The organism is Pseudomonas sp. MF08875 (assembly GCF_059862525.1).
Window position 1 is genome coordinate 54,291 of record NZ_JCBCUW010000019.1, and the last position, 47,056, is coordinate 101,346.

49 protein-coding genes (1 of these 49 running past the window's edge) are annotated in these 47,056 nt (G+C 61.8%); 31 read left to right on the forward strand and 18 right to left on the reverse strand.

The window, feature by feature from the left end:
- The 3 genes from AC19YT_RS13415 to AC19YT_RS13425 form a co-directional block, all read right to left on the reverse strand.
- Positions 1-348, reverse strand: partial view of an SPFH domain-containing protein gene (locus tag AC19YT_RS13415; RefSeq protein ID WP_095108727.1) — the 5' end (the start) only. It extends 573 nt beyond the left edge of the window; only the first 348 of its 921 coding nucleotides appear in the window; its start codon is at positions 346-348; its stop codon lies beyond the left edge, outside the window.
- Positions 349-442: 94 nt separating this feature from the next.
- Positions 443-2,251 (reverse strand): type IV pilus assembly ATPase TfpB, encoded by a 1,809-nt coding sequence (gene tfpB / locus AC19YT_RS13420; RefSeq protein WP_500598480.1) that lies wholly within the window; start codon positions 2,249-2,251, stop codon positions 443-445.
- A 117-nt stretch (positions 2,252-2,368) separates the two neighbouring features.
- Positions 2,369-2,704: an ACT-like domain-containing protein gene (locus AC19YT_RS13425; RefSeq protein WP_095108729.1), complete on the reverse strand. Its 336-nt coding sequence runs from the start codon at positions 2,702-2,704 to the stop codon at positions 2,369-2,371.
- Positions 2,705-2,830: 126 nt separating this feature from the next.
- Here AC19YT_RS13425 and AC19YT_RS13430 point away from each other — a divergent pair, with 126 nt between their 5' ends.
- Positions 2,831-3,295: an Lrp/AsnC family transcriptional regulator gene (locus AC19YT_RS13430; protein ID WP_095108731.1), complete on the forward strand. Its 465-nt coding sequence runs from the start codon at positions 2,831-2,833 to the stop codon at positions 3,293-3,295.
- Positions 3,296-3,298: 3 nt separating this feature from the next.
- Here AC19YT_RS13430 and bcsQ read toward each other — a convergent pair whose 3' ends face one another.
- Both bcsQ and AC19YT_RS13440 read right to left on the reverse strand, forming a co-directional pair.
- Positions 3,299-4,222: a cellulose biosynthesis protein BcsQ gene (bcsQ, locus tag AC19YT_RS13435; RefSeq protein ID WP_095108732.1), complete on the reverse strand. Its 924-nt coding sequence runs from the start codon at positions 4,220-4,222 to the stop codon at positions 3,299-3,301.
- A gap of 302 nt (positions 4,223-4,524) precedes the next feature.
- Positions 4,525-5,892 carry a CYTH domain-containing protein gene (locus tag AC19YT_RS13440; protein ID WP_095108734.1) on the reverse strand — a complete coding sequence of 456 codons (1,368 nt, stop codon included), beginning with the start codon at positions 5,890-5,892 and terminating at the stop codon, positions 4,525-4,527.
- 157 nt (positions 5,893-6,049) lie between these two features.
- Between AC19YT_RS13440 and argE the strand changes: the two genes are divergently transcribed.
- Both argE and argA read left to right on the forward strand, forming a co-directional pair.
- Positions 6,050-7,198 (forward strand): acetylornithine deacetylase, encoded by a 1,149-nt coding sequence (gene argE, locus AC19YT_RS13445; RefSeq protein WP_500610439.1) that lies wholly within the window; start codon positions 6,050-6,052, stop codon positions 7,196-7,198.
- A 132-nt stretch (positions 7,199-7,330) separates the two neighbouring features.
- Positions 7,331-8,629 (forward strand): amino-acid N-acetyltransferase, encoded by a 1,299-nt coding sequence (argA, locus tag AC19YT_RS13450; RefSeq protein WP_095108737.1) that lies wholly within the window; start codon positions 7,331-7,333, stop codon positions 8,627-8,629.
- Positions 8,630-8,755: 126 nt separating this feature from the next.
- Here the strand turns inward: argA and tauA are convergent, their stop codons facing one another.
- Positions 8,756-9,742 (reverse strand): taurine ABC transporter substrate-binding protein, encoded by a 987-nt coding sequence (gene tauA, locus AC19YT_RS13455; RefSeq protein WP_500610440.1) that lies wholly within the window; start codon positions 9,740-9,742, stop codon positions 8,756-8,758.
- Positions 9,743-10,087: 345 nt separating this feature from the next.
- On the opposite strand from tauA, the gene AC19YT_RS13460 reads away from it, so the two are divergent.
- The 10 genes from AC19YT_RS13460 to AC19YT_RS13505 all read left to right on the forward strand — a co-directional run bounded on the left by AC19YT_RS13460 (position 10,088) and on the right by AC19YT_RS13505 (position 18,996).
- Positions 10,088-11,419, forward strand: coding sequence for an OprD family porin (locus AC19YT_RS13460; RefSeq protein WP_095108739.1), 1,332 nt, complete (start codon positions 10,088-10,090; stop codon positions 11,417-11,419).
- Between the two features lie 236 nt (positions 11,420-11,655).
- Entirely contained in the window at positions 11,656-12,294 is a 639-nt protein-coding gene (locus AC19YT_RS13465; RefSeq protein ID WP_095108740.1) for a peroxiredoxin, read from the forward strand.
- A gap of 220 nt (positions 12,295-12,514) precedes the next feature.
- Positions 12,515-13,108, forward strand: a complete 594-nt coding sequence (ssuE, locus tag AC19YT_RS13470; protein ID WP_500598489.1) for an NADPH-dependent FMN reductase — start codon at positions 12,515-12,517, stop codon at positions 13,106-13,108.
- Between the two features lie 90 nt (positions 13,109-13,198).
- Complete coding sequence (locus AC19YT_RS13475) at positions 13,199-14,167, forward strand: sulfonate ABC transporter substrate-binding protein (RefSeq protein ID WP_500598490.1); 969 nt, start codon at positions 13,199-13,201, stop codon at positions 14,165-14,167.
- A 25-nt stretch (positions 14,168-14,192) separates the two neighbouring features.
- Positions 14,193-15,341 carry an FMNH2-dependent alkanesulfonate monooxygenase gene (gene ssuD / locus AC19YT_RS13480; RefSeq protein ID WP_095108743.1) on the forward strand — a complete coding sequence of 383 codons (1,149 nt, stop codon included), beginning with the start codon at positions 14,193-14,195 and terminating at the stop codon, positions 15,339-15,341.
- A 9-nt stretch (positions 15,342-15,350) separates the two neighbouring features.
- Entirely contained in the window at positions 15,351-16,136 is a 786-nt protein-coding gene (gene ssuC / locus AC19YT_RS13485) for an aliphatic sulfonate ABC transporter permease SsuC (RefSeq protein ID WP_095108744.1), read from the forward strand.
- On the forward strand, positions 16,133-16,939 hold the full coding sequence (gene ssuB, locus AC19YT_RS13490; protein WP_095108745.1) for an aliphatic sulfonates ABC transporter ATP-binding protein: 807 nt from the start codon (positions 16,133-16,135) through the stop codon (positions 16,937-16,939). The genes ssuC and ssuB overlap by 4 nt, the downstream gene beginning before the upstream one ends.
- Positions 16,940-17,048: 109 nt before the next feature.
- Entirely contained in the window at positions 17,049-17,264 is a 216-nt protein-coding gene (locus AC19YT_RS13495; RefSeq protein WP_003213899.1) for a TOBE domain-containing protein, read from the forward strand.
- A gap of 197 nt (positions 17,265-17,461) precedes the next feature.
- Entirely contained in the window at positions 17,462-17,782 is a 321-nt protein-coding gene (locus AC19YT_RS13500; RefSeq protein WP_095108746.1) for a helix-turn-helix domain-containing protein, read from the forward strand.
- Positions 17,782-18,996: a type II toxin-antitoxin system HipA family toxin gene (locus AC19YT_RS13505; RefSeq protein ID WP_095108747.1), complete on the forward strand. Its 1,215-nt coding sequence runs from the start codon at positions 17,782-17,784 to the stop codon at positions 18,994-18,996. The genes AC19YT_RS13500 and AC19YT_RS13505 overlap by 1 nt, the downstream gene beginning before the upstream one ends.
- 3 nt (positions 18,997-18,999) lie before the next feature.
- Here AC19YT_RS13505 and AC19YT_RS13510 read toward each other — a convergent pair whose 3' ends face one another.
- A complete protein-coding gene (locus AC19YT_RS13510) occupies positions 19,000-19,638 on the reverse strand; it encodes a TetR/AcrR family transcriptional regulator (protein WP_095108748.1) in 639 nt (212 codons plus the stop codon).
- Between the two features lie 135 nt (positions 19,639-19,773).
- Positions 19,774-21,150 carry a glutamine synthetase family protein gene (locus AC19YT_RS13515; protein ID WP_095108749.1) on the reverse strand — a complete coding sequence of 459 codons (1,377 nt, stop codon included), beginning with the start codon at positions 21,148-21,150 and terminating at the stop codon, positions 19,774-19,776.
- Positions 21,151-21,428: 278 nt separating this feature from the next.
- Here AC19YT_RS13515 and AC19YT_RS13520 point away from each other — a divergent pair, with 278 nt between their 5' ends.
- The 8 genes from AC19YT_RS13520 (at position 21,429) to AC19YT_RS13555 (ending at position 30,655) form a co-directional block, all read left to right on the forward strand.
- The gene (locus tag AC19YT_RS13520; protein WP_095108750.1) at positions 21,429-22,205 is read left to right on the forward strand and encodes a gamma-glutamyl-gamma-aminobutyrate hydrolase family protein; all 777 of its coding nucleotides are present in this window, start codon (positions 21,429-21,431) and stop codon (positions 22,203-22,205) included.
- Positions 22,206-22,243: 38 nt separating this feature from the next.
- Positions 22,244-23,602: a glutamine synthetase family protein gene (locus AC19YT_RS13525; RefSeq protein WP_095108751.1), complete on the forward strand. Its 1,359-nt coding sequence runs from the start codon at positions 22,244-22,246 to the stop codon at positions 23,600-23,602.
- Positions 23,603-23,660: 58 nt separating this feature from the next.
- Positions 23,661-25,025 (forward strand): aspartate aminotransferase family protein, encoded by a 1,365-nt coding sequence (locus AC19YT_RS13530; RefSeq protein WP_500610441.1) that lies wholly within the window; start codon positions 23,661-23,663, stop codon positions 25,023-25,025.
- Positions 25,026-25,223: 198 nt separating this feature from the next.
- Positions 25,224-26,321 (forward strand): polyamine ABC transporter substrate-binding protein, encoded by a 1,098-nt coding sequence (locus tag AC19YT_RS13535; protein ID WP_095108753.1) that lies wholly within the window; start codon positions 25,224-25,226, stop codon positions 26,319-26,321.
- 220 nt (positions 26,322-26,541) lie between these two features.
- On the forward strand, positions 26,542-27,633 hold the full coding sequence (locus AC19YT_RS13540; RefSeq protein WP_095108754.1) for a polyamine ABC transporter substrate-binding protein: 1,092 nt from the start codon (positions 26,542-26,544) through the stop codon (positions 27,631-27,633).
- 75 nt (positions 27,634-27,708) lie between these two features.
- Complete coding sequence (locus AC19YT_RS13545; protein WP_500610442.1) at positions 27,709-28,851, forward strand: ABC transporter ATP-binding protein; 1,143 nt, start codon at positions 27,709-27,711, stop codon at positions 28,849-28,851.
- 35 nt (positions 28,852-28,886) lie between these two features.
- Entirely contained in the window at positions 28,887-29,768 is an 882-nt protein-coding gene (locus tag AC19YT_RS13550; protein ID WP_176465101.1) for an ABC transporter permease subunit, read from the forward strand.
- Positions 29,765-30,655: an ABC transporter permease subunit gene (locus AC19YT_RS13555; protein ID WP_095108757.1), complete on the forward strand. Its 891-nt coding sequence runs from the start codon at positions 29,765-29,767 to the stop codon at positions 30,653-30,655. The genes AC19YT_RS13550 and AC19YT_RS13555 overlap by 4 nt, the downstream gene beginning before the upstream one ends.
- Before the next feature lie 192 nt (positions 30,656-30,847).
- On the opposite strand, the gene AC19YT_RS13560 is transcribed toward AC19YT_RS13555, so the two are convergent.
- The 6 genes from AC19YT_RS13560 to AC19YT_RS13585 form a co-directional block, all read right to left on the reverse strand.
- Positions 30,848-31,630, reverse strand: coding sequence for a MetQ/NlpA family ABC transporter substrate-binding protein (locus AC19YT_RS13560; protein WP_095108758.1), 783 nt, complete (start codon positions 31,628-31,630; stop codon positions 30,848-30,850).
- 243 nt (positions 31,631-31,873) lie between these two features.
- Positions 31,874-32,809, reverse strand: coding sequence for a sigma 54-interacting transcriptional regulator (locus AC19YT_RS13565; protein WP_095108759.1), 936 nt, complete (start codon positions 32,807-32,809; stop codon positions 31,874-31,876).
- 56 nt (positions 32,810-32,865) lie between these two features.
- Positions 32,866-33,447: an alpha/beta hydrolase gene (locus tag AC19YT_RS13570; RefSeq protein ID WP_095108760.1), complete on the reverse strand. Its 582-nt coding sequence runs from the start codon at positions 33,445-33,447 to the stop codon at positions 32,866-32,868.
- A gap of 236 nt (positions 33,448-33,683) precedes the next feature.
- Positions 33,684-34,085, reverse strand: coding sequence for an ExbD/TolR family protein (locus AC19YT_RS13575; protein WP_095108761.1), 402 nt, complete (start codon positions 34,083-34,085; stop codon positions 33,684-33,686).
- Between the two features lies 1 nt (position 34,086).
- Positions 34,087-34,812, reverse strand: coding sequence for a MotA/TolQ/ExbB proton channel family protein (locus tag AC19YT_RS13580; RefSeq protein ID WP_500598509.1), 726 nt, complete (start codon positions 34,810-34,812; stop codon positions 34,087-34,089).
- Positions 34,813-34,920: 108 nt separating this feature from the next.
- Positions 34,921-35,730 carry an energy transducer TonB gene (locus AC19YT_RS13585; RefSeq protein ID WP_500610443.1) on the reverse strand — a complete coding sequence of 270 codons (810 nt, stop codon included), beginning with the start codon at positions 35,728-35,730 and terminating at the stop codon, positions 34,921-34,923.
- Between the two features lie 418 nt (positions 35,731-36,148).
- Here AC19YT_RS13585 and AC19YT_RS13590 point away from each other — a divergent pair, with 418 nt between their 5' ends.
- From AC19YT_RS13590 to AC19YT_RS13600, 3 genes are all read left to right on the forward strand, one after another.
- On the forward strand, positions 36,149-37,069 hold the full coding sequence (locus AC19YT_RS13590; protein ID WP_095108764.1) for a LysR family transcriptional regulator: 921 nt from the start codon (positions 36,149-36,151) through the stop codon (positions 37,067-37,069).
- Between the two features lie 49 nt (positions 37,070-37,118).
- On the forward strand, positions 37,119-37,364 hold the full coding sequence (locus AC19YT_RS13595; protein WP_095108765.1) for a DUF2789 domain-containing protein: 246 nt from the start codon (positions 37,119-37,121) through the stop codon (positions 37,362-37,364).
- Between the two features lie 145 nt (positions 37,365-37,509).
- Positions 37,510-38,139 (forward strand): NADH:ubiquinone oxidoreductase subunit N, encoded by a 630-nt coding sequence (locus AC19YT_RS13600; protein WP_500610444.1) that lies wholly within the window; start codon positions 37,510-37,512, stop codon positions 38,137-38,139.
- A 114-nt stretch (positions 38,140-38,253) separates the two neighbouring features.
- Here AC19YT_RS13600 and AC19YT_RS13605 read toward each other — a convergent pair whose 3' ends face one another.
- Both AC19YT_RS13605 and AC19YT_RS13610 read right to left on the reverse strand, forming a co-directional pair.
- Positions 38,254-38,715 (reverse strand): RES family NAD+ phosphorylase, encoded by a 462-nt coding sequence (locus tag AC19YT_RS13605; RefSeq protein WP_500610445.1) that lies wholly within the window; start codon positions 38,713-38,715, stop codon positions 38,254-38,256.
- The gene (locus AC19YT_RS13610; RefSeq protein ID WP_500598516.1) at positions 38,715-39,194 is read right to left on the reverse strand and encodes an Xre family toxin-antitoxin system antitoxin; all 480 of its coding nucleotides are present in this window, start codon (positions 39,192-39,194) and stop codon (positions 38,715-38,717) included. The genes AC19YT_RS13605 and AC19YT_RS13610 overlap by 1 nt, the downstream gene beginning before the upstream one ends.
- A gap of 245 nt (positions 39,195-39,439) precedes the next feature.
- Between AC19YT_RS13610 and AC19YT_RS13615 the strand changes: the two genes are divergently transcribed.
- Both AC19YT_RS13615 and AC19YT_RS13620 read left to right on the forward strand, forming a co-directional pair.
- Positions 39,440-40,951, forward strand: coding sequence for a YdgA family protein (locus tag AC19YT_RS13615; protein ID WP_500610446.1), 1,512 nt, complete (start codon positions 39,440-39,442; stop codon positions 40,949-40,951).
- A gap of 207 nt (positions 40,952-41,158) precedes the next feature.
- Complete coding sequence (locus tag AC19YT_RS13620) at positions 41,159-41,353, forward strand: hypothetical protein (protein WP_095108769.1); 195 nt, start codon at positions 41,159-41,161, stop codon at positions 41,351-41,353.
- A 63-nt stretch (positions 41,354-41,416) separates the two neighbouring features.
- Here the strand turns inward: AC19YT_RS13620 and AC19YT_RS13625 are convergent, their stop codons facing one another.
- Positions 41,417-42,463, reverse strand: coding sequence for an acyltransferase family protein (locus AC19YT_RS13625; protein ID WP_500598520.1), 1,047 nt, complete (start codon positions 42,461-42,463; stop codon positions 41,417-41,419).
- Between the two features lie 320 nt (positions 42,464-42,783).
- On the opposite strand from AC19YT_RS13625, the gene AC19YT_RS13630 reads away from it, so the two are divergent.
- Complete coding sequence (locus AC19YT_RS13630) at positions 42,784-43,683, forward strand: hypothetical protein (protein ID WP_500610447.1); 900 nt, start codon at positions 42,784-42,786, stop codon at positions 43,681-43,683.
- A gap of 85 nt (positions 43,684-43,768) precedes the next feature.
- On the forward strand, positions 43,769-44,218 hold the full coding sequence (locus AC19YT_RS13635; RefSeq protein WP_095108772.1) for a GNAT family N-acetyltransferase: 450 nt from the start codon (positions 43,769-43,771) through the stop codon (positions 44,216-44,218).
- Positions 44,219-44,539: 321 nt separating this feature from the next.
- Here AC19YT_RS13635 and AC19YT_RS13640 read toward each other — a convergent pair whose 3' ends face one another.
- Complete coding sequence (locus AC19YT_RS13640; protein ID WP_004423113.1) at positions 44,540-44,785, reverse strand: hypothetical protein; 246 nt, start codon at positions 44,783-44,785, stop codon at positions 44,540-44,542.
- 252 nt (positions 44,786-45,037) lie between these two features.
- On the opposite strand from AC19YT_RS13640, the gene AC19YT_RS13645 reads away from it, so the two are divergent.
- The 3 genes from AC19YT_RS13645 to AC19YT_RS13655 all read left to right on the forward strand — a co-directional run bounded on the left by AC19YT_RS13645 (position 45,038) and on the right by AC19YT_RS13655 (position 46,872).
- Positions 45,038-45,445 (forward strand): antitoxin Xre-like helix-turn-helix domain-containing protein, encoded by a 408-nt coding sequence (locus AC19YT_RS13645; RefSeq protein WP_415753931.1) that lies wholly within the window; start codon positions 45,038-45,040, stop codon positions 45,443-45,445.
- A gap of 522 nt (positions 45,446-45,967) precedes the next feature.
- The gene (locus AC19YT_RS13650; RefSeq protein WP_133143953.1) at positions 45,968-46,231 is read left to right on the forward strand and encodes a BPSL0761 family protein; all 264 of its coding nucleotides are present in this window, start codon (positions 45,968-45,970) and stop codon (positions 46,229-46,231) included.
- A gap of 2 nt (positions 46,232-46,233) precedes the next feature.
- Positions 46,234-46,872 carry a DUF6088 family protein gene (locus AC19YT_RS13655; protein ID WP_415753933.1) on the forward strand — a complete coding sequence of 213 codons (639 nt, stop codon included), beginning with the start codon at positions 46,234-46,236 and terminating at the stop codon, positions 46,870-46,872.
- Positions 46,873-47,056 lie beyond the last annotated feature (184 nt).

Genomic DNA, 47,056 nt, shown 5'->3' on the forward strand with positions numbered 1-47,056 from the left:
GGTTTGCAGCAGGTTGCGGATGGCGTGTTCGAGGTTGTTCACCTCGTAGGCGGCCTGGGCGGTGTTGACCACCTGGAAGAAGCACACGGCGTCGATCTGCACGGTGGCGTTGTCGGCGGTGATGACTTCCTGGGGCGGGATGTCCAGCACGCTTTCCATGACGTTGATCTTGCGCCCGATGCGGTCCATGACCGGGATGATGATGTTCAGGCCTGGCTTGAGGGTGTTGGTGTAGCGGCCGAAGCGCTCGACGGTCCATTGGTAGCCCTGGGGCACCACTTTGAAACCCATGAAGACGATGGCGATGGCCAAGCCGACGAAAAGCAGAAGCACTGTACCGATTTGCATAACCGTTCCCTGTTCAAGTTTTAATCAAGTGCACGCGAGGGGTGTGATTGTAGCGAGGTGTTTAAAGCAGAAGAACCCGTTCATACGGCTAGCATCATCCCGCCACACAAAAGCCCTCGGCTTCGCCCGTCGCCGGTTCGGCCTGGGGCGTGACCCGCAGCACTTCTTCCAGGGTGGTCAGGCCCCGGGCAACGCTTTGCGCACCGGCCAGGCGCAGGCTGCGCATGCCTTCCTTCAGCGCCTGGCGGCGCAGGGCCAGCAGATCGAGGTCGGTATGCACCAGGGCCTTGAGGGCGTTGCTCATGGGCATGATTTCGTAGATTCCGGCGCGCCCGCGGTAGCCGGTGTGCCGGCATTCCAGGCAGCCTTCGGCGCGGTGGGCGCCGTCCGGCACCGGCATTTGCCAGGGTTGCACCAGGTTGTCCCAGGCCAGGGGCTCCAGGCTCAAGGGCTGCTTGCAGTGCGGGCAGAGGCTGCGCAGCAGGCGTTGGGCCATGACTCCCAGCAGCGTCGCGCGGATGAGGTAAGGCGCCACACCCAACTCCAGCAGGCGGCTGATGGCGCTGGGCGCATCGTTGGTGTGCAGGGTGGAGAGCACCAGGTGTCCGGTCAGCGCGGCCTGGATCGCCATTTCAGCGGTTTCCAAGTCGCGGATCTCACCGATCATGATGATGTCCGGGTCTTGGCGCATGAGCGCGCGGATGCCGCTGGCGAAGGTCAGGTCGATGTTGGCCTGCACCTGCATCTGGTTGAAGGCCGGTTCGACCATTTCTATCGGGTCTTCAATGGTGCACAGGTTGATTTCGCTGTTCGCCAACTGCTTGAGGGTGGTGTAGAGCGTGGTGGTCTTGCCCGAGCCGGTGGGGCCGGTGACCAGGATGATGCCGTGGGGCTGGCGGATCATCGGCTGCCAGCGTTGCAGGTCCTGGGGGCCGAGGCCCAGTTGCTCGAAATCCTTGAGCAGCACCTGGGGGTCGAAGATGCGCATTACCAGTTTTTCGCCGAATGCGGTGGGCAGGGTGGCCAGGCGCAACTCTACCTCGCTGCCCTCGGGGGTGCGGGTCTTGACCCGGCCATCCTGGGGCTGGCGCTTTTGTGCGACGTTCATCCGCCCCAGGCTCTTGAGGCGGCTGACCACGGCCATCAGCACGTGGGGCGGGAACTGATAGACGGTGTGCAGGATGCCGTCGATGCGAAAGCGCACGCTGCCCTGCTGCTGGCGCGGCTCGAGGTGGATATCGCTGGCGCGCTGGGCAAAGGCGTACTGGAATAGCCAATCGACGATATTGACGATATGGCTGTCGTTGGCGTCCGGTTCCTGGTCGTTGGCGCCCAGGTTGAGCAGTTGCTCGAAGCTGGCCGGGGCGTTGCCGGTGTGGTCGTTGGCGCCGCTGACGGATTTGGCCAAGCGGTAGAACTCCAGGGTCAGGCGCTGGATCTCGACAGGGTTGGCCACCACGCGGCGGATCGGCCGCTTGAGCACATGGGCCAGGTCCGCCTCCCAGGCGTGGAGGTAGGGCTGGGCGCTGGCCACGGTCACGGCGTCGGCATCGACGGCCACTGCGAGGATGCGGTGGCGCTGGGCGAAGGTGTAGGACATCAGCGGCGTGACGGCGGCGACGTCGATGCTCAGCGGGTCGAGGCGCAGGTACGGCTGCTGCGCTTGGCGGGCGAGCCACGCGGTGAGTTGCTCCAGGCCCAGGTGTTGGCCGGGCAGGCGCGGGTCGGCCAATTGTTGGGCGGCGATAAATTCCAACGGGTGTTGCGTCTGGGCGCTGCTGTCGTGGCGGGCGGCGAGGGTACGTTCGGCATCGGGCTGGCTGAGCAGGCCTTGGGCGACTAGATCGCGCAGCAGGTCATTGAGGTCCAGCCAGCGATCCTGGCCATGGCGTGTAGCGGGCATGGGAATTCCCTCCTGGAATGCGCTCGCCAGCGAGCTAGGTATCCAAGACTAGCCGTGGTCGATGGCGCTGTGCTGTACGCCTGCGACTCAAGCGTTGCGGGAGTTTTCCGACGGTACTTACCCCGCCGCGTGCGCAGGTTCAGCCCAGGTCGCCTCGGTTTTTTCCAGGGTCACCGTGTAGACGCTAATCAGGTTGCGGAGTTTTTCCCCGATCACCTGGGCCCGGTGCCAGCTCAAACCATCGACCTCGATATCGATGGCCAGCAGGTCGTCTTCGCGCACGGCACCCACCTGGCAGGGCGTCAGGCACTGCAAGGCGAAATGGTTGAGCACCCGGCACAGCACGTCGGGTTCGGCCTCGGCCAGCAGGTGGTAGCGCGCCCGGCAATGGGCGTTGCCCACGTGCCAGGCGTCGGCGCGGGTGGTGGTGTGGACGGCTTCGAGCGGGGGCACGGCGGGTCTCCTCAATGGTGGGAGAAATATTTACATGGGTTTGGTGGTTTTTCTTGCCTATGATCGGCCTATCTAGGGGATTTACGACTTGTTCAATTCTTAAAATTGCTGATCGGGGGTTTTTATATGCATAGCGAACTGGATGCCTACGACCGCCGCATCCTGGCGCTGCTTCAGGCAGACGCCTCGCTCTCCAGCGCGCAGATCGCTGAGCAGGTGGGGTTGTCGCAGTCGCCGTGCTGGCGGCGGATTCAGCGGCTCAAGGAGGAGGGTGTGATTCGCGCCCAGGTGACGCTGCTGGACCGCAAGAAAATCGGCCTCAACACGCAGATATTCGCCGAGGTCAAACTCAACGCCCACGGGCGCTCCAACTTCACCGAGTTCACCGACGCCATTCGCGGTTTTCCCGAGGTGCTGGAGTGTTATGTGCTGATGGGCGCAGTGGACTTCCTGTTGCGCATCGTCACCGCCGATATCGAGGCCTACGAACGGTTTTTCTTCGAAAAACTGTCCATGGTGCCGGGCATTCAGGAGGTCAACTCGATCGTTGCCCTCTCTGAGATCAAGTCCACCACCTGCCTGCCGGTGTGAGGCCTAGAGCGTTGGCACCAACAGTTGCTCGTAAAGGGCGCCGGTGATGTTGAGCAGGTCGCTGCAACCGCGGCTGTGGGGCACCTGTTCCAGTGGGTCGCGGCCCTCGCTGCCCGCCAGGCGGATAACCGGGTCGCAGTGCACCACGCCCAGCAGTTGCCGGCCCAGGCGTTTTTTCAGCACTTGGCACATGTCCAGGTTGAAGGAGCTGGTGATGTCGACGCGGTTGATGACGAAGTAGCTCTGCGGCGGGTTGTCCTGCTCCAGATACGGCAGCAACAGGCGTTCCATGTAGTTGGCGTAGCGGTAGGACGAGGTGTCGGCCAGGGTCACCACTAAGGCTTTGTCGGCCAGGCCTAGGGCTTGGCTGAGGTAGGGCGATTCGCCGGCGGGGGTGTCGATGATGACCAGGTCGCGTTCCTCAAGGTTCATCGCCGCCAGTTGCCGGGCGAGCCAGAGAGGGTCTTGGCGCAGGTGCTTTTCCAAGTCGCGTTGTTGCTCGCAGGTGGCGTTGCCAAAGGCCAGCACGCGGCTGTCGGCGAACCCGCCCAGGCTAGCGTCGCGCCAGTTTTTCCCGTGCTGCTGGGCGTGGATCAGGCCTGTGGCGGTGGCGGTGGCACCGAGCCGTGCAGCCAGGGCGTTTTTCGGGTCCAGGTCGAGAGCGAAGGTTTGCCCGCGTGGCAGTTGCAGGGAACTGGCCAGCGCTGCCACCAGGGTGGTCTTGCCCACGTTGGGGCGGGCCGAGGTGACGACGATGACGCGGGCCTTAAGGGCGCCGGGTGCAGGTTCAAGGGGTTGGCCGAAGGCGTTGGTGCGCGGGGCGGCAGGTGGACGCGCGGCGGTCGGCGGGCGTAGGTCAACGGGCGTGGCTTGCGGGCACTCAGTGTTGCTGGCCCCGGGATGGGTCATGTTGTCCTCACGCTTCACGCTGGTTCTTCCTGGTTAATCGTCAGTCACTTAAAAGCAAAAAATGGGCAAAGAGCGTCCGGAGGCCGGCAGTGTCAATGTCCGTTTTTTTTGTACGAGTACTCTGTGATATCAGCGTGACAGTGTCATTATTTTGTTGTTTTTATCGGATCAAATCCGACGAACGGTAAGTTGTCATAAATACGGCGTTTATTTGACGGTCGGTGACCTGTCATTCAGCCCCACGACGGCGGCCAACCGTTACAAAAAAGGGCAGTGCAGGGCGATCGTCCCTGGCACTGCCCTTTTTCAAAACCCTGCGCTTAGAGGCGCAGCAGGGTTTTCCAGGCGCGGTTTTGGTACACCGCAATGGCCTGATGCTTGCGCACGTCCAGGGACTCTTCGGTGATTGGCTCGTTGGCCAGTTGCTGCAACTTGTTCAGCTCGCCGTAGAGGCGATCCAGTTCCGGGATTTCCAGCACGTGGCGGGCGTGGTGCAACCAGGCCTGGATGCGCTCGATGCGCGGCAGTTGCTCGGCCAGGTCTTCGGGTTGCTGCTGGTAGCGTTGCAGTTGCAGGGCCACGGCTTCGTCGCCCAGCAGGCGCGGCAGCCAACTGCTCAACTGCGCGGCGCCCTGGCGGTTGCCACGGGTGTTGCGCTCGGCGGTCCAGGTGCGGGCCAGCAGCCAGCGCGAGGCGTTGAGGGAGAACTGGCCCCAGCGCGGGTCCTGGAGTTCTTCGAGGAACTGCTCCGGCGCGGCTTTGCGCACGTCTTCGTCGTCTTGCCCGGCCTGGACCAGCGGGCGCCAGTCTTCGAGCAGGGCGTCCAGGGCCAGGCGCAGTTCGCTGGTGGCCTGGCGCGGCGCAGCCTGGCCGAGGCTGGCGATCAGGGCGCGCATTTCGGCGAGGTTGTCCACCCAGTCCTGTAACAGGCGCCAGTGGCCATTGAAGCGATATTGTTCGGCCAGGCGCTGGCTGCTGCCCAGCAAGTGCCAGCTCAGGGCGGCGAAGGCGTCGTCCAACGGCGTTTCGGCACTCAGTTGTGGTGCCGGCAGGCTCAAGGAATAGCTGTTGGCGTCGAACAGGCGATAGCCGCGCTCGGCCTTGCTGATGTCGCACGGCATCAGCGCCAGGGTGGCGGCCAGTTCGGCGGCCAGCTCCAGCAGGGCGCTGGGTTCGCCTTCGCGCAGTTCCAGCTCCAGCTCACAGATTTCTTCTTTCTGTTTACCGGCGATCACCAGGCCCAGGTCCAGGGCCGCTTCGATCACCACCTTGGCCTTGCCACGGCCCCAGGCGATTTCCGCGCGCTCGCGCACGAAGTCGGTGGTGAAGATCGGCTTGAGGGTTTTTTTGTCCAGCTCGGCCAACTGCTCGGGCCAGCATTCGCCGTCGAGTTTCTTCACGTCGAGCTTGGCTTTGGGCAGGTCCCAGTTGTATTCGTTGCGCTCTGACAGGCCTGCAACGCTTTGCCCGCGGGTTTTGAGGGTCTGGATGATGGCCTCGCCATCCTTGCGCAGGCGCAGGGCCACCTTGGCCTGGGCCAGGTCGCGCTCGGGGGTGTCGAAGTATTGGTTCATCAACTCACGGCGTTCCCAGCCACTTTTGTTGCGTTTTTTCAGTAACGGGTGCTCGCGCAGGGCAGCGAGGGTTTCGCGGCTGACGCGCAGTTTGATTTCGGTTTCTTTGTGCATGGCCGGAAAATCCAGGATCGGGAGCGCAGCCGGAGGGAATGTGTGGCTGCCAAGGCCGTGCAGTGTACAGGACTCGCCGGCCCAGGGTCGGCCAACGGTTTATTGTGCGGCGAAGATGGCACTATGATGAGACTCATTGCCTTCCAGGAGCCCGCGCATGCCTTTGCCGTCGATGAAAGACCAGTTCGCTGCGCTGATTGCCGCGCCCTCGGTGAGTTGTACCCAGGCGCACCTGGACCAGTCCAACCGTGGCGTGATCGACCTGCTTGCCACCTGGCTGGGTGATTTGGGTTTTGCTTGTGAGCTCCAGCAGGTCAGCCCGGGCAAGTTCAACCTGTTGGCCAGTTACGGCAGTGGCCCCGGTGGCCTGGTGCTGGCCGGGCATAGCGACACTGTGCCTTTCGACGAAGCGCTGTGGCAGACCGATCCGCTGAAACTGACGGAAATCGACGGCCGCTGGGTAGGCCTGGGCAGTTGCGATATGAAAGGGTTTTTCGCTTTGGCCATCGAGGCGGTGTTGCCGCTGTTGGGCCAACCCTTCAAGCAGCCACTGCTGATCCTCGCCACTTGCGATGAAGAAAGCTCCATGGCCGGCGCCCGTGCCCTGGCCGAGGCGGGTCGGCCCCTGGGCCGTGCGGCGGTGATCGGCGAGCCGACCGGGCTCAAGCCGATCCGCTTGCACAAAGGGGTGATGATGGAGCGCATCGACATCCTCGGGCGCAGCGGCCATTCCTCCGACCCGCGCCTGGGCCACAGTGCCCTGGAAGCCATGCACGACGCCATGGGCGAACTGCGCGGCCTGCGCCTGGCGTGGCAGCGCGAATACCGCAACCCACAGTTCTCGGTGCCCCAGCCGACGCTCAACTTCGGCTGCATCCACGGTGGCGACAACCCCAACCGCATCTGCGGCCAATGCTCCCTGGAATTCGACCTGCGGCCCTTGCCGGGCATGGACCCGGCCGCCCTGCGCGCGGCCATCCGGCACAAGCTTGAACCGGTGGCCGAGCGGCATCAGGTGCAAATCGACTACGCGCCGCTGTTCCCCGAAGTGCCGCCCTTCGAGCAACGCGAAGACGCCGAGCTGGTGCAACTGGCCGAACGTCTAACCGGCCATCGCGCGCAAGCAGTAGCGTTTGGCACCGAAGCACCTTATCTTCAGCGCCTTGGCTGCGAGACGCTGGTGCTCGGCCCGGGCGATATCGCCTGCGCCCACCAACCGGGGGAATACCTCGAAATGTCACGTTTGCAGCCTACCGTGCATCTATTACGTCAACTGATCCAACACTACTGCCTGACCCCGGCCTGATCCGCCGGTTGCCAGCCCCCGACCCCAAGGAGAGTGCGCGTGTTGCCAAGCCTGTTCCGACGATAACCAACAGCCCGCTGTGCGTTTTGTGCCCACCCTTTTTTCGGCTGCTTTTTATTACAGGTTCAGGTCATGCCCGAATACGTCAATTGGCTTCGTCACGCGTCTCCCTACATCAATGCCCACCGCGACTGCACCTTTGTGGTGATGCTGCCCGGTGACGGCGTCGAGCATCCCAACTTCGGCAATATCGTCCACGACCTGGTGCTGCTGCACAGCCTGGGCGTGCGTTTGGTGCTGGTCCACGGCTCGCGCCCGCAGATCGAAACCCGCCTCGCCGCCCGCGGCCTGATCCCCCATTACCATCACGGCATGCGCATCACCGACGCCGCGACCCTGGAATGCGTGATCGACGCCGTGGGCCAGTTGCGCATCGCCATTGAAGCGCGGCTGTCCATGGACATGGCCGCCTCGCCCATGCAGGGCTCGCGCCTGCGGGTGGCCAGCGGCAACCTGGTCACCGCGCGGCCCATCGGCGTGCTTGAAGGCGTCGACTACCACCATACCGGTGAGGTGCGCCGGGTCGACCGCAAGGGCATCAATCGCCTGCTGGACGAGCGCTCCATCGTGCTGCTGTCGCCGTTGGGCTATTCGCCCACCGGGGAAATCTTCAACCTCGCCTGCGAAGACGTGGCTACCCGCGCCGCCATCGACCTGGGTGCCGACAAATTACTGCTGTTTGGCGCCGACACCGGCCTGATCGACGCTGATGGCCGCTTGGTGCGCGAGCTGCGCCCGCAACAGGTGCCCGCGCACCTGGCGCGCCTGGGCAGCAACTACCAGGGCGAATTGCTCGACGCGGCCGCCGAGGCCTGCCGTGGCGGTGTGGCCCGCAGCCATATCGTCAGTTATGTGGAAGATGGCGCGCTGCTGACCGAGCTATTCACCCGTGACGGCGGTGGCACCCTGGTGGCCCAGGAGCAATTCGAGTTGGTACGCGAGGCGGCCATCGAAGACGTCGGTGGCTTGCTGGACCTCATCAGCCCCTTGGAAGAGCAGGGGATTTTGGTGCGCCGCTCGCGGGAAGTGCTGGAACGGGAAATCGAGCAGTTCAGCGTGGTCGAGCGCGAGGGCATGATTATCGCCTGCGCGGCGCTGTATCAGATCGCCGACTCGGACGCCGGCGAACTGGCGTGCCTGGCGGTCAGCCCGGAATATCGCCACGGTCGGCGCGGCGACGAATTGCTCGAGCGCATCGAAAGCCGCGCCCGGGCCCAGGGCCTTAAAACCCTGTTCGTGCTCACCACCCGCACCGCCCATTGGTTCCGCGAACGCGGCTTCGTGCCCAGCAGCGTCGAACGCCTGCCCTCGGCGCGAGCGTCGCTGTACAACTACCAGCGCAACTCGAAGATCTTCGAAAAGGCACTTTGATAGAAGGCCGAGTTCGGTTCCTCTGGGAGCGAGCCTGCTCGCGATGACGCTCTACCCGCCAACATCCTCGTTGGCTGGCACTCGGTTATCGCCAGCAGGCTCGCGCCCCTAGAGGCCGATTGCCCCTCAATGCGCGATGAACTTCGCACTCACATACGGCCCATAGTCGGGCAGCACCGTTTCGACCTTGCCTTGTTCCTTGAGAAACCTGGCCGTTTCGCCAATTGCCTTGGCCGTGCCGCCGTCCAGCAGCGCGCTGCTTTTTTGCGCCTGGGCGTCGGGGAAGGTGGAGCCGGCGAGCAGTTCAGGGATGTCGGCGGCGTTGGCGCCGGTCAGTTTGGCGATTTTTTGTACAGGCACCGATTCGGCCGTCCAGGTGGCTTTGTTCGCTGCATAGTCAGCGAACGCATCCAGGGTCACTTTGGCGAATTGGGCAATCACCTCGGGGTGCTTCTCGGCGTAATCCTTGCGCGCCACCCACACCTCAAACGTCGGTGCGCCCCATTGGCCGACTTGGGCGGCGTCGGTCAGGGTCTTGCCGTTTTTGCGGATTTCCCCCAGGGCCGGCGACCAAACGAACGCGCCGTCGATGTCGCCGCGCTTCCAGGCTGCGGCAATCTGCGCCGGTTGCAGGTTCACCACTTTTACTTGCGAGGTGCTCAGGCCCCAATGCTTGAGGGCGCCGAGCAGGCTGTAGTGGGAGGTGGACACGAACGGCGTGGCGATGGTCTTGCCGATCAGGTCTTGGGGTTTGTCGATGCCGCTGCCGTTGCGCACCACCAGGGCCTCGGCGGCGTTGATCTGCGCCGCCACTAGAAAGGTGACGATCGGCACATTGCGTGACGCGGCGGCGGCCAGGGGGCTGGAGCCCAGGTTGCCGATCTGCACATCCCCCGAGGCAATGGCTGCGACCACCTCCGGGCCGCTGTTGAAGCGGCGCCAGTCGATCACCTGGCCGGTGGTTTTTTCATACAGGCCATCGGCCTGGGGGACTTTGCTGGGGTCGATGCCGGTTTGATAGCCCACGGTGAGGTCGGCGGCATGGGCGGCAAACGCCACGGCCAGGGAGGCGAAAAGGGTGGCAAATTGACTCAGAACGACGGGTTTGGCCATGATGGCGCGCCTTTTTTGACGGAATTGATTTACGTCAAAGCTAAGCGATCTAAAAAACGTCTAATAAATATCTTTTAAGAATTAGCTTATGTGCCGATACGCTTTTATTCGGCCCGTTTTGCTTTATTCCTGAAAGGTATGAAAAAGAACGAAACAATTCTTTTTGGGTTTATGAAAAACTCATTACCCTAGGGGCGAATTGGCAGCGGTTAGACCTTGGTCGTAGACATAAGTGGTTACGATTGACTTATCAGTCACGGTCTGGCGCTAATCGCGCATCTGTGGATCCCGGGCTTCAGACCCAGGACCAAAGAACACAAGAATTAGAAACGAGAGGAGCGAAACATGAACAAGTCCACGTTGGCCCTGGCTGTTGCCGTTGGGGTGTTGGCACAGCAAGCTGGCGCCGCCGGTTTTATCGAAGACAGCAAGGCGAGCATCACTGCCCGCAACTTCTACATCAACTCAGATAACCGTGATGGCACCGCCAATCCTTCCAAGCAGGAAGAATGGGGCCAAGGTTTCATCTTCAACTTCGCTTCCGGCTACACCCAAGGCACTGTGGGCTTTGGTGTGGACGCCATCGGCCTGTACGGCGTCAAGCTCGATTCGGGCAAGGGCACGCACTACAACGCCAACAGCGCGGGCAAGGGCGGCCTGGTGTTCCCAAGTGACAGCGACGGCCGTGCCGTGGACGATTTCAGCAGCCTGGGCCTGACCGCCAAGGTCAAGGTGTCCAAGACTGAACTGCGCCTGGGCACCCTGCTGCCAAAACTGCCGGTGGTGACTTCCAACGATGGTCGCCTGCTGCCGCAGACCTTCGAGGGTGGCCAGATCACCTCCAACGACATCGAGAACCTGACCCTGGTCGGCGGTAAGTTGGAACACGCCAAAGGTCGTAACTCGACCAACAACGACTCGCTGACCATCGCGGGCTCCAACGGCGCCACCACCACCAAGACCTCGAACAAGCGCAGCAACGAGTTCTACTTCGCCGGTGGTGACTACAAAATCACCAAAGACCTGACTGCCCAGTACTACTACGGCAACCTGGAAGATTTCTACAAACAGCACTTCCTGGGCCTGACCCACAACTGGGCACTGCCAGTGGGCGCGATCAAGAGCGACCTGCGTTACTTCAATAGCAGCTCCGACGGCAAGAACGGCAACCAGGAAGGTCGCTTGGCCGGCTACCGTTCCAGCGGCTACCAGAACAACGGTGGTGAAGTGGACAACCGTACCTGGAGCGCCAAGTTCACCTATAGCCTGCAAGGCCACGCGGTCAGCGCCGGCTACCAGCGCGTCAACGGCACCAGCGACTTCCCGTTCCTGAACCAGGGTGACGGTGCTTCGGCCTACCTGATTACCGACTCCCAGATCGGCAAGTTCCAGCGTGCCGGCGAGCGCACCTGGCTGGCTCAGTACGCCTATGACTTCGCCGCTATCGGCGTGCCTGGCCTGACCACTTCTGTGATCTACCTCAAGGGCGACAACGTGGCGACCTCGGCCGGCGACAAGGGCGAGTGGGAACGCGACTTCAACCTCGGCTACGTGGTGCCCGAAGGTACGTTCAAGGGCGTGGGCCTGGCGTGGAAAAACGCTTCCCTGCGTTCCGACGTGGCGCGTAACCAAGACGAAAACCGTCTGATCGTCAGCTACACCCTGCCGATTCTGTAACCCCGCTTCAAAACCCCCGCCCGGCGCTATGCCGGGCGGGGCGTTTCACTTGCTCTCCCGCCTCTTTCTCCCAACCCTGCCAGCCTGTTTCGCGGGCGGATGGCGCGTGGACGTCGGGCCGTTCTGGCCACCTTTTAATATTCTTTTATGATCTAAATAAATCGATATTTATTCTTTTTAAATAAATTCCCTGGCAGGCACAGTAGGCTCAAACCGCACTCACCAGGAGCACCACCATGAGCCTTCGACTCGGCGATATCGCCCCCGACTTTGAACAGGATTCCAGCGCCGGCACCATCCGCTTCCACGAGTGGCTGGGCGATAGCTGGGGCGTGCTGTTTTCCCACCCGGCGGACTTCACCCCGGTGTGCACCACAGAGCTGGGTTTCACCGCCAAGCTCAAGGACGAATTCGCCCAGCGCGGCGTCAAGGCCATTGCCTTGTCCGTGGACCCGGTGGACTCGCACCACCGCTGGATCGAGGACATCAACGAGACGCAGAACACGATCGTCAACTTCCCGATCCTGGCCGATGCCGACCGCAAGGTTTCCGACCTTTATGACCTGATCCACCCCAACGCCAGCGACACCCTGACCGTGCGCTCGCTGTTCGTCATCGACCCGAATAAAAAGATTCGCCTGACCATCACCTACCCAGCCAGCACCGGGCGCAACTTCCACGAAATCCTGCGGGTGATCGACTCGCTGCAACTGACCGACCACTACAAAGTCGCCACCCCGGCCAATTGGCAGGACGGCGACGAGGTGGTGATCGTGCCCTCGCTCAAGGACGAAGACGAAATCAAGAAGCGCTTTCCCAAGGGCTACCGCGCAGTGAAGCCGTACCTGCGCCTGACGCCGCAGCCTAACCGCTGAGCTGGACGCCAGGTGGGGGTGAACTTATCCACAAAGCAGGGGATTTCAGGCCGTTTACGCGGCCTTTTTTTATGGGGGGTAGAAAGCCATTTGCATACTCATTTAAAGAATAAACAAATGAATAAATATGATTTATGGATATAAAAAACACCTGTTAAGGTCTGTCCATCGCAGCGAGATCGCCCACGGCGAATCGCCATAACCCTGAGGAATTATCTGCATGCTGGTCGTCTCTATCGGTGGCAGCCCCAGCCAACGCTCCCGTTCCGGAGTGCTGCTGGATCTCTCCAAACGCTGGCTGCAGCAACAGGGCGTGGAGGTGGTGAGTTATCAGGTGCGCGACTTTGCGGCCGAAGACTTGCTCCACGCGCGGTTCGACAGCCCCAAGGTCATCGACCTGCTGCAACAGATTGAAAATGCCGATGGCTTGCTGATTGCCACGCCGGTGTACAAGGCCTCGTTCGCCGGTGCGCTCAAGACCATCCTGGACCTGCTGCCCGAACGCGCCCTGAGCCACAAAGTGGTGCTGCCCATGGCCACCGGCGGCAGCATCGCCCACATGCTGGCGGTGGATTACGCGCTCAAACCGGTGCTGTCGGCGCTCAAGGCCCAAGAGATGCTCCACGGCATCTTTGCCGAGGACAGCCAGATCGCCTACGGCGAAGGCAGCGCCCAGCCGCAACTGGTGCCGGTGCTGGAAAAACGCTTGCACGAGGCCCTGGAGCAGTTCTACAGCGCCCTGGCGCGGCGGCCCAAGCCCCTTGACCCGCGGTTGCTGAATGAACGTTTGTTGAGTGCTCGCTGGAGCATTTGAGCCTTACCCAATACCGCTTTACCTCGCCTTACTTGGCCGCTAACGGCTCAGCAGGCGCAACCACTACCCAACCGCAAATAGGAGAGCGCCATGCGCCCTGTAATTTTGCGTCGCGGTCTGGTCGCGCTGTTCGCTGCGGCTGTGTCCTTCGGCGCCATCGTTCAAGCCCAAGCGGGCGAAACCCTGCGTATTGGCTATCAGAAGTACGGCACCCTGGTGCTGCTCAAAGCCAAGGGCACCCTGGAAAAACGCCTCGCCGCCCAAGGCGTCGAGGTGCACTGGACCGAATTCCCCGGCGGCCCGCAATTGCTCGAAGGGCTTAACGTGGGCTCTATCGACTTTGGCGTGACCGGCGAAACCCCACCCGTGTTCGCCCAGGCTGCCGGCGCCGACTTGCTCTACGTCGCCTACGAGCCGCCAGCCCCCACCAGCGAAGCCATCCTGGTGCCCAAGGGCTCGCCGATCCAATCGGTGCAAGACCTCAAGGGCAAGAAAGTGGTGCTCAACAAAGGCTCCAACGTGCATTACCTGCTGGTGCGCGCCCTGGCGGATTCGGGCCTCAAGTACACCGATATCCAGACCGTGTTCCTGCCGCCCGCCGATGCCCGCGCCGCGTTCGAGCGGGGCAGTGTCGACGCCTGGGTGATCTGGGACCCGTACCAGGCTGCCGCCGAGCAGCAACTGCAAGCGCGCACCCTGCGTGACGGCAGCGGCATCGTCGATAACCACCAGTTCTACCTGGCCACCAAGCCTTACACCGAAAAACACCCGCACGTGATAAAGGCCCTGGTCGAAGAAGTGCGCGCCGTGGGCGAATGGTCCAAGGCCAACCCTGAAGAGGTGACCCAGCAAGTCGCGCCGCTGTTGGGCCTGCCGGCCGACATCACCCTGACGTCGGTCAAGCGCCAGGGCTACGGTGCGTTGTTCCTCACCCCCGAGGTGGTCGCCGCGCAACAGAAAATCGCCGACGCCTTCTACCAGCTCAAGCTGATCCCCAAACCGCTGACCATCAAAGACGTGATCTGGACGCCGCCCGCGGCCGTGGCCACAGCGCCTTAATTCGCCTTCCTTAGGAGACCACTCCATGAGCCTCAATATTTTCTGGTTCCTGCCTACCCACGGCGACGGCCATTACCTTGGCACCGCCGAAGGCGCTCGCGCCGTGGATCACGGTTACTTGCAGCAGGTTGCGCAAGCGGCCGATCGCCTGGGCTTTGGTGGCGTGCTGATTCCCACCGGGCGGTCCTGCGAGGACTCCTGGCTGGTGGCCGCGTCGCTGATCCCGGTGACCCAGCGGCTGAAATTCCTCGTGGCCCTGCGCCCGGGGATCATTTCGCCGACGGTGGCGGCGCGTCAGGCCGCGACCCTGGACCGTTTGTCCGGCGGCCGGGCGTTGTTCAACTTGGTGACGGGCGGCGACCCGGAAGAATTGGCCGGCGATGGCTTATTCCTCAGCCACGAAGAGCGCTACCAGGCCTCGGTGGAGTTCACCCGCATCTGGCGCCGCGTACTCGAAGGCGAAACCGTGGACTACGACGGCCAGCACATCAGCGTCAAAGGCGCCAAATTGCTCTACCCGCCGATCCAGCAACCGCGCCCGCCGCTGTACTTTGGCGGTTCCTCGGAGGCGGCCCAGGACTTGGCCGCCGAGCAGGTGGAAATGGTCCTGACCTGGGGCGAACCGCCGGCAGCCGTGGCGGAAAAAATCGAGCAAGTGCGCGCCAAGGCCGCCAAGCTGGGGCGCACCGTGCGCTTCGGTATCCGCTTGCATGTGATCGTGCGGGAAACCAACGAAGAGGCCTGGAAAGCCGCCGACAAACTCATCTCCCACCTGGACGAAGACACCATCGCCCGTGCCCAGGCGTCTCTGGCGCGCTTCGACTCGGTGGGCCAGCAACGCATGGCCGCGCTGCACGGCGGCAGCCGCGACAACCTGGAGGTCAGCCCCAACCTGTGGGCGGGCGTGGGCCTGGTGCGCGGCGGTGCCGGCACGGCGCTGGTGGGCGATGGCCCGACCGTGGCGGCGCGGGTCAAGGAATACGCGGCGCTGGGCATCGACACCTTTATTTTCTCTGGCTACCCGCACCTGGAAGAGTCGTACCGCGTGGCCGAGCTGTTGTTCCCGCACTTGGATGTGGAACGCCCCGAGGTGCCGAAAACCGGCGGCTACGTGAGCCCGTTCGGTGAGATGGTGGCCAACGACATCCTCCCCAAAGCCGCGTCCCAGAGCTGAGGCGTGGTCATGAACAACAAACTTATCCACAGCCTGGCGCCCTGGTTGCTGCCGGTGCTGCTGCTGGCGGTGTGGCAGTTGTCGGTGTCGGCGGGGTGGCTGTCTACGCGGATTCTGCCCGCGCCGAGCGCGGTGATTGGCGCAGGCGTTGAGTTGGTGCGCAGCGGCGATATCTGGCAGCACCTGGCGATCAGCGGCTGGCGTGCGGGCTTGGGGTTCGTCATCGGCGGCGGTATCGGCCTGGCCCTGGGCTTTATCACCGGCCTGTCGAAGTGGGGCGAACGCCTGCTGGACAGTTCGGTGCAAATGATCCGCAACGTGCCGCACCTGGCGTTGATCCCGTTGGTGATCCTGTGGTTCGGCATCGATGAGTCGGCGAAGATTTTCCTGGTCGCCCTGGGCACGCTGTTCCCGATCTACCTCAATACCTACCACGGCATCCGCAACGTCGACCCGGCGCTGGTGGAAATGGCGCGCAGCTACGGGTTGTCCGGGTTCGGCCTGTTCCGCCAGGTGATCCTGCCCGGCGCTTTGCCGTCGATTCTGGTGGGCGTGCGCTTTGCCCTGGGCTTTATGTGGTTGACGTTGATCGTGGCCGAGACCATTTCCGCCAGCTCCGGCATCGGCTACCTGGCGATGAACGCCCGCGAATTCCTGCAAACCGATGTGGTGGTGCTGGCCATCGTCCTTTACGCGGTGCTCGGCAAACTCGCCGACCTCGCGGCCCGTGGCCTGGAGCGCGTGTGGCTGCGCTGGCACCCGGCCTATCAAGTGGCCAAGGGAGGTGCGGCATGACCGCTCAACAACCGCCGCGCCTGCTGCGCGGTATTCCGCTGGCGGTGCGCAAGCTGCAAAAAACCTTCGGCGCGCGCCAGGTGCTGCGCGAAATCGACCTGCATATCCCGGCCGGGCAATTTGTCGCGGTGGTGGGGCGCAGCGGCTGCGGCAAGAGCACCTTGCTGCGCCTGCTCGCCGGCCTCGACCTGCCCAGCGGCGGCGAACTGCTCGCCGGCTCCGCGCCGCTGAGCGCGGCCCGCGACGACACGCGGCTGATGTTCCAAGAGGCGCGTTTGCTGCCCTGGAAAAAAGTCATCGACAACGTGGGCCTGGGGCTCACGGGCAACTGGCGCGCCAAGGCCTTGGAGGCCCTCGACGCGGTAGGCCTTGCCGACCGCGCCGAGGAATGGCCGGCGGCGCTGTCCGGGGGCCAGAAACAACGGGTGGCCCTGGCCCGCGCGCTGATCCATCAACCGCGCCTGCTGCTGCTCGACGAGCCGCTGGGCGCGCTGGACGCCCTGACCCGCATCGAGATGCAGCAACTGATCGAACGCCTCTGGCAGCAACACGGCTTCACCGTGCTGCTGGTGACCCACGATGTCAGCGAGGCCGTGGCCATCGCCGACCGGGTGATCCTGATCGAAGACGGCGAAGTCGGCCTGGACCTTGTCGTGGAACTGCCACGCCCCCGGGTCCGCGGCTCCCATCGCCTGGCCACCCTGGAAACCGAAGTGCTTAACCGCGTGCTGTCGCTGCCCGGCAGCCCGCCCGAACCAGAACCCGTGTCACCCCTGCCCACGCAACTGCGTTGGGCGCAATGAAGGCAGTTGCAAGTGTTGAGCTGCAAGCTTCAAGAGGAAGCGCTTTTGCTTTGACTTGCCGCTTGAAGCTTGCCGCTCGCCACTCAATACCGACCCTAGGAGCAACACCATGACCATTAAAGCCATCAACGTGCGCAACCAGTTCAAAGGCACCATCAAGGAAATTGTCGAAGGCGATGTGTTGTCGGAAATCGACGTGCAAACCGCTTCCGGCATCGTCACTTCCGTCATCACCACTCGCTCGGTCAAAGAGCTGGAACTGGTGATCGGCAGCGAGGTGATCGCTTTTGTTAAATCCACCGAGGTTTCCATCGCCAAGTTGTGATCCATGCGCCAGGCACGGCCCCGGACGGCGTGAGCCCTTCGGGGTTTTTTATGGGAGGTTATTTGCTTTTAAAGGGCGTTTTAATGCCCATTAATCAATATAAAGAGCCTTAAAGTGCGCTTTATGAGTATTTTATTTAGGGTTAATCGGTGCTAGGGTGCGTCTTAAGGGTTTTTAGAGGCACTGAGGCGCGCTTTATGACTGAGTTTTTTCCCATCGAATGCAGCGATAACCTGCACGCCATCGGGCTTTTGGTAAAAAGCCGTCGCCTACAAACCAAGCAGCGCCAGAAGGATCTTGCGCGGGCGTTGGGGGTTTCCGAGCGCAGTTTGCGCAAGATCGAGTCTGGCGACCCCTCGGTGGAGTTGCGCTCATTCATGCTGGTGCTTTGGCATTTGGGGCTGACCGGCGAAGTGTTCCGCAGCCTCGAGCAGTTGGCGTCTTCGTCGCAATTTCAGGTCCATGATCCGCGTGCCGCCGTGCGGGTGCGGTTACCCAAGCCGAAGGGGGAATTCTGATGGGGCGCGCATACATTTACATGGAGCACCCGCAAACGGGCGACGTGCTGACCCTCGGGCGTTTGACCCTCAGCCAGGGGCAGGGCGAGTTCGTCTACGACCCCGACTACGTCGCCACCCAGGGCTGGGTGCCGGACCCGATTCGCTACCCGCTGCGTGAGGAGCCCTTCAGTGCCATCACGAAAAACCAGGGCGTGCCCGGTTTTATCAACGACGCCATGCCTGACGGGTGGGGCGAACGGGTGCTGCGTGATATTGCGCGAGCCGAACTGGCGCCGATCGATTATCTGCTCAAGTCGCCCAACAACGACCGCGCGGGCAACTTGATGGTGGGCACGACACGCCATCCGCCGCCCGGCCTGGGCCGCGAGCCGTTGCCGAGCCTCAAGGGGCTGGCACCATTCATAGAAGCTGCCGAGGCGATTTTCGACAACCAGTTGGACGACGAAGCCATCGCTACGTTGAAGATGCGCAAGCAGCGTTCGTCCCTGGGCGGGGCTCGGCCCAAGCGGACCTTGCAAGATCAGGGGGTGTTGATGCTGGTCAAGCCTCGCGACCGCTATGACAGTTGCGATGTACCGGCGCTGGAACACGCGTGCATGACCTTCGCAGCCCTCAAGGGCCTGAATGTGGCGCGCACAGCGCTGTATGCGGGCCAGCCATCGACCTTGCTGGTCAAGCGCTTCGATCGCCTGCCGCCCGCCGACAGCGGCCGCCGCATTCCTATGTTGAGCGCCCTGACGTTGCTCGATGCCGATTGGCATGGCGCTGACCACAGCGCCTGGGTGTATGGCGCCTTGGCCAATGAGCTACAGCGCCGGGGCGCGCCGGATGAGGACCGGCATGAGTTGTTCAAGCGCATGTGCTTCAACGCCCTGGTGGGCAACGACGACGATCATCCAAAGAACCACGCGGTGCTTTGGTTGGGGCAAGGTTGGCGCCTGGCGCCGATGTACGACGTGGTGCCGAGCATGGACGGCAGTTCGCCCGCGTACTTGTCGATGGCGGTGGGGCGCGAAGGGCGGGTCATCAACCGCGGCAACCTGCTCAGCCACGCCGCGCATTTTGGCCTGGCACCGCAGCAGGCTAGCGACCTGTTGGACGAGGTCATCGGTTGGGAACCGCAGCTGCGCGAGCACTATGGGCAGCAGCTCGAGGGTGCGGCCTTGGCGTTTGCGCTGTCGGCCATTGGCGCGCAGCGCATGGCTGCCTAGGCCTCAGATCGGGTGTTCGCGCTTGGGCAAATAGGGCGGCAGATACAACCCCAAATAAGCGTCGAACACCCGCATGCCTTCCTCGGCCATGCGCGGGGTGATTTGCCCGTGTTGCTGCACCGAGCGGGCGTAGACGCGGTCGCCCAGTTCCATGGCCAGGGCGAAGACGTCAACGTCATCGGGTAGCCGGGGCAGTTGGAAGTGGTGGTCGAACAACTTGTGCATCAGGTCGCCCAGCTCGATGTCGTGCTGGCGGTCGGCCTGGGTGACTTCGGTGAGGCCGTGCTGGGCGAGGATCAATTGGCGGGCGGCGGCGTCCTGGTCGTAGATGTCCAGCATGCGTTGCTCCACCAGGCGCGAGAGGTCGTGCCAGCCCTTGAGCGGAGCGTGGTCGATGGGCGCTTGCAGGGCCGCGCGGAATGCGGCGTGGATATCGGCGGTCAAGGCTTCGAGCAGCGCCGGGACGCTGGCGAAAAAGTGATAGACCGAAGAGGCCGGAATACCCGCCAGTTTCGCCACGCCATAGATCGACAGGTTGGCCACGCCCTCGGCGGCCAGTAGCGTGCGGGCGGCATCGAGGATGGAGTCGATCCGCGCCTGGCTGCTGGTGCGGGGTTTACGGGGAGTGGCGGGGCGGGTCATCGAAATCTCCTGCAAGGCTGCGGGCATTGTACGTGATGACGTGGTGGTTCTGTCCTACATGAGCGCGCGCATTCCGTGGGCACAAAAAAACGCCGCGGGCCATGGGCCTGCGGCGTTGTTTTTGAGCGCCAGCGCTTACACGGTGTGCAAGTACCAGTTGTATTCGAGGTCGGAGATGGAGTGTTCGAACTCCTCCAGCTCGCTTTCCTTACAGGCGACGAAGATATCGATGTACTTAGGGTCGATGTACTTGGCCATTACTTCGCTGTCATCCAACTCGCGCAAGGCATCGCGCAGGTTGTTCGGCAGGCTTTGTTCGTTCTGCTCGTAGCTGTTGCCTTCCACCGGTGCGCCAGGCTCGATCTTGTTGGTCAAGCCGTGGTGCACACCCGCCAAAACCGAAGCCATCAGCAGGTAAGGGTTGGCGTCGGCGCCGGCCACGCGGTGTTCCAAGCGTACCGCGTCGGCGGAACCGGTGGGCACGCGCACGGCCACGGTGCGGTTATCCAGGCCCCAGCACGGCGCGTTCGGCACATAGAACTGTGCACCGAAGCGGCGGTAGGAGTTGACGTTGGGGCACAGGAAAGCCATTTGCGCGGGCAGGGTCTCCAGCACACCGCCGATCGCGTGACGCAGTGCGGCGTTCTGCTCGGGATCCTCGCTGGCGAAGATGTTCTTGCCATCTTTGTCCAGGATCGAAATGTGGACGTGCAAACCATTGCCAGCCTGGCCCGGGTAGGGCTTGGCCATGAAGGTGGTGTCCATTTCATGGTCGTAGGCGATGTTCTTGATGAGGCGCTTGAGCAGGACGGCGTAGTCGCAGGCCTTGATCGGGTCGGCGACGTGGTGCAGGTTCACCTCGAACTGCGCTGGGGCACTTTCCTTGACGATGGCGTCGGCGGGGATGCCTTGCTCTTTGGCGCCTTCGAGAATGTCCTGCAAGCAATCGACGTATTCGTCGAGGTCGTCGATCAGGTAGACCTGTGTCGAGTGCGGGCGCTTGCCGGAAATCGGTGAGCGTGGCGGTTGGGGGCGGCCGTTCACGTTCTCCTGGTCGATCAGGTAGAACTCCAGCTCGAATGCGGCGCAGATGGTCAGGCCCAACTCGTCGAACTTGGCCACGACCTGACGCAATACTTCACGCGGGTCGGCGAAGAACGGCTCGCCTTCGAGTTCGTGCATGGTCATCAACAGTTGCGCGGTAGGGCGCTTCTGCCAGGGTTCATTGCACAGGGTGTCGGGGATTGGATAACAGATTCGGTCAGCATCACCGATGTCCAGGCCAAGGCCGGTGCTTTCCACCGTAGAGCCGTTGATATCCAGGGCAAAAAGGGAGGCCGGCAGGTTGATGCCTTTCTCGTAAACCTTGTGGAGGCTGGTGCGTTCGATGCGCTTGCCGCGCACCACACCATTCATATCCGCAATCAGAAGGTCAACGTACAGAACCTCAGGATGTTCCTTAAGGAACGCGTTCGCTTCGTTAAGCTGAACGGCACGCGGGGGTACCGACATGATGCAACACCTTTGTTGTTAAAAATATCAATCATTGATCTCTTTGGATTCCAGTCAACCCGAACGGCATGCCGAAGTCAAGCGAGGCCTTTTGTGCCCTAAAAAAGCGCTAGCAGGCCATTTTAGGGGCAAATCGGGGCATTTTTTTGCCGTTATGGCGCTGGTCCTTCGCGGGCTTGAGCGGGCCGTGTTGTATTTTTTACGGGGGTGTTGTGTAAAAAAATGAACAAGGCTAAGCTCGATTCAAACCCATAACAGCAATAATACCGGGGTGCTACATGGCTCGCCTGCCCTTAATCGGCGTCACGGCCTGCTCCAAACAGGTCGGTCTGCATGCTTATCACATCAGTGGCGATAAGTACGTCCGGGCAGTGGCCACTGCTGCCAAGGGCTTGCCATTGATTATCCCGTCCCTCGGGCCCCTGCTCGAACCGACCGATATTCTTGACGGTCTGGACGGTCTCCTCTTTACCGGCTCACCCTCCAACGTCGAACCTTTTCATTACCGCGGGCCGGCCAGTGAGCCTGGCACTGCTCATGATCCTGCACGCGACGCCACCACCTTGCCCTTGATCCGCGCGGCCATCGCCGCGGGCGTACCGGTGCTGGGGATTTGCCGTGGCTTCCAGGAAATGAACGTGGCCTTTGGCGGTAGCCTGTACCAGAAGGTGCACGAAGTGCCGGGCATGCTCGACCACCGCGAAGACGACAGCCAACCCGTGGACGTGCAGTACGGCCCCGCACACGCGGTGAGCATTGTGCCGGGGGGCGTGTTGGCAGGGCTGGGCCTGCCGGGGCAGATCCAGGTCAACTCGATCCACAGCCAGGGTGTGCAGCATCTGGCGCCTGGGTTGCGGGCCGAGGCCACCGCGCCGGATGGCCTGATCGAGGCTTTTTCGGTCGTGCAAGGCAAGGCTTTTGCTTTAGGTGTGCAGTGGCACCCCGAATGGCAGGTAAGCTCCAACCCCGACTACCTCGCCATCTTCCAGGCCTTTGGCGAGGCCTGCCGCCAGCGTTCGATACAACGCGACGCCGATGCGTCAAACAACGCCTGACTTAATAAGAAGTCAGGACACTCAGCCCAGAGGCATTTATGAGTAACAACCTCGACCAGCTCACCGATTGGTTGAAAGACCACAAGATCACAGAAGTCGAATGCATGATTAGCGACCTGACCGGGATCACCCGGGGCAAGATCTCGCCGACCAACAAGTTCATCGCCGAAAAAGGCATGCGCCTGCCCGAGAGTGTCCTGCTGCAAACCGTAACGGGCGACTACGTCGAAGACGACATCTATTACGAACTGCTGGACCCGGCGGACATCGACATGATCTGCCGCCCCGACCAGAACGCGGTGTTTGTCGTGCCCTGGGCCGTCGAGCCCACCGCCCAGGTGATCCACGACACCTACGACAAGCAAGGCAACCCCATCGAGCTGTCGCCGCGCAACGTGCTCAAGAAAGTCCTGAAACTCTATGCCGACAAGGGCTGGCAGCCGATCGTGGCGCCGGAAATGGAGTTCTACCTGACCAAGCGCAGCGACGACCCCGACTACCCGTTGCAGCCGCCCGTGGGCCGCTCCGGGCGCCCGGAAACCGGTCGTCAGTCCTTCTCTATAGAAGCGGCCAACGAATTCGACCCGTTGTTTGAAGACGTCTACGACTGGTGCGAGTTGCAGGACCTGGACCTCGATACCTTGATCCACGAGGACGGCACGGCGCAGATGGAAATCAACTTCCGTCACGGCGATGCCCTGTCCCTGGCCGACCAGATCCTGGTGTTCAAGCGCACCATGCGCGAGGCGGCGCTCAAGCACGATGTGGCCGCCACCTTCATGGCCAAGCCCATGACCGGCGAGCCCGGCAGCGCCATGCACCTGCACCAGAGCATCATCGACCTGGAGACCGGCAAGAACGTGTTCTCCAACGAAGACGGCAGCATGAGCCAGCTGTTCCTGCACCACATCGGCGGCCTGCAGAAGTTCATCCCCGAGCTGCTGCCGCTGTTCGCGCCCAACGTCAACTCGTTCCGCCGCTTCCTGCCCGATACCTCGGCGCCGGTGAACGTGGAGTGGGGCGAAGAAAACCGCACCGTGGGCCTGCGTGTGCCGGATGCCGGCCCGCAGAACCGTCGCGTGGAAAACCGCTTGCCGGGCGCCGACGCCAACCCCTACCTGGCGATTGCCGCGAGCCTGTTATGCGGCTTCATCGGCATGGTCGAAGGGCTCAACCCCAGCGCGCCCGTGGTGGGCCGTGGCTACGAGCGACGCAACCTGCGCCTGCCGCTGACCATCGAAGACGCCCTGGAGCGCATGGAAAACAGCAAGACCATCGAGAAGTACCTGGGCCACAAATTCATCACCGGCTACGTCGCGGTCAAGCGGGCCGAGCATGAAAACTTCAAGCGCGTCATCAGTTCGTGGGAAAGGGAGTTCCTGCTCTTCGCCGTCTGATACGCCGGGCGTGGTGCCCAGGCGCCACGCGCTCACTTGGAACCATTAGGAGATTGGTATGACCAGCAACAACCCGCAAACCCGTGAATGGCAAGCCCTGAGCAACGACCATCACCTGGCGCCGTTCAGCGATTTCAAGCAATTGAAAGAGAAAGGCCCGCGCATCATCACCAACGCCAAGGGCGTTTACCTGTGGGACAGTGAAGGCAACAAGATCCTGGACGGCATGGCCGGCCTGTGGTGCGTGGCCATCGGCTACGGTCGCGATGAACTGGCCGATGCGGCCAGCAAACAGATGCGTGAACTGCCGTACTACAACCTGTTCTTCCAGACCGCTCACCCGCCCGTGCTGGAGTTGGCCAAGGTCATCGCCGATATCGCCCCGCAAGGTATGAAGCACGTGTTCTTCACCGGCTCGGGCTCCGAAGGCAACGACACCATGCTGCGCATGGTCCGCCATTACTGGGCGATCAAGGGCCAGCCGAACAAGAAAACCATCATCAGCCGCATCAACGGCTACCACGGCTCCACCGTCGCCGGCGCCAGCCTGGGCGGCATGACCTACATGCATGAGCAGGGCGACTTGCCGATCCCGGGCATCGTCCACATCCCGCAGCCTTATTGGTTCGGTGAAGGTGGCGACATGAGCGCCGAAGAGTTCGGCGTGTGGGCGGCCAACCAACTGGAAGAGAAAATCCTCGAAGTCGGTGTCGATAACGTCGGCGCCTTCATCGCCGAGCCGATCCAGGGCGCGGGCGGGGTGATCGTGCCGCCAGAAACCTACTGGCCGCGCATCAAGGAAATCCTCGCCAAGTACGACATCCTGTTCGTTGCCGACGAGGTGATCTGTGGTTTCGGCCGCACCGGTGAGTGGTTCGGTAGCGATTTCTACGGCCTCAAGCCCGACATGATGACCATCGCCAAGGGCCTGACCTCCGGCTACATCCCCATGGGTGGCCTGATCGTGCGCGACGAAGTGGTGGCGGTGCTCAACGAGGGCGGCGACTTCAACCATGGCTTCACCTATTCCGGCCACCCGGTTGCCGCAGCCGTGGCCCTGGAAAACATCCGCATTCTGCGCGACGAGAAAATTATCGAGCGCGTGCACAGCGAAACGGCACCGTACTTGCAAAAGCGTTTGCGTGAACTCAACGATCACCCGTTGGTGGGCGAAGTTCGCGGGGTGGGTTTGCTGGGGGCCATCGAGCTGGTCAAGGACAAGGCCACCCGTGCGCGCTATGAGGGCAAGGGCGTGGGCATGATCTGCCGGCAGTTCTGCTTCGATAACGGCCTGATTATGCGCGCCGTGGGCGACACCATGATTATCGCGCCGCCGCTGGTCATCAGCCTGGCCGAGATCGATGAGTTGGTAGCCAAGGCGCGCCTGTGCCTGGACCTGACCCTGAGTGCGTTACATGGCTAAGTGCTAGTCTCTGGGCCAGGGGCGCTCGTCGCGCCTGGCCCAGAGCAAGTTGAAGGAGGGTCTTTTTCTTGAAAGCCTGCCTTGGATCTTGCCAGACTACCCACCGTTCGAGTCGCCCAGGCGTTGGCCACCGGCTCTTGGTGAACAAGAATGTGGATTAAAAGAACAATTGGAGCATGTCGCATGAAGGCAGTAGGAATGAAACACGCAGGCAAGACCCTCCTCGCATTGTCCCTGGCGGGGCTGATGGCGGGTGCAGCTCAGGCCGATGACAAGGTGCTGCACGTCTACAACTGGTCCGACTACATTGCGCCGGACACCATCAAGAAATTCGAGGCAGAGTCGGGGATCAAGGTCGTCTACGACGTATTCGACAGCAACGAAACCCTGGAAGCCAAGCTGCTGGCCGGTAAGTCCGGCTACGACATCGTGGTGCCGTCCAACAACTTCCTGGCCAAGCAGATCAAGGCGGGCGTTTACCTGGAACTGGACAAATCCAAGCTGCCGAACTGGAAAAACCTCAACCCTGACCTGCTCAAGGCTGTTTCGGTCAGCGACCCCAACAACGCCCACGCCTTCCCGTACATGTGGGGCTCGATCGGCATCGGCTATAACGCCGAGAAGGTCAAAGCCGCACTGGGCGCCGACGCACCGACCAACTCCTGGGACCTGGTGTTCAAGCCTGAAAACGCTGCCAAGCTCAAGTCCTGCGGCATCAGCTTCCTCGATTCGCCGACCGAGATGATCCCGGCCGCCCTGCATTACCTGGGCTACCCGACCGACAGCCAGGACAAGAAGCAACTGGCCGAAGCCGAAGCCTTGTTCCTTAAAGTGCGTCCATCGATCGGCTACTTCCACTCCTCCAAGTACATCGGTGACCTGGCCCAGGGCAACATCTGCGTGGCCATCGGTTACTCGGGCGACATCTACCAGGCCAAGGCCCGCGCCGCGGAGTCCAGCGCCAAGGTCAAAGTTGACTACAACATCCCCAAAGAAGGTGCTGGCAGCTTCTTCGACATGGTCGCCATCCCTAAAGATGCGGAAAACGTCGAAGGCGCCTACAAGTTCATGACCTTCCTGATGAAGCCAGAAATCATGGCCGAAATCACCGACGCCGTGCGCTTCCCCAACGGCAACGCGGCGGCCACCCCCCTGGTGGACAAGGAAATCACCAGCGACCCGGGCGTTTACCCACCGGCCGACGTGATGGCCAAGCTGTATGCCATCGCCGACCTGCCGGCCGCGACCCAGCGCCTGCTGACCCGCAGCTGGACCAAGATCAAGTCGGGCAAGTAACCCCGGCGGCTTTGCTGTAGCCGCTGCCAAAGGCCGCGATGGGCACCCGTTTCGGGCCATCGCGGCCGGTGGCAACGGCGACATAAGCCTTCAACGACATAAAAGTTTTGCTGGATCGGTTTATCGAGGGTAAGTTGCGCGCCGGTTTAGTTGTCAGGCAGCGATCAGCTGTCATGTAACGCGGGGCAACTTGGGCCCAACTATTTAAGAGGACCTCCACTTGCCTATTTCTTTATTTCGCAAAGCCTTGTTTGCGGGTGCGGCCCTGATGGCGGCCGCCAGCGTACAAGCAGCACCCACGGTGCACATTTATAACTGGTCGGACTATATCGGCGAGACCACCCTGGCAGATTTCGAGAAAACCACCGGCATCAAACCGGTGTATGACGTGTTCGATTCCAACGAAACCCTGGAAGGCAAGTTGCTGGCCGGGCGCACCGGCTATGACGTGGTCGTGCCGTCCAACCACTTCCTGGGCAAGCAGATCAAGGCCGGCGCCTTCCAGAAACTGGACAAGGCGCAACTGCCCAACTATTCCAACCTCGACCCGGCGTTGCTCAAGCGCCTGCAAAAGAACGACCCGGGCAACCAGTACGCGGTGCCGTACCTGTGGGGCACCAACGGCATCGGCTACAACGTCGAGAAACTCAAGGCACTGGGCATCGACAAGATCGACTCCTGGGCCATGCTGTTCGAGCCGGAAAACATCAAGAAGCTGTCCAGTTGCGGCGTCGCTTTCCTCGATTCCGCCGATGAAATGCTCCCGGCGGTGTTGAACTACATGGGCCTGGACCCCAACAGCCAGAACCCCCAGGACTATAAGAAAGCCGAAGCCAAGATGATGGCGGTGCGGCCTTACGTGACCTACTTCAACTCGTCCAAGTACATCTCCGACCTGGCCAATGGCGACATTTGCGTAGCGGCCGGCTTCTCCGGCGACGTGTTCCAGGCCCGTGCCCGGGCGGCGGAGAACAAGAAAGACTTTGAAATCGCCTACGTGATTCCCAAGGAAGGCGCCAACCTGTGGTTCGACGTGCTGGCCATCCCGGCGGATTCGAGCAACTCCAAGCAAGCCCACGCCTTCATCAACTACCTGCTGACCCCCAAAGTCATCGCCCAGGTCAGTGACTACGTCGGCTACGCCAACCCCAACCCGGCGGCCGACAAGTTGATGGATCAGTCGATCCGCACGGATGAAACGGTTTACCCACCGCAAGACATTGTCGATCGGCTGTTCGTCAACTCGGAACTGCCACCCAAGATCCAACGCGTGATGACCCGTAGCTGGACCAAGGTCAAGTCGGGCAAGTAAGGGGCGGTAGACGCTCAAACTATCCAAGGTTCGCCCGCATGGGGCGAACTGCAAATTTTGTTGGGAGTTTCGTAAATGGCAGTTGCCTCCGGCGCCTACAAGAAAGCCCTCGAGGGCGGCCAAAACCCTAAACAGGTGTTGGTCAAAATCGACCGGGTCACGAAAAAATTCGACGAGACGATTGCCGTGGACGACGTGTCCCTGGAAATCAAGAGAGGCGAAATCTTCGCCCTGCTCGGCGGTTCCGGCTCGGGAAAATCCACCCTGCTGCGCATGCTGGCCGGGTTCGAGCGGCCCACCGAAGGGCGGATCTTCCTCGATGGCGTCGACATCACCGACATGCCGCCCTACGAGCGGCCGATCAACATGATGTTCCAGTCCTACGCCCTGTTCCCCCACATGACCGTGGCCCAGAACATTGCGTTCGGCCTGCAACAGGACAAGATTCCCAAGGCTGAGGTCGAGGCCCGTGTGGCCGAGATGCTCAAGCTGGTGCAAATGAGCCAGTACGCCAAGCGCAAACCCCATCAGCTTTCCGGCGGCCAACGCCAGCGGGTGGCGCTGGCCCGCTCCCTGGCCAAGCGCCCCAAGCTGCTGTTGCTCGACGAACCGATGGGCGCGCTGGATAAAAAACTGCGCTCGCAGATGCAGCTGGAACTGGTGGAAATCATCGAGCGCGTGGGTGTGACCTGCGTAATGGTGACCCACGACCAGGAAGAGGCCATGACCATGGCCGAGCGCATCGCCATCATGCACCTGGGCTGGATCGCGCAGATCGGCAGCCCCATCGACATCTACGAAACCCCCACCAGCCGCCTGGTGTGCGAGTTCATCGGCAACGTCAATATCTTCGAGGGCGAAGTGGTCGAAGACGCCGAGGGCCACGCGCTGATTACCAGTCCGGAACTGGAGCGCAGCATCTACGTCGGCCACGGCGTGACCACTTCGGTGCAGGACAAATCGGTGACCTACGCGATCCGCCCGGAAAAACTGCTCATCACCACCACCCAGCCCGAGTACGAGTACAACTGGTCGCGCGGCAAGGTGCACGACATCGCCTACCTGGGCGGCCATTCGGTGTTCCACGTCGAATTGCCGTGCGGCAAATTGGTGCAGTCGTTCGTGGCCAACGCCGAGCGCCAGGGCCTGCGGCCGACCTGGGGCGATGAAGTGTTCGTATGGTGGGAAGACGACAGCGGCGTGGTACTGCGCTCATGAAAATCCGCAAACTCAAACGCGCCCTGCATCGAATAATCCCCGGTGGCCGGCAACTGGTCATCGGCATCCCGTTCCTGTGGCTGTTCCTGTTCTTCATGCTGCCGTTCTTCATCGTCCTGAAGATCAGCTTCACCGAAGCTGACGTGGCCATTCCGCCGTACACGGAAATCTACAGCTACGTCGACCAGAAGCTGCAAGTGCTGCTCAACTTCGCCAACTACGCGATGCTCACCGACGACGAGCTGTACATCGCCGCGTACCTGGGCTCGCTGAAAATGGCGTTCTTCAGCACCTTGCTGTGCCTGCTGATCGGTTACCCGATGGCCTACGCCATCGCCAGCGCGCGCAAGGAAATGCAGACCGTGCTGGTGCTGCTCATCATGATGCCGACCTGGACCGCGATCCTGATCCGTGTCTATGCGTGGATGGGCATCCTGAGCAACAACGGTTTGCTCAATGGCTTTTTGATGTCGATGGGCCTTATCAGCGAGCCGTTGCAGATCCTCAACACCAACATCGCGGTGTACATAGGCGTGGTCTATTCGTACCTGCCGTTCATGATCCTGCCGCTGTACGCCAACCTGGTGAAGCACGACAACAGCCTGCTCGAAGCCGCATCCGACCTGGGTTCGAGCACCTTCAACAGCTTCTGGAAAATCACCGTGCCGTTGTCGAAAAACGGCATCATCGCCGGCTGCATGCTGGTGTTCATCCCGGTGGTGGGCGAGTTCGTCATCCCCGAGCTGCTGGGCGGCCCGGAAACCCTGATGATCGGTAAAGTGCTGTGGCAAGAATTCTTCAACAACCGTGACTGGCCGGTAGCGTCTGCCCTGGCCGTGGTGATGCTGGCGATCCTGATTGTGCCGATCATCCTGTTCAACCGCAGTCAGGCCAAAGAAATGGAGGGCAAGGAATGAAGCGCTTCAGTTTTTCAAGCCTGATGCTGGTGGTGGGGTTGATCTTCATCTACCTGCCGATGCTGATCCTGGTGATCTACTCGTTCAACGCCTCGCGCCTGGTCACGGTGTGGGGCGGCTGGTCGATCAAGTGGTACGTGGGCCTGCTGGACAACACCCAGTTGATGGGCTCGGTCATGCGCTCCCTGGAAATCGCCTGCTACACCGCCATCGCGGCGGTGGCGCTGGGCACCCTGGCGGCGTTCGTGCTCACGCGCATCACCCACTTCAAGGGCCGCACGCTGTTCGGTGGCCTGGTCACCGCACCGCTGGTCATGCCCGAGGTCATTACCGGTCTGTCGCTGCTGCTGCTGTTCGTGGCCATGGCGCAAATGATCGGCTGGCCGCAGGAACGCGGCATCGTCACCATTTGGATCGCTCACACGACCTTCTGTGCGGCCTATGTGGCGGTGGTGGTGTCGGCACGCTTGCGTGAGCTGGACCTGTCCATCGAAGAGGCGGCCATGGACCTTGGGGCGCGTCCGTGGAAGGTGTTCTTCCTGATTACCATCCCGATGATCGCGCCTTCGCTGGCGGCGGGCGGCATGATGTCGTTCGCCCTGTCCCTGGATGACTTGGTGCTGGCCAGCTTCGTCTCCGGGCCGGGCTCCACCACGTTGCCGATGGAAGTCTTCTCGGCGGTGCGCCTGGGCGTGAAGCCGGAAATCAACGCCGTGGCCAGCCTGATCCTGCTGGCGGTGTCGCTGGTGACTTTCCTGGTCTGGTACTTCAGCCGCCGCGCCGAAGAACATCGCAAACGCGCGATCCAGCAAGCCATCGAAGAAAGCGCCGCCGACTCCTGGAAACAACCCACCGCCCGCCGCCCGGCGGCCTCGGCCCAAGGGTAAGCAGCAAACCAGAGGCACACCCTGTGGGAGCGGGCCTTGCCCGCGATGGGGCCGGTACAGCCGATAGAGGTTTATCGGCAGCAATACCGCCATCGCGGGCGACCGCGCTCCCACAAGCCTCAAGCCCCAGCCACAAAAAAACGCCGACGCTGTACCAGCCGTCGGCGTTTTTGTGTGGGCGAACCCGGTGTATCAGAACGCCGGCAGTACCGCGCCGCCGTATTTCTTCTCGATGAAGGCTTTGACCTCTGGGCTGGTCAGGGCCTTGGCGAGTTTCTGGATGGCGGCGGCGTCCTTGTTGTCCGGACGCGACACCAGGTAGTTCACGTAAGGCGAGTCGGAGCCTTCGATCACCAACGCATCCTTGGCCGGGTTCAGGCCCGCTTCCAGGGCGTAGTTGGTGTTAATCATGGCCAGGTCGACCTGGTCCAGCACGCGCGGCAGCAGGGCCGATTCCAGTTCCTTGAACTTGAAGTTGTGCGGGTTTTTGCCGATGTCCTTGGGTGTGGCCAGGGCGTTTTTCGGGTCCTTGAGTTCGATCAGGCCAGCCTTTTGCAGCAGGATCAGCGCACGGCCGCTGTTGCTGCCTTCGTTCGGCAGGGCGATCGTGGCGCCGTCCTTGAGCTCGGACAGGCTCTTGACCTTCTTGGAGTAGCCGCCGAAAGGTTCGACGTGCACGCCGATCACGGTCACCAGGTTCGTGCCTTTGCCTTCGTTGAAGCTTTTGAGGTAGGGCAGGGTCTGGAAGTAGTTGGCGTCCAGACGCTTCTGATCGACCTGCACGTTAGGCTGCACGTAGTCGGTGAAGACTTTGATTTCCAGGTCCACACCTTCTTTGGCGAGGGTGGGCTTAATCAGTTCGAGAATCTCGGCGTGGGGCACGGGCGTTGCGGCAACCACCAGTTTTTCCCCGGCCTGGGCGATGCCCGCAGCCAGCGCAGCCGCCAATGCGGTAAACAACAGAACCTTTTTCATGCAGTGTCCTTATTTGTCGTTGTCGACAACGGCTAAAAAGTGAGGGGCCAGTGAAGGGCTATCACTGGCGTGGAGCGGACAATACCGAGTTTTTATATTCCCGAACAATAATGTTTTTTCACTTTCATATTCCATTTTGTTCACTTGCCACCCCACCCTTGTAGCAAGCGGGCTTGCCCGCGCTCGGTCACGCAGCGGCCGCAAAAAATCGGTCAGGCACCCCACCGCCGGCGAGCCTGCTTTCTACAACAACACCGCCAGCGATTGCAGGTGTTGTTTGAGGGCTTGGCGTTGGCTGGCGTCGCCACTGCGGGCGATGTGGGTGATGTGCTGCTCGATCGCGGCCAGCGGCTCGGGGCCCTGCGGCAGGTTGAGGTGCTCGGGCAGGATCTCGTCGCCGCTGCTCACCAACAGGGCGAAATGGATGACGTTTTCCAGTTCGCGGGTGTTGCCCGGCCAACTGTGCTGCTCCAGCAGTCGCTGGGCGGCTTCGCTAATCAATGGCACGGGCAAGGCCAGGCGTTGGCTGTAGATGCCCAGGAAGTACTCGGCCAGGGACTCGATATCGCCCACCCGCTCGCGCAGGGCCGGCAGTTCCAGTTGGCCCTCGTTGAGGTAGTTGAACAGCCGCTCGTGGAATTTCCCGGCGGCCACCGCTTGGGCCAGGTCGATGCTGGTGGCGGCCACCAGGCGCACGTCCACTGGGCTTGGCTGATGGGCGCCGACGCGGGTCACCTCGTGGTTTTCCAGGGCGGCGAGCAGCTTGATCTGGATCGGCAGCGGCAAGTCGCCGATTTCATCCAAGTACAGGGTGCCGCCGTTGGCCGAGCCGAACCACCCGGCGCGGCTGCTGGCCGAGCCGGTGTAGCTGCCGGCGGTATAGCCGAACAGTTCGGCATCGGCGTAGGTCGGGCTGATGGCGCCGCAGTTGACCGAGACGAACAAGCCGCCGCGGTCGCTGGCGCGGTGGATGTGCCGGGCCAGCAGCTCCTTGCCGCTGCCGGTTTCGCCGCGGATCAGCACGGGCAGGGCGCGGGGCGCCAGTTGTTCGAGTTCGTGGCGCAATTGCCGCGAGCGTGGGTCGACGAACACCAGCGCTTTGGCGCGGATGCTCAGGGGGCTTTTTTCCGCATCGGGAAAGGTCAGCAGCGGCTGACCGAAGGTTTCATGCAGGCTCATGGCAGACTCCCGCCCACGGCGGCCGGGAGACGCGGGGCGTTAACGAAATAAAGGGTTCAAGCGCGGCGCAGGGCGTGTTGTTCCATGCGGTTTTGCAGGCGATAGAGGTAGGCGAAGCCCTGCTCCCAGCGTTGGTGCCCGGACTTCACATTGATATGCCCGGCGCCGCTAAGAATCCCCGCCTCGGCGCCCCAGTTGCGTGCCAGCGCCAGGGCACGGCTGGCGCTGACGGCGCTGTCGTTGTCGGAACTGACCACTTGGCTGGGGAACGGCAGCAGATCGCCGGGGATCGGCGCAAAGTTGCGCAGCGCCGGCGCGCACGCCGGGCGCTCCACATCGGCGGGCGCCACCAGCAGGGCACCGCGCACCTGGCGCAGCAGGCTCACCGGTGCCTGCGCCGCCCAGTGCGCCACCGTGATGCAACCCAGGCTGTGGGCGATGAGGATCACCGGCGTGCTGTCGGCGGCAATCGCCTCGGCCAGCGCCGCAACCCAATCCTCGCGGCGCGGCGTCAACCAATCGGCCTGCTCGACGCGGGCGCTGTTAGGCAAACTGTTCTGCCAATGGCTTTGCCAATGGTCTTCTGGCGATCCTTGCCAGCCCGGCACGATCAGATAGCGAATCGACTCGTTGCGCATGGGGAACCCTCCTGCTGCGTTGTCTTTGCAGCCGAGTATAGGGACGAGTTTTATGTTCGTTAAGGAATAAGAAGCTATTTGTTAATAACCAGAAAATTAGTTTTTAGTGTGCAGCTACAAGCGGCAAGTCGGAGCGGGGTAGGGCTTTGGCTTGAAGCGTGAAGCTAAAAACGTGAAGCAAAAAAAGGACCGCACCCTGCCAAGGAGACGGTCCGAAAGTCGTGTGAAGGTAATGCTTAGCGGGCGGTAATCACCGACAGCTTGGTAATCCCCGCGCGTTCGATGGCGGCCATGGCGCGCGCCACTTCACCGTAGTTGACGCCGTCGTCGGCCTGCAATTGCACGCGCACGTCGGGGGTCTTGGCCTTGGCGGCCTGTAGGTTGAATTCCAGCAGGTCGGGTTGGATTTCATCCTTGTTGATAAACACCTTGCCGGCACCGTCGATGCTCACCACCAATGGGTCTTTTTGTTCCACCGGGGCCACGGCCTCGGTCTTGGGCAGGTTGATCGGGATGGCGTTGGTCAATAGCGGCGCGGTGACGATAAACACCACCAGCAGCACCAGCATCACGTCCACCAGGGGCGTGACGTTGATTTCGCTCAGCACCTCATCGCTGTCTTGGGTCGAGAAGGCCATATCAGGACGCCTCCTTCACTTTTTGCCCGGCGGCGGGGGCGCTGGTTTTTTGCCCGGCGGGGTGCAGCAGCACGCGGAACGAACTCTTCTGCGCCAGGCTGTAGAAGTCGTGGGCGAAGTCGTCCAGGTCGGCGGCGGTCAGCTTCAAGCGGCGCAAAAAGTAGTTGTAGACCAGTACCGCTGGCACAGCGACCGCGATCCCCACGCCGGTGGCCACCAGCGCCGCGCCGATGGGCCCGGCCACGGTTTCCAGGCTCGCCGAGCCCGCCGCGCTGATGCCCTTGAGCGCTTCCATGATGCCCCACACAGTGCCGAACAAGCCGATGAAGGGCGAGGTGCTACCGATGCTGGCCACCACCGCGAGGCCGGTTTCCAGGGAGCGGCGTTCACGCACGATTTGCTGGCGCAGGGCCCGTTCGAGGCGGTCTTGGTGGTTGATGGCCTGGCTCAGGTCCGCCGTGTGGGGCGCTTCGCCGACCTGGATCGCCGCATAGCCGGCCTGGGCCACACGGGCGGCGGCACCGGGGTGGCTTTCGCTCAGTGGCGCCGCCGAATCGAGGCTGGAGGCGGCCCAGAAGTGCTTGTGGAACTTGCGGTCCTGGGCCTTGAGGCGGGCGAACTGCACCCCTTTGAGCAGGGCCAGGCCCCAGGTGGCGACGGAAAAAACCACCAGCAGCCAGATCACCGCGCTTTCGATGGATTCAAGGGGAGATGCCAGTAATGTCATGGTGTGGTTCCTCTGTGGCGATGGTGCGAGGCGGTGGGCGGGCGTGCATGGGGGGCGGTCGAGCCCGCTCCCCCATAGCGCTTCACCGCACCTCATCCGTGGTCGGGATTAATGAATCTTGAAATCGATCGGTACGCTGACCCAGCCGTCCTGGGCCACGTCGCCGCGCTTGGACGGGACAAAGCTCCAGCGCTTGACCGCCGCCAGGGCTGCGTCGTCGAGTTGCTGGCGGCCGCTGCTTTTCTGGATCTGGATTTCGCCGGGCTTGCCGCTGGCCAGTACCTGCACCCGCAGCAGCACGGTGCCTTCCCAGCCCCGGCGCTGGGCCAGTGACGGGTACTGCGGTGCCGGGTTCTTCAGGTACGCGGCGTTGGCTGAGGCCGGGGTGACTGGCGCAGGTGCCGGCGGTGCCGGGGCGGCCACCACGGGGGCTGGCGGTTGCGGTGGGGCCGGGGGTTGCTCCACAGCTTTGGGCGCCGGTTTTGGCACAGGCTTGGGCACCGGTTTGGGTGTTGGCTTGGGCACAGGCTTGGGCGGGGGCGGCTTGACCGCCAACTCGTCCTCCACCGGCGGTGGCGGTTCTACCACCGGAGGCGGTGCGGGCTGCGGCGGCGGTGGTTCGACCACGGGCGGCGCGGGTTGGGAAAACTCGATGGTCATCGGTGGAATTTCCGGCGGCACGATGGGCAGCACCGGCGTCGGCTGCTGGCTCACCCAATACAGCACTGCGCCGTGCAGCAGCAGGGCCAGGGCGCCCAGGGCGATGCCTTCGCGGCGGCGCAGCACGCCCTTGGGCGCACGCTGCAACCGCAACTGCCCCAGCGGCAGGCGATGGGGGCGGCCCAGGTCGACCAACTCACCACCCGGTGCCTGGCGCCACAGCACCTCGTGCTTGCTGGCGGTCTGGACGTTGCCCATTGCTTCACTCCTTGGTTGCAGAAAATCGACGTAGCGCCGTGGGCGGCGTCGTCCTGGAGGGAATGATTGGCGGGAGTTATTTATCTCTTAAAGTAATTTTTTGAGTGTTTTATAGGTGTTTATGGAATATGACATTCAAGTGATTCCCGCCAGGCCCCGCCGTTCAAGGCCTGCGGCCAAAACGTCGCTGGCGGCATGCCTTGCCGGCATAAAAAGTATTCGTCAAAGGCATCGTTTTTTTGCGCTGCTGTCGCCTGTAGCAAGGGGGCTCGCCCGTGCTGGAGCGTAAAGCGCTCCTCACCATCGAGAGTTTTCAATATTCCTTTTAGGTCTAGATTGAAAATTTAATAGCCGTTGACGGAATAACCCACGAATCGCTAAAACCCCCTCCACCACTCCTTCCCACGCCCGGACCGCCATGGACCTGCGCCAACTGCGTTACTTCATCGCCCTTAACGAGCACCGCAGTTTCGTTCGGGCCGCCGAAGCCATGGGCATCACCCAACCGGCGTTCAGCCGCAGCATCCAGGGCTTGGAGCAAGAATTCGGCTGTGTGCTGGTGGATCGCGGCCACAAGGACCTGCGCCCCACGCCCGAAGGCCAAGTGGTGCTGCAACACGCGCTGTCGCTGGTGCAGGGGGCGGCGTTGCTCACCAGCCAGGTCACGCAGATGACCAAACTCGACGCCGGCGAGCTGCGTTTTGGCTGTGGCCCGGGCGCGGCGGTGGCGTTGGTGCCCACGGCGGTGGCGCAGTTCATCAGCGCCCACCCCAACGTGCGCACCCGGTTTGCGGTGGATAACTGGGAAAACCTCAGCCGCAGCCTGGGCCGGGAAGATATTGAGTTTTTCATCGCCGATGGCCGCCATTTCGACGCCGATCCCAACTACCAGACCCGCGCCCTCAGCCCCCGGCGCGGGGTGTTTTTCTGCCGCGCCGGGCACCCGTTGCTGGCCAAGGAAAGCCTCTCCACCAACGACCTGTTCGACTACCCGCTGGCCACTACCCTGATGGCGCCGGGGGTGCGCAAGTTGCTCGCCAACCTCAGCGGGCGCACGGATTTTTCCCCCGCCATCGAAACCGAATGCTTTGCCGCGCTGGTCAAGATCGTCGGCCAGTCCCAGGCCATTGGCGTGGGCAGCGCCGAAGCGTTCAGCGAGGCCGCGGCGGGTGGTGCGCTGGTGCAACTGCACTGGCGCAACCTGGCGCCGAACATCGACAGCCTGCAATCGCGTTGCGCCATCGTCAGCCGCGCGGGCTATCGCCTGTCCCCGGCGGCGCGGGCCATGATCGACACGCTGCTGGCCGTGGATGGCGGGCAGGAGAGGGCGCGGGCCTGAGCCCTGCTAGACTCAGGCGCTAGCCCCTTTACGATCTGGAGTTGTTGTCATGGAATCACCTACCCACAGCCTGCCCGCCCTGTTCAAGCAGTTGGGCTTGCCCGAGGACGCGTTGAGCATTGACCAGTTCATCACCAGCCATTCGCCGCTCAAGGCGGATGTGCTCCTGGCCGACGCTTTGTTCTGGACGCCCGCCCAGGCGCAATTTTTGCGCGAAGAGATTCTTGACGACGCTGACTGGGCCGAGATCGTCGACCAATTGAACCTGCTCCTACGCAAGCCCCGCCAAAGCTGAACCGCCCCGCACAAAAGCAGACGAACGCATCGTTTGCCGCGCAGTAAATCCTGGGGCCATTGCTATGCTTTGAACTGTCGGGCCGAGGTGGCGCAAAGCCACTGGGCCACGGTTCAGGCTCGCGTTGGTCATGGGGATTCCAATAATGAAAAACCCTTATGCTCCCGGCTTCTGGTGCGCCATCGTCGCGCTGGTGCTGCTCTCGGCGACTTACTTTTACGGCATCATGCTGGCCCACCAGATCGACAAGGCCCTGGTGTTCCTCGACAGCGTCTGCGCGTTGATCGCGGTGCTGGCCATTGCGGTGGTGGCCTGGGCCGCGGTGCAAAACCAGCGCACCCGCAAACGCCAACTCGAACAAGGCAAAACCCGCGTGCTGATCTGGGACACCAAGGTCGCCCTGCGCCGGGTCGAGACCGTGTTCGACCGCTACTTCTGGGGCAGCTACTGGCAGCCGGGGCGCACCTTCCAGGAAGTGATGGGCGAACTCACCGGCACCCCGCTGGAAAAAAGCCTCGAAGCCCTCAAGCAGCAATGCCAAAGCCTCGACCGCCAAGTCGCCGGGCGCCACTGGCTGAACAATGCCCGGGAACTGAGCGACGTCGCCACCGCCATGGCCCGCGAGCGCTATCAACTGGATTTCCACGACCCCCGCGCCGGCGGGCCGGGCAATGCGGTGATAAGCCGTGATTTTGAAGTGCTGGTGTACACCTGGACCGCACGCCTGAAAAGCTTCGACCACCAGCTAGATGCCATGGAAGTCGAATATTCGTGACGCTGTAGCAAGCAGGCTTGCCTGCGCTGGGGCGCGAAGCGGCCGTGAAACGGGCCAGGCACATCGCCGCCAAGGGCTGCCATGCAGCCCAGCGCGGGCTCGCCCGCTTTCTACCTACGAGCGTTTGTCGAACATGCGCGGGTCGTAGCTGAAGTCGTAGACCTCGACCACTTCGATGCGGCTGGCCGCCGGGTGGCGCGGGTTGATGACCAGGTTCTGCTCCAGCGGCAGGATCACCGACGGCACCCGCAGCCCCAGGTAGCGTGCCTCGGTCAGCCACGCGGTGCCGAAATCCATGCTGGGCCGGTCGAACGGGCGCAGGTCCCAGCCCTTGGGCAACTGCTGGGGGGTGAGGTACAGCGTCGGTTCGTCGGGCAGCTCGAAGCAGGTGATCTTTACCGGGTAGTCGGGCATGCGCGTGGCGTGGACGAAGGTTTCCAGGGCGCAAATGGCCGGGCTCAGGCCCATGTATACGGCGGGCACGTCGATGTCGTTCCAGCGCCCGCCTTCCATGGCGGCGCCCGTGCCGCTCAGGTCACGGGCGCGTTTGGCCTTGGCGATCCTCCAGGCGCGCATCAGACCACGCCGCCCCATTCCATGGCGTTGAGCACCCGGCGCACCTGCTTGGCGCCGATTTCCATTTCGCACAGTTCGATGGGGGTCTTGTTGTTCAGTGCCTGGTTCGGTGCGGTCATCCAGGCCACGGCTTTGCCTTGGTCCTCGAACAACTCGGCGGCCTGGGTGGCGATCACCGCGATGCGGTCCAGACGCTCGGACGCCACCGGGCCCAGGGGTTTGTCGTCCTTGCGGCGGCGCTCCAGGGTAGAGAGCGAAGTGTTGAACAGCGCCTCGATCAAGCGGTTGTTGAGGCCGAACGCGGCTTTGGTTTCGTCGATCCACGTGGCGGAAAAACCGTTGAGGATCAGCTCCAGGCGCTGGTTTTCGCTATGGCCGAGCAGCTCCTGGACCATGTTCCAGAACAACGGGTGCTCGGTTTTATCCACAGGCTGCGCGGCGGGCCGGGCGGTTTTACGGACAAGGGATTGAACGCTCATGCTGGCTCCTTTCATTTGACGTGCTTTGCTTCGTCAAATGAAGAATAGGCCCACCAGGCAGAATTTACAGCCCCCGCCAGACCGGCGGTCGCGTCGCCTTCACTGTTTTTCACATGCAAAGTTGCGGTCTGCGGCCAAAGGCAGTGCTAATCTGCCCGGCACTTTCGCACCGTCGAGCCACGGCCCCCAAAGGGTTCAGGGATGAGCGGCGCAGTTTTCAACTACGGATATCGATCGGGAACCACATGAATAAGTCAGCAGGCGTACTGGTAGGGATTGTCGTCGCAGTAGGTGCCATCAGCGCGGGCGGCGCCTGGTACACCGGCACGAAGCTGGAAGGGGTGCTGCAGACCTCCGTGCAGGAGGCCAACAAGGAACTGCAAGCGGCGATGATCGGCTCCAACGGCACCGCCAACCTGGAGCTGGTATCGCTGGAGCGCGGCACCTTCAGCAGCGTGGCGCGCTACCGCCTCAAGGGCCAGGGCGAGATGTTCGGCGACGCGGCCGAGGGCGTGGAGCTGTTGTTCACCGACCGAATCGAACACGGCCCGCTGCCGTTCTCGCGCCTGGTCACCCTGAAGTGGCTGCCGGTAATGGCCACCAGTCATTACTCCCTGGAAAAAACCCCGTTCACCGAAAAATGGTTCGCCGCCACCCACGATGCCTCGCCGGTCAAAGGCGTGGTCAACCTGGGCTACGACCGCTCGGCCAGCGGCAATGTCGAACTGCTGCCCCTGGAACTGGCGCTGGACGAGCAGTCCACCCTGAAATTCTCCGGCCTCAACATGGAACTGGCCGTGGCCGCCGAGGCGCAAAAACTCAAGGCCAATGGCTACATGGACAGCCTCACGGTGGCCACCGTGGCCGAAGACCAGACCCCGGTGCTCATGGAACTCAATGGCCTGACCCTGGCCAGCGACTTGGCCAAAGGCTCCTTCGGCTACTACCTGGGCCAGAACAACCTGGAGCTCAAGGAAGCCAAGACCACCTTCGGCCCCCAGCAAGCGGTGCTCAGCCTGAAGAAATTCGAAGCCCGCAGCAGCACCGAGGAGTCGGGCAGCAACGCCGCCGGGCGTGCCGTCTACACCATTGGCGACGTGGCCTATAACGGCAAGACCCTGGGCAGCGCAAACATGGCCTGGGGCATCAAGAACCTCGACATCCCCGCCACCCTGTCGCTGATGCAGGTGTATCAGACCAAGCTGCAACCCTACGAAGAGGCTGCTGCGGCTGCTGAAGCGGCGGGCGAGCCCGCGCCGCAGTTGCAACTGAACGAAGCCGAGCAAGCCCAGGTCAAGGCTGGCCTGGAAAAACTGCTGGCCGCCAAACCCCAGGTCGCCCTGGAAAACCTGTCGTTCAAGACCGCCAACGGCGAGAGCCGGATGAGCCTGGTGGTGGACCTGACCCAGCCGCAATCCCTGGAGCTGCCGTCCGCCGAGCTGGGCCAGCAACTGGTGGCGATGCTGGACTTCAACCTGCAACTGTCCAAGCCGATGATCGCCGACGTGGTCGCGGTACAGGCTCAGGTCGAAGGCCTGCCGGACGCCAAGGCCATCAGCGAGCAAGCCAACATGACCAGCGAGATGATCGCCGCCATGGCCCTGGGCACCGAGTTGGCCACCCTCGAGGGCACCAACATCGTCTCCAAACTGCACTACACCAACCGCGAAGTGACCTTCAACGGCCAGAAAATGACCGTTGACCAGTTCGTCGGCTTCCTGATGAGCAAACTGGGTGGCGTTGCCGGGGTTCAATAACTTGCGGGGCAGCCCCCTGTGGGAGCGGGCCTGCCCGCGATAGCGGTTTACACGTCGGGGGCTTGGGGCCGAGGCCTGTGCGCCACGGCAAGCACTTCGCGCGCCGCCGCGCCCAGGCCTTAGTGCCCGGCGATGCCCGGTGGTCATGGCTTCGCGGAGCGAAAGCGAGCACTATCGGGGTACTTACTGGTGCATGGGAGGCCAGCCTTGACCCAACGAATCGACCGTATCGCCCAACTGCTCAATTGCCCTGTGCTGGGCGAAGACATCCGCCGCGCGATCACCGACACCCGCAAAGAGGTCCTCACCGACGAAGAGGACGAGAGCGAGCACGACACCGACGACGTCCCAACGCCCAGTAGCAAGGGGGCTCGCCCGCGCCCGGCGGCGCAGCGGCCGTAGAAACCTGCCGGGCACCCCATCGCATAGGGCTGCGCGCACCCCAGCGCGGGCGAGGCCCCTTGCCTACAAGGCCTGTTCGTAGGGCCGCGCATTACGGGGCCGGTCAAGAAAAACCCACCGCAGCCATTGGGTCATCGGCAGTTCCACCAGGCGATACATGCTGATCGCCATCAGGTAGCACAGGCCAATCGCCACGGGGGTTATCAGGTAGGCGAGGGCACCCGGGGTGTCGAATACGTGGAACACCTTGTTGAACACCTTCATCACGTACGGGTGGAACAGGTACAGCGAGTAACTGGCATCCCCCAACAGCACCAGAATGGCGGGCAAGCGCACCCCGGCCAGACCATGCACCAACCCCAGGAACGCCACCGTGGCCGGCAGGCCCCAGCAACCAATACGCCCCAGCCACGGCTCCAACGGCGCGGTGAACGGCATGCAGGCAATCGCCGCGACGCCCAGCAGCACCAGCGCCACCCGCACGCCTGGCGCGGGGCCGGCGTTGCGCCAGGCCTGGGTGCGCACATAGAGAACGTAGCAGCCCATCCCCAGGGCGAATTCAGCAAGGATGTCCGAGGTGTAGAACTCCCCCAGCACGGACTCGGGCGTCAGCCCTTTGCCCAGCGCCACCAGGGCCAGCAGCACGCTTGAACAAACGAGCAAACGGTGGCGCTGGCTGACGGCCATGGACAGGGCGAACACCAGGTAGAAAAACATCTCGTAGTTCAGGGTCCAGCCCAGGTAGAGCAGGGGCTGGACGAACTCGCCCTTTTGGTAGGGGATAAACAGCAGCGACTTGATAAGGCCGGGCCAATCGGCCGTGGTGTTGTCCAGCAGGTTGGGCAGCAGCAGGGCGATGGCGAATACGCCGAGGGTGCCGAGCCAGTACAGCGGCACCACGCGAATCACCCGTTTGGCAAAAAAGTGGCGTTTGGACTGGGCCGTGACCAGGGCCATGATGAAGCCGCTTATCACGAAGAAAATATCCACGCCCCAGGCGCCGTTACGGAACAGCGGCACATGGAAAATCACCACGGCAGTCGCCGCGATGGCTCGCAGGAGCTGGACGCTGTCCAGTTTATCGGCGGGGGGTGAGGTGGTTGCGGGCATGGGCCGTCCCTGTTCGTCGGCTGGGGCCACGCGACGCCGGGTTCGGCGCCGCGACCTAAGAAGCTTCTGGGGACGACCACGCTTCTTGATGGCCTGGAGTGTAGCAAGCGGGCTAGCCCGCGCTCGGCTGCGCAACAGCCGAAAAACGCCAGGACGCAATAGCACCCCGCACGGCGTGGCCTGTTTCGGCATTTCCTGCAGGCTTGGCGATGATGTCGCGGCAATTGTCTGTGTAGGAGTCATCTTCAGAGCCTGTAAACTCTTTCGCCACCGCGCAGGAGCGCGGTTTGTATATCGATCAAGCGCGAAGAGGATAGGCAATGAGTCTGTGGGATGACCTGAAAAAGAAAGCCGTCGATGCCAACCCCGAACTTGCGGCCAAGGCCGCCCAGGCGCTGACCAAGGCCCGGGACATGGCGGTGGAGGCCGGCCAGAAAGCCGCGCCGGTACTCAAGGACGCTAGCGACAAGGCTGCGGCCTATGCCCAGGAAAAGACCCCCATCCTCAAGGCTCAGGCACTCAAGGCCATCGAAGACGCCAAGCTGCGCCGCGCCGAACTCAAGGAACGCGCCCGGCACGACAAGGCCGCGCGCGACGAAATGATCCGCACCATGTACGACATCAGCCTGGCGCCCGAAGACCCCAACTTCATCGATGAACCGTTCAACCACGACGAACGCCAGCTGCATTTTTTTGTCGTCACCGGGCAAGTCCTCGACACCCAGAAACGCAACCAGACCCACCTCAGCGCCAGCCACTCGCACCACGCCGGCGGCGGCCTGCTGATCGACGGCTACGGCTCCATCGGCGGCAGCTCGTCGTCAATGCACGTGAGCAGCCACAACGTCCAAGAGCATGAATTCTGGGTGCAACTGCGCGACGGCAAGGAAGCCTGCTTCCAGTTCACCAACAGCGACGTGCGCATCCGCACCGGGCAAACCGTCAGCCTGCTGTTCGCCCGCCCCATCGACAGCCAGAACGGCAAAATGGTGGCGCTGTACAACCACAGCTCTCAAGAGAACTTCACCCTCGCCGACCCGGCCACCATCAACCGCATGTTCAACCTCTACACCGTCGAACCGGGCCTGTTCAACCGCACCGAAGTGACCACCACCCGTAATCGCCTGCTGCAGGAGTTGGAACGGCGGCTGGGGCAATTGGCGCGCTATTGCGCGTTGCATGGCAATTGTGAGGTGCGGGTGATTGAGGGGCAGGGTTGATGACTGATTTGGATACTTGCCAGCCCAAGGTGACGGCCTTCGATCCGTGATTGCACGCAGGAATATTGAGAGGCAGAGGCAAACGATGGAGTGCATAGGGGAAAAAACAATACGAGCGGCCACAGATGCGGATATTCCCGCAATCTTTGATATCCGCACCAGCGTCAAGGAAAACCACCTATCCCATGAGCAGCTAACGCAAATGGGCATAACCCCCGAGGCCATACGGCAGGCCATTTCCCTGGCACCTTGTGTGTGGGTGGCCGAGGTCGAGGGTGTGCCGGTGGGGTTTTCTATGGCTGACCTCGACGACGCCTGCGTGTTTGCCGCGTTCGTCCTGCCTGAGTACGAGGGGTACGGCTTGGGCCGTAGCTTGATGGCACACGCCGAGGCTTTCCTGTTCCAGCACCACCGGGTGATATGGCTGGAAACCGCCGCCGCCAGCCGCGCCAGTGGCTTCTATCGTCACCTGGGCTGGGTGCCGGTGGAAGACTTGCCCGAAGGTGATGTCCGTTTTGAAAAACACCTGGCCTGAGCGCGCAAACGCCAGCGCCAGAAACAACAAAGCCCGCACGAGGCGGGCTTGTTGGGGTGTTGCGATATGGTGCCAGGCGGGATTCGAACCCACGACCCCTCCTTCGGAGACTAATGACGTACAGAAATCTTGGTTGGCGGTAAGCGTTCAAAAATGCCTCTAAGTGCCGTCTCGCAAGGCATTGGCCTTATCTCGCCGGCTGCAGTTTATAGCTCTTTGCGGTATCTAAGGGTGGTTATCTAGGGCACAAAAAACGAAATTGGTATCAGCGATTTTGACACCTAGCCAGCCCCTAGCGTCGAGGTTAGTGCGGCAGCTAGCTCATTCGTCCTTGGCGTTTATCTCGGCGGAGACCTTGCCAAACGACTCCCAATCGCCAACCAGCTCATCCACGCGATCAGGAATGCGCGGTGACTTACTGAGCACCAGACAGCGGGTTGTACCCACGTACTCCTCAAGGAGGTAGAGCGTATCCCCAACGTCGACGCCCATTTCCTGCAGAACGTCATCGGGTAGGCGAATAGCGCCGTCGCCATCCCAGTCCTCAATCACTACATGATTCCGCATCGTAACCCCGGGAAACAGTTGAATGGGTGTCCGCAGGGGGAAACAACAGCGAGCCGTTGCCAACGAAGTCCCGCGGCGCAGGCCGCCAGCTTAGCAAAAGTTCATGGTTTCAGAGGTGGTCGCTGTGGATTCCTCGCTACCCAATCTGGGAGCTGACGATTTATTGGTTCGAGGGTTAAAAACCCGAGCATCAGGTTACTGTGTGTCACAGGCCCGATCGTTTTTTGCTGATTAGAGACAGGAGCTTCCGTCATGCATGCAACATCCAGAATTCGCGCATTCTCGACGGATCAAAGTGGCGTAATTCTACGCACGGCCCTGAGGGTCCTGGAGAAATGGAAGGCCACTACCGAGCAGGCGAGCAATGTTCTTCGTGTCTCGCGCAGCAGCATTTCTCGTGCTCATCAGGGCAAAGGCGTTGAACTCGACCGTGATCAACTGGAGCGGGCCAGCATTGTCTTGAACTGCCACGCTAGCCTGAGGCTGGTCTTTGATAACCCTGAAAACGTCTACGGCTTTATGGGGCTTGAGAACCAAAACGAATTCTTCAATGGACGTAAGCCGTTGGAAATTATGGCGCAGGGCGACCTCATGTCGCTTTTGGAGACCTACAAACGAATCGACGCATTTTGTGGGGTTAGTGAACCTGGTGCGGACTAATCCTCAGCACGAATGAGCGCTCACGGGTCATCCTGATTTCCCAATCTGGGTGCCAACGAAATTTTCAGCACTAGCGTTAGAACAGTAGAACATCGGGTTACCGTGGCATCTCGTTTGTAATCGGGAGTACACGTTGATGAGATGGTTTTTTGTGACGATGTTGTGTGGTGGCGTTGGTCTTTGGTTAGGCACCCAATACCAAATACCTCAGTGGATTATGTGGTTGTTGTTGTCACTGGGTACTGCTCTGTGGGTGTTTGCCAAGTGGCATGAAAGCCGAGAAGCCGAGCAGGAGCGCAATCATGATCGTGCGTAGTGATCCGGATTGGGCCGCATAGGATTTCGCAAATCTGCAGGGGTTCGCTACGAAGTGTGCTGTTTTGATAGCACCGCCACAGGCGTCTTAACGAGCTGGGGTACTTTCAATTCAATGCCCGAAGCGCTGGGCTGCACTCTAGGTGGTAGGCGCTGGTAAGCGCTTGAGCTAACCGCGACGTTGAGTTCACGTCTGGGAGATAACGATTGACCCTACCGTATGAAAGAACTCGTGCCATCGTCAAAACAGAGGAGTTCTTGCGTGAGCTCTCCCGAGATGCGGACCTACCGCAGGACATTCGCAGTTATGCGAAAAGTTTACTCAGGCACTACCCCTCTTCAGCTGAGGTGTTCTCACTGGGACGCTTGGAGGAATGCTTAGCAAGCGATGCCGATGATGACGAATATCGGCGCCGAGTTATCGCCTACCACCAGCCGCTGCTCTGCTCGTCGCTGGAGCAGGAGCGATAGCAATGGCCAGCTATTTGACTGAACCGACGGTATCTCAACTCGTTATGCGGCGAGTTAAGCGGCTGCGTAAAGGAAGACCTTTCAGCATCCGAGACTTTGCAGAGTTTGGTACGAGTTCGGCCATCTCCAAGGCATTAGCCCAGTTGGTTCGGCAAGGCGAGCTTGAGCGTGTGTGCCGTGGCATTTACATGCGCCCCCAATACAGCCAGCACACTGGCAGAGCTGTGCGTCCTGGGCCATTGGACTTGGTAAATCTGATTGCCAAGAAAAACAGTTGGACACTGCAGATTCATGGCGCTGATGCAGTGAGGCGATTCGGTCTGAGTACACAGATGCCGGTTAGTCCGATCTATTACACCAGCGGCCCTAGTCGATCGATATCTGTGGGGAAGGCAGAGATTAGGCTCGTGCATGCGGCTCCGATGGTTATGCAGTGCACAGGAACCAAGGTCGGTATGGCCATCAGCGCGCTTTTTTATCTCGGTAAAGGCGGCATCACTCAGGAAGATGTGGCTGTAGTTAAAAAAACGCTTAGTCCCGAAGAAAAGAACAAGCTATTGGCCTGCAGAATGCCGAAATGGATGCGCATGGCGCTGATGCGAAGTTGCACTGACTCAGCCACCGAGTTGCATTCCAGTTGACCGAGAATTTTCATTGGTATCGAACATTAAACGCGGTAGTGACGACCGGCCGAAATCGGCCCAGAGTGTGTAAAAACGCACCGGTAAACCCTTGCTATGATTTCCGAGAATCTCAGCGTATGGGACGCCCATGAAACGGTTTATCCAGGGTGAACACCGAGGTCAAAGCACCTTACTTCCCGAA

Bases quoted from the DNA above. Each gene is read 5' to 3' on its own strand.
- tfpB (WP_500598480.1), bottom strand. From the start codon at position 2,251: ATGCCCGCTACACGCCATGGCCAGGATCGCTGGCTGGACCTCAATGAC.
- AC19YT_RS13430 (WP_095108731.1), top strand. From the start codon at position 2,831: ATGCATAGCGAACTGGATGCCTACGACCGCCGCATCCTGGCGCTGCTT.
- AC19YT_RS13440 (WP_095108734.1), bottom strand. From the start codon at position 5,892: ATGCACAAAGAAACCGAAATCAAACTGCGCGTCAGCCGCGAAACCCTC.
- argE (WP_500610439.1), top strand. From the start codon at position 6,050: ATGCCTTTGCCGTCGATGAAAGACCAGTTCGCTGCGCTGATTGCCGCG.
- argA (WP_095108737.1), top strand. From the start codon at position 7,331: ATGCCCGAATACGTCAATTGGCTTCGTCACGCGTCTCCCTACATCAAT.
- tauA (WP_500610440.1), bottom strand. From the start codon at position 9,742: ATGGCCAAACCCGTCGTTCTGAGTCAATTTGCCACCCTTTTCGCCTCC.
- AC19YT_RS13460 (WP_095108739.1), top strand. From the start codon at position 10,088: ATGAACAAGTCCACGTTGGCCCTGGCTGTTGCCGTTGGGGTGTTGGCA.
- AC19YT_RS13465 (WP_095108740.1), top strand. From the start codon at position 11,656: ATGAGCCTTCGACTCGGCGATATCGCCCCCGACTTTGAACAGGATTCC.
- ssuE (WP_500598489.1), top strand. From the start codon at position 12,515: ATGCTGGTCGTCTCTATCGGTGGCAGCCCCAGCCAACGCTCCCGTTCC.
- AC19YT_RS13475 (WP_500598490.1), top strand. From the start codon at position 13,199: ATGCGCCCTGTAATTTTGCGTCGCGGTCTGGTCGCGCTGTTCGCTGCG.
- ssuD (WP_095108743.1), top strand. From the start codon at position 14,193: ATGAGCCTCAATATTTTCTGGTTCCTGCCTACCCACGGCGACGGCCAT.
- ssuC (WP_095108744.1), top strand. From the start codon at position 15,351: ATGAACAACAAACTTATCCACAGCCTGGCGCCCTGGTTGCTGCCGGTG.
- ssuB (WP_095108745.1), top strand. From the start codon at position 16,133: ATGACCGCTCAACAACCGCCGCGCCTGCTGCGCGGTATTCCGCTGGCG.
- AC19YT_RS13495 (WP_003213899.1), top strand. From the start codon at position 17,049: ATGACCATTAAAGCCATCAACGTGCGCAACCAGTTCAAAGGCACCATC.
- AC19YT_RS13500 (WP_095108746.1), top strand. From the start codon at position 17,462: ATGACTGAGTTTTTTCCCATCGAATGCAGCGATAACCTGCACGCCATC.
- AC19YT_RS13505 (WP_095108747.1), top strand. From the start codon at position 17,782: ATGGGGCGCGCATACATTTACATGGAGCACCCGCAAACGGGCGACGTG.
- AC19YT_RS13510 (WP_095108748.1), bottom strand. From the start codon at position 19,638: ATGACCCGCCCCGCCACTCCCCGTAAACCCCGCACCAGCAGCCAGGCG.
- AC19YT_RS13515 (WP_095108749.1), bottom strand. From the start codon at position 21,150: ATGTCGGTACCCCCGCGTGCCGTTCAGCTTAACGAAGCGAACGCGTTC.
- AC19YT_RS13520 (WP_095108750.1), top strand. From the start codon at position 21,429: ATGGCTCGCCTGCCCTTAATCGGCGTCACGGCCTGCTCCAAACAGGTC.
- AC19YT_RS13525 (WP_095108751.1), top strand. From the start codon at position 22,244: ATGAGTAACAACCTCGACCAGCTCACCGATTGGTTGAAAGACCACAAG.
- AC19YT_RS13530 (WP_500610441.1), top strand. From the start codon at position 23,661: ATGACCAGCAACAACCCGCAAACCCGTGAATGGCAAGCCCTGAGCAAC.
- AC19YT_RS13535 (WP_095108753.1), top strand. From the start codon at position 25,224: ATGAAACACGCAGGCAAGACCCTCCTCGCATTGTCCCTGGCGGGGCTG.
- AC19YT_RS13545 (WP_500610442.1), top strand. From the start codon at position 27,709: ATGGCAGTTGCCTCCGGCGCCTACAAGAAAGCCCTCGAGGGCGGCCAA.
- AC19YT_RS13555 (WP_095108757.1), top strand. From the start codon at position 29,765: ATGAAGCGCTTCAGTTTTTCAAGCCTGATGCTGGTGGTGGGGTTGATC.
- AC19YT_RS13560 (WP_095108758.1), bottom strand. From the start codon at position 31,630: ATGAAAAAGGTTCTGTTGTTTACCGCATTGGCGGCTGCGCTGGCTGCG.
- AC19YT_RS13565 (WP_095108759.1), bottom strand. From the start codon at position 32,809: ATGAGCCTGCATGAAACCTTCGGTCAGCCGCTGCTGACCTTTCCCGAT.
- AC19YT_RS13570 (WP_095108760.1), bottom strand. From the start codon at position 33,447: ATGCGCAACGAGTCGATTCGCTATCTGATCGTGCCGGGCTGGCAAGGA.
- AC19YT_RS13575 (WP_095108761.1), bottom strand. From the start codon at position 34,085: ATGGCCTTCTCGACCCAAGACAGCGATGAGGTGCTGAGCGAAATCAAC.
- AC19YT_RS13580 (WP_500598509.1), bottom strand. From the start codon at position 34,812: ATGACATTACTGGCATCTCCCCTTGAATCCATCGAAAGCGCGGTGATC.
- AC19YT_RS13585 (WP_500610443.1), bottom strand. From the start codon at position 35,730: ATGGGCAACGTCCAGACCGCCAGCAAGCACGAGGTGCTGTGGCGCCAG.
- AC19YT_RS13590 (WP_095108764.1), top strand. From the start codon at position 36,149: ATGGACCTGCGCCAACTGCGTTACTTCATCGCCCTTAACGAGCACCGC.
- AC19YT_RS13595 (WP_095108765.1), top strand. From the start codon at position 37,119: ATGGAATCACCTACCCACAGCCTGCCCGCCCTGTTCAAGCAGTTGGGC.
- AC19YT_RS13600 (WP_500610444.1), top strand. From the start codon at position 37,510: ATGAAAAACCCTTATGCTCCCGGCTTCTGGTGCGCCATCGTCGCGCTG.
- AC19YT_RS13605 (WP_500610445.1), bottom strand. From the start codon at position 38,715: ATGCGCGCCTGGAGGATCGCCAAGGCCAAACGCGCCCGTGACCTGAGC.
- AC19YT_RS13610 (WP_500598516.1), bottom strand. From the start codon at position 39,194: ATGAGCGTTCAATCCCTTGTCCGTAAAACCGCCCGGCCCGCCGCGCAG.
- AC19YT_RS13615 (WP_500610446.1), top strand. From the start codon at position 39,440: ATGAATAAGTCAGCAGGCGTACTGGTAGGGATTGTCGTCGCAGTAGGT.
- AC19YT_RS13625 (WP_500598520.1), bottom strand. From the start codon at position 42,463: ATGCCCGCAACCACCTCACCCCCCGCCGATAAACTGGACAGCGTCCAG.
- AC19YT_RS13630 (WP_500610447.1), top strand. From the start codon at position 42,784: ATGAGTCTGTGGGATGACCTGAAAAAGAAAGCCGTCGATGCCAACCCC.
- AC19YT_RS13635 (WP_095108772.1), top strand. From the start codon at position 43,769: ATGGAGTGCATAGGGGAAAAAACAATACGAGCGGCCACAGATGCGGAT.
- AC19YT_RS13640 (WP_004423113.1), bottom strand. From the start codon at position 44,785: ATGCGGAATCATGTAGTGATTGAGGACTGGGATGGCGACGGCGCTATT.
- AC19YT_RS13645 (WP_415753931.1), top strand. From the start codon at position 45,038: ATGCATGCAACATCCAGAATTCGCGCATTCTCGACGGATCAAAGTGGC.
- AC19YT_RS13655 (WP_415753933.1), top strand. From the start codon at position 46,234: ATGGCCAGCTATTTGACTGAACCGACGGTATCTCAACTCGTTATGCGG.